Here is a 56,832-nt window from a genome sequence, read left to right on the forward strand (position 1 = left end):
GGTTGGCGGCGTTCTTCATCAGGAAGATGAACAGCTTGTCCTGCCAGAGCGGCATTCCGGACTGTGCGGACGCCACCACCGAACGCCGGCCCAGGAAGAAGCTTGTGGCCATGATGTCGAACTTCAGGCCCAGCTTGCGGCATAGCCCCAGCGCCTTCGGCAGGTTCGGGCTCTCCATGAACCCGTAGGAGACCGTCACCTTCTTGAAGTCGTCGCTTACGGGCTCGATCCGCACCCGATCATCCTCCTTCACGCGCGGCGTCTCAGCGGTCTGAACCGTGAGGATGATGTTCTTCTCGTGCAGCACCCTGTTGTGCTTGATGTTGTGCATCAGCGCGACCGGGGCGGTCTCGGGGTCGGAGGTCAGGAAGATGGCCGTGCCCGGCGTCCGGTGAGGCGCGCGCGACCTCAGCATGTCGGCCAGTTCAGCGAGCGGAAGGCTGTCGCGCCGCGCCTTGTCGGTGAGGATCTGCGCGCCGCGCGTCCAGGTCCACATGATCAGCATGATGGCCGCGCCGAAGGCGAGCGGGAACCAGCCGCCTTGCGGAATCTTCAGGACGTTCGCGCCCAGGAAGAAGAGGTCGATGGCGATCAGCGGAGCGACGAACAGCAGGGTGATCGAGCGCCGCCACTTCCAATGGTGCCGCGCCACCACGTAGGCCAGCAGCATGGTGATGACCATCGTCCCGGTCACGGCGATGCCGTAGGCGGCCGCCAGGTTGGACGAGTTGCGGAAGACCACGAGGAGCGCCAGAACGCCGACCAGCAGCATCGTGTTGACCTGGGGCACGTAGATCTGCCCGGCGACGGTCTCGCTGGTGCGCCGGATGTCGATCCTGGGCAGAAGGCCGAGTTGTACGGCCGACTGCGTCACCGAATAGGCGCCCGTGATCACGGCCTGCGAGGCGATCACCGTGGCCATGATCGTGAGCAGGAGAACCGGCCAGTACACGACCTCGGGGATCATCATGTAGAAGGGGTTGGCTTGGGTCTCGGGACGGAGCAGCACGAGCGCGCCCTGGCCCAGATAGTTCAGCATGAGGCAGGGGAAGGCGACGCACAGCCAGGCCGTGCGGATCGGCGCCTTCCCGAAATGGCCGATGTCCGCGTAGAGGGCCTCGGCCCCGGTCACCACGAGGAAGACGCTGCCCATGATCGCGAAGCCGACCAAGCCGTTGTTGATCAAAAGCTGGACGCCGAAGTAGGGGCTGAGGCCCAGCAGGATCGAGGGCTCCTGGACGATGTAGAAGACGCCCAGGCCGGCCAGGACCGCGAACCACACCACGGTGATCGGACCGAAATAGCGGCCCACGCTCGCCGTACCCCGCGATTGGACCATGAACAACGCGATGAGGATGACAGCGGCGATCGGCAGGACATAGGGCTCGAAGACGTGCCCGATGCCCGGCGCATCCTTCAGGCCCTCGGCGGCCGAGAGCACCGAGATGGCCGGGGTGATCAGGCCGTCGCCATAGAACAGCGCGGCCCCGCAGATGCCGAGGATGAAGACGAACCGTGAGCGCCGGATGAAGCTGCGATGCTCCGCGAAATGCGTCCCCATGGCGCGCTGCGCCAGGGCCATGAGCGCCAGCGTGCCGCCTTCGCCCTTGTTGTCGGCGCGCATGATGAAGGCGACGTATTTCACCGTCACCACCAGGACCAGGGCCCAGAACACCAGCGACACAACCCCGAGCACCGCCATCTCGCTCGCGCCGCCCTTGGTATGCGCGAGCGCTTCGCGCATGGCGTAGAGCGGGCTGGTCCCGATGTCGCCGAAGACCACGCCCACGGATCCCAGGGTCAGCGCCCAGAACGAGTCCCTGTGCGGCGGAGGAGGCTCAGGCGCATCGGCTTCGGTGGCGGACATGGGTGACCGGACTCCTGTTCAGTGGCCGGCGGGCCTTCTGTGCCGGATCGACATAAGAATCCTATGTGGTTGTGAGGCCGCCCGGCCCGTCCGCTCTTGCGTGCGGACGTTCATGCGCCTTCCTTTCCTGCCGTCGTCTCGGGTGAAGGACCCGCCCCATGAGCCTCGCCGAAGCCACCCCCCTCGTCCAAAGGCCGCAGCGGGTCGATGCGTGGGCGTCCTACGGGCTGTCGTTGGTCTTCGTGGGCGTCGCGAGCCTGCTCGCGGTGTGGGTGGACCGGCAGGTCGCCATCCCCAACGTCTCGCTGATCTTTGTCCTGCCCGTCGTCGTCGCGGCCATCCGCTACGGGTGGGGGCCGGCGCTCGCCGCGGCCGTGGCCGGTGTGGTCGCGTACAACTTCCTCCTGATTGAGCCACGCCACACCTTCCGCGTCGCCGATCCCGCCAACGTCTGGGCCCTGGCGCTCCTGCTGATCACCGCCGCCGCGGTCAGCGCGGTGGCCGCGCAGTCCCGCCGCCGCGCGCTGCAGGCGTGGGAGGCCGTGGCCCAGAGCTCGGCCTTGCAGGCCATGGCGCGCGCCCTCGTCGCCGCACGCGACTCCAAGGCGATCGCGCGCGCCTGCGCCGAAACCCTCGCCCGGGTCTTCGAAGCGCCCGCCGTCGTCTTCGTGGCGGACGAAGATGACCTGAGACTGACCGCCCGGGCCGGTGGCGCGCGGGTGACGGCCGCCGACGAGGAGGCCGCGGCATGGGTCCTCGCGGCGCGCCTCCCGACCCGCGGCGGCGCCTACCCGATCGACAGCTGCGCCTATGATTTCTGGCCGATCCAGACGCCGAAGCGCCAGCGGGCGGTGATCGGCGTACAGATCTCCGGGCGGGAACAAGGTCGGCCCGAAAATCCCGAGAGCTTCGCGGAGACGGTCGCGGGCTATCTCGCCGTCGCCCTCGACCGCGACGCGAACGCCCGCGCGGCCGTCCAGAGCCAGGTCGCCGTCGCGAGCGAGCGCCTGAAGAGCGACTTGCTGGCCGCCGTCTCGCACGACCTGAAGACGCCCCTGTCCACGATCCTGGTCACCCTGCAGAGCCTGCAGAGGTTCGGCGACACCCACGACGCGCGCACCCGCGCCGAGCTGCTGGCCTCGGCAGAGGCCGAGGCTTCGCGGCTCAGCGGCATGGTCGCCAACCTCCTCGACATGAACCGGCTGGAGGCCGGCGCGCTGCCGGTGCGCACGGCGGCGGCGGCGCCCCGGGAACTCGTCGCCCGCGCGATCGATCGCGCCACGTTCGCCCTTTTCGACCGCAAGGTGGTCAACGAGGTCGCCGACGACTGCGGGCCGCTGATGGTCGACGGATCGCTGTTCGAGACGGCGCTCGTGAATATCCTGGAGAACGCCGCCAAATACTCCCCGTCGGGCTCGACCATCCGCATCCGTGTCGGCGAGAACCGGCGCACCGGCTGGATCGAGGTCCTCGACGAGGGTCCCGGCTTCCCGGGGTCCATCGAGCCCCTCTTCGAGAGGTTCGCGCGCGGGGTGGCGGGCGACGGACGCCCGCCCGGGACGGGTCTTGGCCTGACCATCGCGCGCGGCTTTCTCGAGGCTCAGGGCGGCCGCATCAGCGCGGCGAACCGCACGGACGGCCCCGGCGCCGCCGTGCGGCTCATCGCGCCGCTCGCCTCAGCGCGCCCGGTGGAAGCATGACCGAAGCGGCCGATCCGGCGACCGTCCTGGTGGTGGAGGATGATCGATCCCTCAGCTCGGCGCTGACCGCCACGCTGAAAGCGGCCGGCTACCGACCGGTCTCGGCCGGCACTGCGGCCGAGGGATTGCGCTGGTTCGCACACTATGCGCCCGACTTGGTCTTGCTCGACCTGGGTCTGCCTGACCGGGATGGCCTCTCGGTGATCCGGGAAATACGCCAGCGCGGCCCCACGCCGATCGTGGTGCTCTCGGCGCGCAACGCCGAAGCGACCAAGGTCGAGGCGCTCGACCTCGGCGCCGACGACTACGTGGCCAAGCCGTTCGGAGTGGAGGAGCTCCTCGCCCGCGTGCGCGCTGGCCTGCGTCACGGAGTGCAGGTGCGAGGCTCGACGCCGGCCTTGCGGGTTGGGGACGTGGAGATCGATCTTGGCCTTCGGACCGTGAAACGGCGCGGGGAGCCCGTGAAGCTCACTCCCAAAGAATACGACGTCCTTTGCGAGTTGGCCCTGAACGGCGGCCACGCCGTGTCCCACGGACAGCTGCTCCGTGCGGTCTGGGGCAGCGAGAAGGCCGACGTGCAGTACCTGCGCGTCTATGTCGGCTATCTCCGCCAAAAACTGGGGGACGCCTTGTTCGAGTCGGTGCCGGGCGTCGGCTACCGCCTGGTGACCGACTGAGCCGAGTCGCCGAACGTCGGGAATCCGGCGCGCCGCCAAGGTCGCCTCCTGACTCGTTGGGGACCTTGGGAAGGTCTGCTCTGGGGCCGTTCGGGATAGGCTCCCGATCTGGTCATGGTCGAGAGTTCCCGAGTCCCCGCTGACCGTAGGCGCGCTGTCCGAGCGAAGCAGTCTGAAGCGACGCGTAGAGGCGGACCAAGTCTCAGGACGTCACTTCGCGTCCGGCCAGCGCCAATTCTGCGAACTTGACGAGCCCGTGATAGGATTGAGCATAGATTTGGCCACGGCCATGATCGTCGATCAGCAAGCCGATGCCGGCTGCCTCCGCGAGGGCGCTCACACCGCCCGCAGCTGTTGCCGGCAGGTAGAAGGCCACCAGCGGATAGTCCTCCTTGTGCTGGCCGCCGAGCACGCCACCGTTGCAGCTCGCCACCGGCGTGCCGCCCAGCGCTGAAAGCGCGATGGTGGCCGAGGCGACACCGGGATCCAGGCTCCACAGCGCCTCGACGCCATACTCGGATACCAGTTCCTCGATAACCGCCTCTTCCTCGTCGTCGAGGTCGTCGGCCGCCTCAAGACGCGCCAGAACGCCGCGTTCGATCTCCAAGGTCTCTTCGACATCGCTCCAGTTCATGCCGCGGAGGTCCATGAACGCCCGATTGCCGTCGAACGCGCCGTCCTCGTCGGCCGCGTCAAGCGTGGCTCCATCGGGAGGCGGCGCGAGTTGGCTGGCATCGAAGTCTCGCCGGATATCGACGGGCGTAGTGCGGCTGGCCATGCGCTCTTCGCTTGACGGCGCCAGTCCAAAGGGGAACAAACCAGAAACTTTACTCGACGAGGCGCCGCTTCGGCGCCACTGTGGCACCATGCTCCCTGATTCGAAACCAAGCAATGTTCGGGCCCTGGACCGCATCAATCTGCGGCTCAGCGCTGAGACCTTCGACGCAATTGACGCCGCGCGCGCTGAACGCCCGGGCGTGATCTCGCGTAACACTTGGATAACCGAAGCCATTCAAGAGAAGCTGGCGCGTCAGACCGCCGCAGAGGATCGCTGATCCCATGCCGAGCTTCTACGAATTCTTCGCCGGCGGGGGGATGGCCAGGGCGGGCCTGGGCGAGAACTGGACCTGCCTGTTCGCCAACGACTTCGACCACAAGAAGGGCCTGACCTATCAGGCCAACTGGCCTTGCGGAGGCGAACTCAAGATCGGGGACGTCCGCGAAGTGACGGTGGGCGATCTCCCGGGCGTGGCGGATCTGGCCTGGGGCTCCTTCCCCTGCCAGGACCTATCCTTGGCCGGTGGCGGCGCCGGCCTGAGGGGTGAGCGGTCGGGCACCTTCTATCCGTTCTGGGATGTGATGAAGGCGTTGATGGCCGATGGCCGCGCACCCAAGATCATCGCCCTAGAGAACGTTTGCGGGACCCTGACCTCGCACGGCGGTCGCGACTTTGAAGCGATCTGCAAGACCTTCGCCGACGCCGGCTATCGCTATGGCGCTCTGGTGATCAATGCGGCCTTGTTCGTTCCGCAATCGCGACCGCGCCTGTTTGTCATCGGTGTACATGAAGACTTCGCCATCGATCCGGCGCTGCTGGCACCGGGGCCGATCGCGCCCTTCCATACCCCAGGCCTTTGCCGCGCGATCGACGGCATCAGCGCCGTGTCGCGCAAGCGTCTGGTTTGGTGGAACGTGCCAGTACCGGCCCGGCGCACCTCGACCTTCGCCGATCTAGTCGAGGAGGCCCCGACCAGCGTCTCTTGGCACACGCCCGCCGAGACCCAACAGGTCCTCGACATGATGTCTCCGATCAACTTGGCCAAGGTCGAAGCCGCCAAGCGGGCCGGCCGGCGGATGGTGGGCGGCATCTACCGGCGCACCCGCCACGATGAAGGCGGCGCCAAGGTGCAGCGCACCGAGGTGCGCTTCGACGATGTCGCCGGTTGCCTCCGCACCCCAGCCGGCGGTTCGAGCCGCCAAGTGATCATTGTCATCGACGGTAAGACCGTTCGCACCCGCCTGATCTCGGCGCGCGAGACCGCACGGCTCATGGGTTTGCCCGACACGTACAAGCTGCCGCGCAATTACAATGAGGCCTATCACCTGACCGGCGACGGGGTGGCGGTGGACGTCGTGCGGCACCTGGCCGAGCATGTTTTCGAGCCCCTGCTCGGGACGACCGAGGGCAAGGCGCGGCGAGCGGCGTGAGCGTCATCCCCTGCGAACAGGACCCGCAGTTGCGCGCTCAGATCGAGCGGTTCGCGGAGATCCTCAAGACGCAGGCCCATTTGTTGGGCGACCACGGCTTGACCGAGACGGAATTCTACCGCTCCGCCATCTTCCGCGGCGCCATCGAGAAGGTGCGCGGCGAGTTCTCCGCCACCATGCGAGGCAAGCGCGAGTTCGTGCAGCATGTCCTCAACCACCTGGAGGACGGCGGCCATATCGCCGGCTGGGATCGCGCCAAGCGCGGCGCGCGCAATGACTACTATGTGCAGCTGAACAGCGGCCGCACCGCGGTGATCGACCTGAAGGGCTGTCTCGACGGCGCCAACACCAACATATTCGAGCGCCCGCCCGAAGCCGACGAGTTCGTCACCTGGAGCCTCTGCACCAATGTCGGCGCCGACCCGCGCCGCAACGCCTGGTCAGGCCTGCACACCCGCCTGAGCGCCGAGATGCTGTCGCGCAACCAGCGTGTCGACGGCCTCGTGATCTGGGACATGATCTGCGGCACGGTCGGCCGGCCCTGCCCGAAGCTCGCCGCCTTGGCGCCGGAGGCGCGCCTGACCCGTCTCGGCCCCTTCGAGACGCCGCCGCCATGCCTCTACGTGCTGCCGGCCGACATTCCTTCGCCCGACCATCCCGTCGCGGCGGCCCAGACTCTCGACGGCGTCGAGTTGATGGCCGCCTTCCAGAGGGCGTTCGGCGGTGCCGACGACGAGGTCAACTTCGTTGACTTCGAAGTAGCTGAGGCCGATGGCGGCCTCGTGCGGCGCACCATCATCCGCCGCGCTGGCTTCGTCCAGCACGCCTCCGAGATGACGGCAATTCGCCGTGTCTGATCCGTCCTCACTGTTTGGACGCGATCCCGACTCCACCAATGTGCCGCCGTTCGAGACTGATGACCTGCGCACGCAGCTCACGCAGTTCCTCGACGCGTCGTTCAGCGATCCGAGCGGCGTGCAGGTGAAGATCGGCGACTATCAATGGGGCGTCTACGCCTTCTTCGACTACGACGGCGAGCCGATCTATGTCGGTCAGACCAAGGAGCGGGTCCGCACCCGCATTCGCCGGCATCTGACCAACCAGCGTACTGACGCGGTGGCCATGTCGGTACTCGATCCATTCGAAGTGCTCGACATCGAGGTCTGGCCTATCCCGGAGTTGGAGGGTGTCGATAAGCGCGACAAGGACGCTAAGGCGCACCTCAACGCCCTGGAGCGGCTAATCACCGAAGCCGCCGTCGAGGGCTCCCGGTTCAAGGCCATCCTCAATGAGAAGGATCCGCCGGTCGGCACCGTGGCGGTGACCGCGCCGCCGTCCCTGCGTGACCGCGTCGTCTCCGACCGTGTCTATGAGTTGCGCCGCCATCCCGATTTTCGAATTGCCCGCCGCGCTCTGATCATCTCGCGCCTCGCACAGGTGATCTCCGAGCGGGAGGTTCAGGGCGGGCTGCGCCGCGTTCTGCTGACCCAAGCCAAGCGACTCCAGTGGCTGTCGGAACGGCGCTACCAGGCTCTGGGCGGGGCTGCGTCAGTGCCCAACGAGAGCGAGGACGGCGCCGAGACCTGACCGCCGCGCGGATCAATCCCAGACAATGTCGAGGGCCAAGTACTCGCGCAGCACCATGCGCACGCGCATGCCGCTCCCCTGGCTCACACGATAGCGGAAGCGGTTCGGCTGCACGACGATCCAGCCGTTCACCCAGGAATCGTCAGGACCCATGAGGACGCGGTGGAAGGCGCGGCTGCCGAGTTCGGGCCAGAGCGCAAAGTCGTTCTCGTCATTCTCGAAGGCTCGCCGGTCCCAATCCGACATCAACATCAGCGGCATCGACCAGACCTTCTCTGGCTCATGCAACTGAGGCTCGTTGAGTTCGAAGTCTGCGAGGCCGCGGGCCAGCTTGATCGCGATTCGCCGTAGGCGGGCGCCATCGGGGTCCCACCACGTCTCACCGTCGACCTCGCGGCGCGCCGCCGCCAGCTCTCGCTGCAGACGACGATTGCCAGTCAGGGTCTTGGCGATCGCGGCGCGCTCGAAGCTCTGCGGGTCGACGCTGCCGCTGGTGACGCACTCAAGCAGGCAGGCCACATACTCCTCGTCGTCCGAGAAACCGGCGTTACAGGCTTGGCAACTGGAGGCGACCGGTAGGTTCTCTGGCAGGGGCGCATCCAAGAAGATCTTCGACGGGTTGTGGTCCCGCGTCTCTTCGGGACCCCCACAGTGGGCACAAAACCCTTTGTTACGGCGATCTCCCTCATCGGGCCACTGCCGCAGCCTTGAGGCACCGCGATCAGTGGGCTCGTCACTCATTGATCGGGTCCGCGCTCCGTGAAGTAAGAGCTAAGCTTTCGGCCAACAGGGTTGCAAGCGGGTGGATGAGGGTCCCTTCTTGCCGGAAGGCGTCTGCTTCCGGGAGAGGAGCCAACTTCCGCTCGTGGCGCCGACCCGACCTTCCCCGCTGCGGGTACAGCCGAATCTCCACCCCTACCGTGGCTTGGGCGGTGCGAAGACGCTGCGGTCAACTGGGCGGTGATCGACCATATCGACCTTGCCCTCGTCGAGCACGGTGCCGCTTGGTCCAGTGACGACGGCGCGGAAGGCGACGAGCACGTCTCCGACTCTACGGTAGTCGGAGAGGCTAACGGCGACCGGCTGGGGTCCGGCGTAGTCCACAATGCGACCGAGCAAGTGCGTCCGGCGATCGAACCAGAGTTCGAGTGGCCGCCCCCCCATGGGTTCCACCCGCACGACATCGAAGCCCGCCTCGTCTCGGAGGTAGTCCGCCTTGGCCGGAAAGCGTTCCGGGAAGAAGAAGCCGTTGTTGCTCACGTACGCCGTGATCACCGCCTCGCGGACTGCTGCCGCATCGCTACTTCGTTCCGCCGGCCCGCTCCCGGCCCGGCGCCACGCGACAACGCCGTCGAAGCCTTGCTCTCGAGAGCCTTTGGGCGTCACGCTGATCATCCGTGTGCCGTAGGCCTGGAAATCCAGCCAAGTCTCGTAAGCTACCGGTCCATGCGTGCCCTTTTCATAGGAACCGGTGAGCGTGTCCCAAGCCTTGCCCCCGGAAGCGGCCTTTGCCGCGGCGAGGACCTCTGACGCCGCGGGAGCCGCCACGGCGAAGCCTGGGAGGTTCAACGCCACTGCCGCTGTTAGTGCAACCCAGTAGCGCATATTGAACATCCTCCCGCAAATGGAGAGAGCGGCAGAGAAGCTTGACCGAAATTTGGCGGACACCGCGAGCCAGCGCACTGGTTTCGGCGAGGGTCCGCCTTCCGCATCAGGGCCAACGTCTCCTGCTGGCGCATAGCCGAAGCTTACGCGCTAGGCCCCATCCCACGCCCACCACCGCGAATAGGTTTCCGCGCTTATCTCCGCCCTCGGCTCGGGCTCGGCTAACAGGCGCTTCTTGCGCTTGAGGGGGCGGTCCGTGCCGGTGATCACGCGGACGGCGCCCCGTGCAAGGTAGTGGTCGACGAAGCTGCGAACGCTCTCATCGGTGCTGACAGTGAAGGCTTCCGCCCAAATGCGGAAGAGGACCTGGTCCGAGGCGGAAAGCACACGGGCCGCGACGTCGGTCTCACCGTATGCGCGCAAATTCCAAGCGATGACCTCGCGTGGGGCGGTGATCCCGTTTGGCATCGTCAGCTTGTCGCCCGTCGGATCGCCGTACGCAACGGGGCAAGCGGCGGGAACACGCCAATGTCCGCTCTGCGCCCCGATCACGATGCCAGCTCCTGGCGCAAAGCAGCGGCGGCGCCTCCCTGCATGGCTGGGGAGCATCTGGACGCGACTCCCGCTGGAGCCGGTGGGGACCGAGCGCGCGATCAGGTCCGCAGCCGGAGCTATGCGCCCGCCGGTAATCGGCCGTCGCAATACACGCCGACGTTGACAGCGAAGCCGGCGGCGCGACACTGAGGTCCGGCCATTGGGGGGACGGGATGCGCAGGATTACCACGCCGGTCTTGGCGGTGGCGGTCTCGATGTGGGCGAGCGCTGCGGGCGCCGTGGTCCCGATCTCAGGCCTTTCGCAGGTCAGGACGGACGCCTTCCTGGACGGCGCGAACTCCGCCGTGGACTCGAAGATCGCGACCCAGTGGAGCGGGACGCCGCAGAACGGTTCGGCGTTCGCCCAGGCCATTGCTTACACCGGCCTTTATCCCGAAGGGGCCTCGGCCGTGACGCACGCGAAGAACAGCGCCACGTGGAGCGCCGACGGGACATACGGGCAGGTGAACTTCGAGTGGGGCTGGCACTTCAACGCGGACGGCGACTACGGGCTCATGGGGGGCGGGTTTGACGGGCTCAACCCGAACTGGTCCTACACATTCCTCGCCGAGCGCGACGGGCGCCTCGCTTGGCAAGGGGAGGTTCGGCCCAACCCCGCTTCCGACCTTAACAACTTCGGCCTGAGCGGCTGGAACCTTCAGCTGAATGGCGTGACCGTCATCGACCTGTTCGACCCCACGGGCGGCAAACTCCGCTATGGCGACGGCGATTTCCTGCTCAAGGCCGGCGAGACCTACACCGTTTCTCTGATCAACAACTCCAACATCGCCGGGCGCACTTTCGGCGCCGCCTACGACGGCTTGGTCAATGGCGTCTTCTACTGGGCGATCGAGGAAGAGCCGGCGGTCGTCCCCGAGCCGGCGGGCTGGGCGCTCATGATCGGGGGCTTCGGCCTGGTCGGCATGGCGTTTCGGCGGCGTCGGCTCGTCGAAGCCTGATCCGCGATCTCGCTCGCCCGGACGCCGGTCCCGCCGCGGGCGATCGGCTGACCGCCCGCCCCTCCCGACACTTAAGACCCTTGCAACCCGGCGCCCGCTAGGCACGCTTGCGCATCGGCGCAGGCAGCGAGGCGACGTCTTGACGATCCTGGTCACCGGCTCGGCCGGCTTCATCGGCTTCCACCTGAGCCGCCGGCTGCTCGAACGCGGCGAGACGGTGGTGGGGCTCGACAGCCTCAACGCCTACTACGACCCCAAGCTCAAGGCGGCGCGGCTTTCGATCCTTGAGTCCCACAAGGGCTATCGCCACGCCAAGCTGGACCTGGCCGATCGCGACGGCGTACCCGCCCTGTTCGCCGAGGTCCGGCCCGACCATGTGGTCAACCTCGCCGCCCAGGCCGGCGTCCGCTACAGCCTGGAAAGCCCGGAAACCTATGTCGACTCCAACGTCGTGGGCTTCCTCAACATCTTGGAGGGTTGCCGGGCGGTTCAGCCGAAGCACCTGATCTTCGCCTCCACCAGCTCGGTCTACGGCAACCACAACAACCTGCCGTTCAACGTGCATGACGCGGCGACCCACCCCATCACCCTCTATGCCGCCAGCAAGCTGGCCAACGAGGCCATGGCCCATTCATACGCACACCTGTTCGGAATCCCGTCGACCGGCTTCCGCTTCTTCACGGTGTATGGGCCCTGGGGCCGCCCGGACATGGCGCTATTCAAGTTCACCGACGCGATCCTGAAGGGCCAGCCCATCGACGTGTACGGCGAGGGCCGCATGCAGCGCGACTTCACCTACGTCGACGATATCGTGGACGGCCTGGTCGCCGCCCTGGACCGGCCGCCGGCGGCCAACCCCGCCTGGGACAGCGAGCACCCGGACCCGGCCACCAGCGCCGCGCCGTGGCGCGTCCTCAACCTGGGCGCCAGCCGCCGGGTCGAGCTCATGCGCTACATCGAGGTCCTGGAGGAGAAGCTGGGCCGCAAGGCCGAACTGAACCTCATGCCGATGCAGGCGGGCGACGTGGCCCGCACCGAGGCCGACACCGCCGAGACCCGCGCCGTGCTGGACTACGCCCCCAGCACCACCATCGAGGAGGGCGTCGGCCGGTTCGTGGACTGGTATCGCGAGTACTACGGCGTCTGAGGCCTAGATGGGTTTCTCGATCGACACCGAGGGCTGCGAGAACCACTTCGGCCCCTGCTCGGTCATATGGAAGCAGTCCTCCAGCCGCACGCCGAACTCGCCGGGGATGTAGATGCCGGGCTCGTCCGAGAAGCACATGCCGGGCGCGAGCTTCGTCGCCTCCCCGCGGACCAGGTTCACCGGCTCGTGCCCGTCCAGCCCGATGCCGTGGCCGGTCCGGTGCGAGAGGCCCGGCAGCCTGTAGTCCGGCCCGTACCCTAAGCTGACGTAGTAGCTGCGCGCCGCGTCGTCGACGCTGCCGGCGCTGGCGCCCAGCTTCGCGGCCTCGAAGGCGATCTGCTGGCCCCGGCGCACCTCGTTCCACACCTTGCGCTGCTTGGCCGTCGGCTCGCCGAACACGAAGGTCCGCGAGATGTCGGACTGATAGCCCTCGACCGTGCAGCCGCAGTCCATCAGCACCACCTCCCCGGCCTTCACCGCCTGCGGCTTGCCCGACCCATGCGGATAGGCCGCCGCCTCGCCCAGCAGCACCAGGGCGAATTCGGGATCGCCACCTAGGGCGGCGGTCGCCTGGTTCATCAACCTTGAGATGTCCGCCGGCCGCATCCCGGCCTCGATCTTCGGGATCGTATGACGATAGGCCGCCAGGGTGATGTTCGACGCGTGCTGCATCAGGGCGATCTCGGCCGGCGACTTGATCATCCGGCAGCCCCGGACCACCGGCGCCCCGTTCCGCAGCGTCGCCGTCGGCAGGTTCCGCTGGAGGCCATCCACGATGAAGTACCGGTTGGTCTCCTCGATGGCGACGACGCCCGACCCCAGCCCCCGGTCCCGCAGCCAGCCGGCGACCAGGGCCAGCGGATCCTCATGCTCCTGCCAGGTGCGCACCTCGGCCGGAACGGCCAGGCTCTCCCGGACCGAAGGCTCCTCGAAGAAGGGCGTCACCACCCCGATCTCCCCCTCCGCCGGGATCAGCGCGCAGGTCAGCCGCTCGCTGCGGCTCCAGTGGACGCCGGTGAAATAGATCAGGCTGGAGCCGGGCTCGACCAGCAAGGCCGACACCCCCTGCTCCCGCATCAGCCGCTGCGCCTTGGCGATCCGCGCCTCACGCTCGGCCCCGCCGATGGGCGGCGGCGCACCGGGCAGCCGCGCGGGCAGGTCCGCAGCGCCGGCGGAGATGGGAACCGCCGCCAGCGTCAGGCCGGCCGCGCCCAGAGTGATCAGTCTGCGTCGATCCATCCGGCGAAGCTCGCCCGACTCCGGGATGGGCTCAAGGCCCTCTCCCGCGCAGTAGGCGGCCCCAAGCCATTTTCGCCCAACTGGCGCTGTTTCCGCTCACTTGCCTGTGAAATGAGCGCGCCGATGGGTTTCACGCCTCCGTGGCGCGCATTAGGTAGGGCCCAACGAGATCACGGCCGGCGAAACGATCGGCCTTCAGGAAGGAGTACCCCCATGAAGCTTCTGGCTGTGCCGGCCCTGGCCGCCCTCGCCTTCGCCACGTCCGCGGCCGCCGGGCCGCTGGCGACCACCTCGATCGCCGTCTCCCCCGCCGGGCTCGACCTTTCGACGGCGGCGGGCGCCGAGGCCATGGCAGGGCGCCTGGATCGCGCGGCCGTGCGCGCCTGCGGCGCCTCCTCGTTCAGCGTCCGCGAGTACCAGGCGGCGGTCCGCCGCTCGGCTTGCTACCGCGACGCCATGGACGAGGCGCTGTCGGTGCTGAACGCGCCGGCAGTGAGCGCCGCGCTCCGTGAGCGCGCCGCCCCCGCCGGCGATCGCTAGGCCCTACTTGGCGGCCGGCTTGGCCGCCTGCACTTCGATTTCCGCATACATCCCGGGTCGCACCAAGCCGGCGACCTGGGAGGTGATGCGCGCGGGCTTGGTCTTCAGCGGCCCGTAGAATTGGTTGTAGCCTTCCATCATGCCGGCGAAGTCCATGCCGCCGCCCTTGGCGGGGTCGCCGACCAGCAGCACCCGCATCATGACCGTGTCGCCCAGCTCATAGCCCTGGGCCTTCATGATCCCCTGGATCTTGGTGAGGATGCTGATCACCTGGGTCTTGGTGTCGCCGAAAGGCGTAGCCGCCGGCGCGCCGGGAACGACATCGGGCGTGATGCCGCTGACGTACAGCATGTCCGAACCGGCCGGCACCTTGACCGCGCTGGAGATGAAGCCGTTCGACGGGTTGATGTGGACGTTCTGGGCGTTGGCGGCGCCCGCCGCGAGCGTGAGCAGGGCGGCGGACAGCAGAATCTTGCGCATGGTTCTCCCCTCGGAAAAAAAGCTTCAGGCCGCGGGCCGGTCGGTGCGGCGTTCCGCGACCGACTGTGACACGCGGGTCGCGATCAGGCCTAGCGTCCGTTGCGCGGAAAGCACCGCGCCTTCTTGCCAGCCCGGCATCTGGGACAGGTGGGCGCCTGAGAAATAGACGCGGCCGTGCGGCTGGTTCAGCAGCCGGTACGCGGGATCGTCCAGGTGGCCTTCCTGGCCGCCGACGCCGTTCCATGCGGGCCAGGGACCCAGGTTGAACGGGATCTTGCTCCAGTTCACCACCACCGGATTGGTGAGTTCGCCCTCGTGGCCGGGGTGCAACCGCCCGACCACGCCGCGGGCGATGGCGACCTGCTCCTCTAGCGGCCGCGCGGCGAAACCCCTGGCGTTCGGGCCCGAGCCATAGCAGGCCAGCAGCATTCCGCGGGCCGTATGCAGCCCGTTCGACGGGTACCAGACCAGCCCGGTGTCCCCGCCCACGAACGAGATGCCGCCGAAGATCTGCTGCTTTTCCCAGAAGCGCGGCGCGTCGAAGCCGATCTTGTTCGAATAGTCGTAGGGCACCGAAGCGATGGCGGCCTTCACCGGCTTGTCGAAGTTGTTGTCGATGCGGTTCAGGACATTCAGCGGGATGGTGACCACGGCGAAGTCGGCCTGGGCGACCTGGTTCGGGCCTCCCGACCGATCGCGCCAGGCCACGGCGACGCCCGCCGCCGTCTGACGAATCTGCAGCACCTCGGCGTTCAGGATCAGCGGGCTGCGAATCGCCTGCTGGAAGCCGGTGGCGATCCGATCCATGCCGCCCACGGGCTGGAACATGGTCGCCTGCATGTAGACCACGTCCTCGAACAGGGTCGACCACAACTGGTCGTTGGCCAGCAGCTCCTTCAGCGGCACCGGATCGCGGCCCTTGCCGAACTGCGAGGCGGCGCCCGGAAGCTGGGCAAAGCCCGACCGCTCCGTGCCCTTGAAGGCCATGCCGCCGTCCAGATCGCCGTAGACCTTCAGGAACGGCAGCAGCCGTTGCTTGTCCTCGGCCGTCAGGTCCTGGTCCAGCGCCCCCTTGTTCAGGGCCTTGGCCAGAAGTTCCGAGATATAGCCGCGGGTGTCGTTGACGCCCTGACGCATCTGGATCGGCTTGCCGCCGTTCGAGGCGGCGGACCAGAAATAGGCGCTGCGGCTGGAATTGATCTCCACTTCGAGCGGCACGCCCAGCTTGGTGCAATAGCCCAGCACGCCCTCGTGGTGACTCGGGATCCGGGCCGGCCCGGCGTTCATGTAGAGACCGTCGGAGAACGAGACCGTCTGGGTCGCCTCGCCGACCATTTCGACCTTGGAGCCATCGCGGAGCGTCCAGTTGCGCCCGCCGACCCGATCGCGGGCTTCCAGGACCGTCACGGCGAATCCGGCCCGCTCGAGCTCATAGGCCGCCGTCAGGCCAGCGATCCCCGCGCCCAGCACCACCACGCTCTTGCCGGCGCCGAGGTTGGCCGGCAGTTGCAGGGGCCCGGCCTTGGCCGGTGTCGCCATCAGGCCCAGGCTGACCATGGCGGAATAGGCGGCCCCGTAGCCGCCGACGGCCCCGAGTCTGTGCAGGAAACTCCGACGGCTGACACCCATGACCCGCTCCGCGACGCACCGCCCCGCCGCACCCGGCGGGCGGCCTCAGACGCCTCGGCGGCGCCTTGGCTGACAAGACGGGCGATCAGGATTCGAGCAGTTTCGACGCAGTTGTCGGCGTGGCAGGCAGTCTGCGCGCGAGAATTCATCAACTGACGCTCACGTCAGTTTTGCGACAACCGAATTCGCCGAAGTTGCCGATTCTGCATGATTGTCAGTTTCAGTAATCGTGCTTCATCGAATGGCGGGCGCGCAAATATTTTCATCATGCAACAAATGCATGCGCGAGCGTCGTGCCGGGTCTTATTGACTCACGACACCCCGCACGCGGTGCTCCACCGCTATCAGACGGCGCCGATGCTTAAAGGCCGCCGTCAATAGGGGGATGACGCCGAGAAGGGCCCACATCGAAAACGAGGGGGTCCATAGTGAAGAGAATGTTTGCGGGCGCGAGCGCCCTGGTCCTGGGCGTCGCCATGGCGGGCGCGGTCCAGGCCGCAGACGCGGAGGGGGCCGATCCGGCTGAACTCGACGCGGTCATCGTGACGGGGACGCGGACGACAGGACTGCGCGCCGTCGACAGCCCGGCTCCGATACAGGTGCTGGACGACACCGCGCTGCAGCGGGTCGGCCAATCCGACCTGATCCAGGCCATCGCCCAGAACGTACCGTCCTTCAACGCCCAGGCGTTCGGGGGCGATACGGCGAACCTCACCCTGTCCGCCAAGCTTCGCGGCCTGTCCCCCAACCATGCGCTGGTGCTGATCAACGGCAAGCGTCGCCATGGCACCGGCAACCTGGCTGTGCTCGGCGGTCCGTTCCAGGGCGGCGCGACGGCCGACCTCAACTTCATCCCGCTTTCCGCAGTCGACCACGTCGAAGTGCTGCAGGAAGGCGCCGCGGCCCAGTACGGCACGGACGCCATCGCCGGCGTCATCAACATCATTCTGAAGGACCAGCCGCAGGGCGGGACCATCATCGCCTCAGCCGGCAAGTACATGAGCGGCGGCGGCGACACGCCAGCCATCGCGGCGAACATCGGCTTCGCACCGATCGAGAACGCCTACCTGAACCTGACCTTCGAAAGCCGCTACCACGACTACAGCTTCCGCGGTGATGTGGATCCGCGCGCGTTGAACACCCCGTTCAACATCAACTCGACCTCGCGGCTGTCCCGCTATCCGCAGCTCGTGAACCACCCGGACTACCCGTACGTGAACAACATCACGGGCGACGCCGAGTATCGGCTGCACATCGGCTCGTACAACTTCGGCTACGAATTCGCGAACGGCGTCGAGCTCTATTCCTTCGGCACCTACGGCCACAAATTCGGCCAGGCCTGGGAGAATTGGCGCACGCCGAACCTGGTGGTGGGCCGCGACGGCTCCATTCCGCGCCCGCTCGGCTTCCAACCCCGCGAAGTGCTGATCGAGGACGACTACGCCGCCACCTTCGGCATCACCGGCAAGGCGGGCGAATGGACCTGGGACCTCGCCTCCACCTACGGCAAGGACTCGATCGACATCGAGACGCGGAACAGCATCAACCGCTCCCTCTACATCGACACCTCGACGGCCACGACGCCCGGATCCTCGCCGACCGACTTCTATGCCGGCTCCTTCATCGCCAGCCAGTGGACCACCCAGCTGGACCTCGCCCGCGAGTTCGACATCGGTCAGGCCGGGCCGATGACCCTCGCGCTCGGCGCCGAGTACCGGGAGGACAAGTACGAGATCAAACCCGGCGACGAGGCGTCCCGCTACAAGGAAGGCTCCCAGTCCTATCCGGGCTTCGCGCTGACGGACTCGGGCAAGCACGGACGCCACAGCTATGCGGCCTACGCCAACGTCGCGCTTCAGCCCACCGAGCCGCTGAAGATCGACCTGGCCACCCGCTACGAGCACTTCAGCGATTTCGGCGATACGATCGTCTTCAAGGGCACGGGCCGCTACGATTTCAGCGACATGCTCGCCATCCGCGGCACGGCCAGCACCGGATTCCGGGCTCCGACGCTGGCTGAGTCCTTCTACTCAGCCACCAACGTTTCGCCGACGGCGGCCTTCGTGCAGCTGCCGCCGAACTCTCCAGCCGCCGCGCTGGTGGGTGTGAACGGCCTCGACGCGGAAAAGTCCCGCAACTTCAGCGTCGGCTTCGTCGCCCACCCGGGCTACGGCATCACGGCCACGCTGGACGTCTACCAGATCACCGTGAAGGACCGCATCGTGGGCTCCGGCTCGCTGTTCGGGTCCGGCGGCGCGGTAAACATCCCGGCGGTTCGCGACGCCATTCTCGCGAACGGCAACGTCCTCGACCCGACGGTGACGATCACCGGCATCACGATCTTCACCAACGGCCTGACCACCCGGACCCGCGGCGCGGAGTTCGTCCTCACGACCTCGACCGACTTCGGCGATATGGGTTCGGTCCAGTGGTCGCTGATCGCCAACTACAACGAGACCGAGGTCACCAAGATCAAGGCGCCGCCGGCTCAGCTGACCGGCGCGTCCCTGTTCGACCTCACCGCGATCGCCAACCTCGAGACCGCATCGCCGAAGTATCGTCTCGTCGCCGGCGGGCTCTGGACCTGGGACCGCCTGTCCGTGAACCTGAAGCAGTCGCTCTACGGCCCGTCCTCGGGCTATTCGAGCCGCACGGGCTGCCCACTGGTCACGCCGGTCCTGCCGACCTGCTACAAGACCAAGATCAAGGCGGCCGTGATCACGGACCTCGAGGTCAGCTACAAGGTGATCGACGCGGTTAAGCTCACGATGGGCGCGAACAACCTGTTCAACGTCTATCCGGACCGCGTCAACGCCTTCCTGCGGGATGAGTACTTCCGCAACAACTCGAACGCCTATGTGACTCAATACCCGACGTTCTCGCCGTTCGGCATCAACGGCGGCTACTACTACGGCAAGGTGACGGTGACCTTCTAAGCCGGACTGATCGGAGAAGGCCGCCGGGTCCACCTCGGCGGCCTTTTTCGTGGGCCGGGGTCGGCGCAAAGAAAAAGCCGCGCCCTTATGAGGCGCGGCGAGTTCAGGGAGGAAACGCCCCGAAGGGCAAGGCCATCGTGGCCCGCCCCGCGCGGCGTTGGAACGGTCTAGCTGTTCGAAACGGCGGTTCGGTGACAGGCGCCGCGGAAAGAAGCGCGCTGCCCGCGAAACAGGCGCCGACCTAGAGGCGAAGGTCGGAGTCGTCCTTCGGGAGCATCGCCTTCACGTCGAACACGACGGCGTCTGGACGCCCGAAGGCGCGGATCCGCGCCGCCCCCAACTCGACGAACTGGCGGTGCGGCACCGCCACGACGATTCCGTCGTAGGCGCCCTGGGCCGGCTCGGCCAACAGGTCGAGGCCGTATTCGCGGCGCGCCTCGCCGGCCTCGATCCAGGGATCGCAGATATCGACCGCCACACCGTAGTCCGCCAGCTCGCGGACGATGTCGATCACCCGCGTGTTGCGCAGGTCCGGCGTATTCTCCTTGAACGCCAGGCCCAGGACCAGGACCCGGGCGCCCTTCACGGTCACGCCGCGGCGGATGATCTCCTTGACCAGCTCGCGGGCCACGTACCCGCCCATGCCGTCGTTGATCCGGCGCCCTGCCAGGATCACCTCGGGCCGATAGCCGACGCTCTCGGCCTTGTGCGTCAGGTAGTAGGGATCGACCCCGATGCAGTGCCCCCCGACAAGGCCCGGGCGGAAATTCAGGAAGTTCCACTTGGTCGCTGCCGCCGCCAACACCTCCTGGGTGTCCACACCCAGGCGGTGGAAGATGAGGGCGAACTCGTTGACCAGGGCGATGTTGAGATCGCGCTGGGTATTCTCGATCACCTTCGCCGCCTCCGCCACGCGGATCGAGCTGGCCCGATGGGTCCCGGCCCTCACCACGGATGCGTAGAGGTCGTCGACGAAGTCGGCCGCCGCCGGCGTCGAGCCCGCGGTCACCTTCACGATATCGGCCAGGCGGTGGTGCGGATCGCCGGGGTTCGCCCGCTCGGGGCTGTAGCCGGCGAAGAAGTCGCGGTTGAACGCCAGGCCCGAGATCTGGGCCACCAGCGGAACGCAATCCTCTTCCGTCGCGCCGGGGTAGACCGTCGATTCGTAGATCACCACGCCGCCCTTGCGGATGGCGCCTCCGACCGTCCGGCTCGCCGAGATGAGGGCCGACAGGTCCGGGCGCTTGTGCTCGTCGATCGGCGTCGGCACGGTGACGATGAAGACGTTGCAGCCGTCGAGCGCCGCGGCGTCCGAGCTGAACGTCAGGCGCACAGCCGCCTTCAGAGCTTCGGGCGACACCTCCAGCGTGCGGTCTTCGCCGCGCGACAGTTCGGCGATTCGCGCCGCCCCGATGTCGAAGCCGACGACGTCGTGCTCGGCGGCGAAGGCCACCGCCAGCGGCAAGCCGACATAGCCCAGGCCGATCACCGCGATCTTGGCCGGGCTCTGCGTGAAGGGGTTCTGCACCATGGCGCGGCTGACTAGCACGGTTCGGCCGCGAACCGCGTCAGTTCGCGGATCGCCAGATAGAGGTGATAGAGCGACGTGGCCGGCGAGGGCTCCTCGACGAAGCCGCCATCGGCGCGCATCCGCTCGCGCCAGACCCCGGGCGCAGGGGTGTCCAGATAGGCCGCCATCCCGTTGGCGCCCTGCAGGGCGGCGGCCGTGTCGCCCAGCGCCAGCGCGGCCTTCAGGTGCTCGGTCTGAGGCCAGAGACGCGCGGCGGCGTCGCGCACCGCCAGGTCGTCGGTCAGGGCGTCCACCGCCACGTTCCGCGCGGGATCGAAGCCGCGGCGTCCGACGGCGAACAAGCGTCGGGCGGTCGCCTCCGCCGCCGGGTCGCCCCGCGCCCTGCCCCATCGGACCAACAGCCATGCCCACTCGAACTGATGGCCCGGCTCGATCAGCCCCGCCGGCCCCGCCAACGGTCGCCAGGCCTCGTCGAAGAACTCGCTCAGCGCCCCGGTCGCCGGGTCGATGAACCGGTCGAGCGCCAGGGCCACCAACTCGTCCGCCAGGGCGCCCCAACCGGCGTCCTGGGAGGTCTCCTCCCAGGCCAGGGCGGCCTCCAGCAGGTGCATCTGGGCATTGGCCTGGAACGGGCGCGCCCCGGCCTCGCGGAAGCCGCCGGGCCCGTGCCGGAAGGCCTCCAGGCGCGCGCGCAGCGCCGTCGCCGCCTCCGCATCGCCCAGGGCCGCGAGCGCCAGCAGCACGAACGCGTGCTCGTAGAGGTAGGCCTGGGCGTCGATCGAGGCGCCGGTTGGGTCCAGGATCGCCACGAACAGCCCGTCGCCGCGCAGGGCGCGCCGCGTTAGCTCGTCCAGGCCGCGCCGAGCAACCGCCGCCCAGGGCCCGAGACCCTCCGCGGCGGCCGAAGCGAAGACGAAGGCCTGACGCGCCTGGACGCGGGTGCGGTAGCGCGGATCGTGCGGCGCGCCGGCCCAGGTCAGGGCTTCTCGGAAGGCGCCCGTGCGAGGATCGACGCCGACGCCCGCCCAGAGCGGCAAAGCGGCCTTGCTCAGCCAGGCGTCGTACCACGCGGAGGCGGCGCGCAGGTCGGCGAAGCCATCGTGCGGCGGGCGGTTTTCGCGGGCGGGCGGCAGCGGGCGTCTCCATCGCGGCCCGACGGACCACGCGCCTCCCCTATCGCCTTCCCGGCCAATCGCAAGCGCCTTGCGAAGCTCACAACGGGTAAGACGATGGGCGCGCGTCCGGCGACGCGCCGAAGGCCCAATTGCCCTTGGCCGCCGCTGAGGCTAAAACCCATTAAGTATAGGGGCTGAGTACGTTTTTCGTGCGGTGGATCCGGTGGGATCCTTAGGCGAGCAGCGCGCGCAGGCCAAGGCCGATGCAGGTCCAGAGCGCCAGCGACGCACCCGCGCCGATGGCAAGGCCCATCCCGACCGGAAGGCGGCGGGCCGTCTGGACCTCTGAAACCCGACTGACCAGTTCGACGGAAACGTCGGACGGCATGCTTCTGACCTCGATACCGCCCACTTCTCGGGCTGTGTCACATTAAATACCCACGACGGTGAATAGTTCGTTTGGGAAGAAGGCTAACAAGACGCCAACATGGGTCCTGGGGAGGTCCCCCGTGCTGGCTTGGGCAAGACTGGGGTGTGGCTTCGGATGACAGACGTCGTCGCCAGGACTGTTGGCGCTGCTTCGCCCGCTGAAGAGTCGGCGGTTCGCGCCCTGCTGACCCCCGAGGCCGTCGATGTCGCCCACAGCTTCGGCAAGCGCGCCGTCGACATCGCCGGCGCCCTGGCCGCGCTGCTGCTCTTCCTGCCGCTGCTCCTATGCGTGGCGCTGGCCGTCCGGCTGGAGTCGGGCGGGCCCGTGATCTTCAAGCAGCGCCGCACCGGCTATGACGGCCGCATCTTCACGATCTACAAATTCCGCACCATGACCGTGGCCGAAGACTGCGGAAATGTGCGGCAGGCCACCCGAGGCGACGCCCGGGTCACCGCGATCGGCGCAGTGCTGCGCAAGCTCAGCCTGGATGAACTGCCCCAGTTCCTGAACGTCCTGAAGGGTGACATGTCGCTGGTCGGCCCGCGGCCGCATGCGCTGGCGCACGACGACTACTACGGCCGCCAGATTCCAAGCTACGCCGACCGCTTTCGCGCCAAGCCCGGCCTCACCGGTCTCGCCCAGGTGAACGGCCTGAGGGGCGAGATCCAGGACCTGCGCTGCATGCGCGACCGCGTCGCCGCGGACAACCTCTACATCGACAGCTGGTCGCTGGGCCTCGACATCGCGATCCTCGCCAAGACGGCGATGATCATATTCCGCGATCCCCAGGCCTATTGAGGCGCTCTTCGGGCGGCCGGTGACGATTTATCAACCCTGACTGCAACCGAACGGCCGCCTTCTCCGAATATAGTCAAGATTGCGCAGGTCTCGGGACGGGACCCGTGGCGCGGCTCTTGCTGCGGACCCTGCACAATCGACGGGGCGGTCGGGGAAAATGTCCGGTTTTGAGACGCGGTTTCGAGCAGACGACGACGCGGATCAGATTCGCGCGGCCTTCTACGGCTTCGTGGGCGCTCACGCGGCCGACGTCGATGGGGACGCCCACATCTCCACGGAGATCGACACCCACGGCCCCCAGCTCCGCGTACGGCTGTGGAGCGCCGAGGCGATGGACGCCTTCCTCCGCGATCTCTACGCCGTAGCGCGGCCCGACCGAAGGGCGTGCTATGAATAACATGGCCGGGTTCCGCGCTCACGCCGACGGCGCCAACTGGACGCCGGCCCCCGGGCAGAGGCCGCCGGTGAGCACGGCGCCCGACGCGGGTCCGGGCAAGGCGGCCGCCTGCGCCACGAGCCGCCGCAAACGCGCCTTCGACATCGTCATGTCGTTCGGCGCCCTCCTTGTCTTCCTGCCCCTCCTGCTGGCGATCGCGGGCCTGGTGCGCCTGGAAAGCCGGGGTCCTGCTCTCTTCCGCCAGCGCCGCACCGGGCTGAACGGCCGGATCTTCACCGTCTTCAAGTTCCGCACCATGACGGTCGCCGAGGATGGCGAGACGGTTCGCCAGGCGACCCGCGACGACGCGCGGGTCACGGCCGTGGGCGCCATCCTGCGCAAGCTCAGCCTCGACGAATTGCCCCAGCTCCTGAACGTCCTGCGGGGCGACATGTCGCTGATCGGTCCGCGGCCGCACGCCGTGGCCCATGACGAAGCCTGGAGCAAGGTCGTGGCGGGGTATGATCGCCGGTTCCGGGCGCGGCCCGGCCTCACCGGCTACGCCGCCGTCTGCGGCTTCCGCGGCGAGGTGAAGGAGCTGCAGGCGATCGTCGACCGGGTCGAATCCGATAACGAATACATCGACACCTGGAGCTTCGGCCTCGACATGAAGATCGTCTGGCGCACCCTGCCGCTGATCTTCAGCGACAGCCGCGCGTACTGACCGCCGTTCCGCGGGTTAACGGATCGCTCAGCCGCGCCGCTTAGGGTCCCCACCGACAGGTTTGGGGATGCCAGTATGGCGGACGATACAGGCGCCTTTCGCGCCATCCAGCATGACGGCGCGACGCCGCAGCCTCATCGCCGCGGCCCGCTGCGGCCCGAGCGGCTGCAGCCCGTGCGCTCGCGTGTGTCCGGGGCGGGCATCGCCCGCCTCTTCCAGGCGGGGGACGCGGCCGCCCTGATGGCGGCCTCCTTCGCCGCGGGCCTTCTGATCGATCTGCCCAAGGTGATGTGGATCGGCGCGCCCCTGCTGGCGGTGCTGCTGCTGGTCGCCACCGGCGCCTACGCCATGAATTCCCGCGAGCGCTCGCGCCGCAGGTTCGGCCGCCTTCTGATCGCGGCGGCGGCGGCCGGCGGCGGTGCGGGCACGGCCTGCGGCCTCCTGGACCCCGCGTTCCCCGCCATCGGTTGCGCCGCCTGGGTCGCCGCCGCCGCCTCGGCGCTGGTCCTGTCGCACCTGCTGTGGGGCGCCATCCTGAAGGATCTGCGCAAGCGCGGCCTGCTCACGCCCAACCTCATCATCGTGGGCGGCACCGCCTCGGCCCAGCGGCTGATCAAGCGCGCCCTGAAGACCCGCGACGTGAACATCCTGGGCGTCTTCGACGATCGCCGCGACCGCGTGGGGCCCAAGGTTTGCGGCGTGCCGGTGCTGGGCAAGACCGCCGACCTTATCGACCACCGCATCCTGCCCTACGTGGACCGGATCGTCGTAACCGTGCCGCCCAAGGCCAGCGCCCGGATCGCGCAACTCCTCGAACGGCTCGCGCCGATCCCCAATCCGATCTTCCTGCTGCTGGACGACACGGACGATGAGACCGAGACGCAGGCCATCGGCCGCATCGCCGACTTCGACCTCATGCACGTCTCCGGCGCGGCCGAGCGGTCGGGCTATCTCCTGGCCAAGCGCGCCCTGGACCTGACCCTGTCGATCCTGGCGTTGATCGCGCTGGCGCCCCTGATGACCGCCGTCGCAATCGCTATCCGCCTGGACAGCCCCGGCCCGGTCTTCTTCCGCCAGCGCCGCCACGGCTACATGAACGAGGAGATCGTGGTCTGGAAGTTCCGCTCGATGCGCGTGGAGGCTTCGGACCACAAGGCGGCGCGCCAGGTCTCGGCCGACGACGACCGCGTCACCAAGGTCGGCCGCTTCATCCGCAAGACCAGCCTCGACGAACTGCCGCAGATCTTCAACATCATCACCGGCGAGATGTCGGTCGTTGGTCCCCGGCCTCACGCCATCGGCATGCTGAGCGGCGGCGCCGAAGCCTCCAAGCTGGTCGAGACCTACGCCCACCGCCACCGCATCAAGCCCGGCCTGACCGGCTGGGCCGCGGTCAATGGCTCTCGGGGCCCGGTGGATACGGCCGAAGACGTCCGCCGCCGCGTCGCCCTGGACCTCGAATACGTCGAGCGCCGCTCGTTCTGGCTCGACATCGCCATCATCCTGCGCACCGCCCCCTGCCTCCTGGGCGACAGCGGCGCGGTGCGATAGGGGGCGACTAGCGCTTGTTCGGAGGGAACGTGAACCCGAACGGCTTCAGGACCAGCAGGATGTATATCAGGACGCCCAGAACGATCAGGAACGACACCAGCCCCTGCCCCTCGTTGCCGAACCAGTTGGCGACGGCGCAGCCGACGGCGGGCGGTAGGTAGTGGAGGATCGTGTCCTGGGGTTCACCAGGTTGCACCGACCTGTGCAGAAACAGCACGACCAGTCCGCCGAAGATGGCGACGGTGATCCAATCGTAGACGGTTTCCACGTTCTGCTCCCCCAACCTATCCGCGTTTCCTAGCAGGATAACGCCCGTGTGCAATCGCACGCGACGGTGCGACACCCAGCACCTCCCGATGTGGAGGCTCGAAACAGATTAGCAATTTCCATGCCTCGCACACCGTGCGCTCGGTTGATAACGCCGACCGGCGCAAGGTATCCAATCAACGATGTATGCGCTTGGGATTTGCGGCGGACCGGTCAGGCGGTGCGCTCATGATCGGCCGACGCAAATCTAGGAAGAGCTCTTGACCTCCAGGCCAGTGAACGATGCCGAGGCGAGTGCGGCGGCGACCTTCGCGCACCGGCTGGAGACCTTCGGCGACGCGATCGCGGTCGTTACGGAGGACGGGGAGTCCGTAAGCTACGCGGAGCTCGCGCGAAGAGCGGACGACTTTTCGGCTTCGCTCGGGACGGATCGCCGCCTGGTTCTGGTCGAGGCTGCAAATCAGCTGCCGCCTCTCGTGGCCTATCTTGGCGCGCTGCGTGGGGGGCACGCCGTCATACTCGCCGCGGCGCGGGGCAATACCGATGCTCTGCGGGAAACGTTCAATCCTGACGCACGCTTTGCGTGGGATGGCGGCGAGTGGTTGCTCCAAACCCAGGCCCCCACAGGACACCTCTTGCACCCCGATCTCGCGGTGCTGCTGTCCACCTCGGGCACCACGGGGGCCACGAAGCTCGTGCGTCTTGCCGGCTCCGCCGTCGAGGCCAACGCGGCCTCAATCGTCGAGTACCTGGGGATCACCTCGGCAGACCGCGCCATAACCTCGCTTCCATTCCACTACAGCTACGGTCTGTCGGTGGTGAACTCCCACCTTTCCGTAGGGGCCACACTGCTCCTTACCGAGCGGTCGGTTGTCGACGTGGATTTCTGGAGGTTCTTCGAAGCGCGTCAGGGGACCTCGCTGGCCGGCGTGCCCTACACCTACGAGTTGCTGGAACGCTCGGGCTTCCTGGACAGCGCCCCGCCGTCGCTCCGCACGATGACTCAGGCCGGCGGCCGCCTTCCACCGGAGACGGTGACGCGGTTCGGACGCTGGGCGGAGGAGCGCGGAATCCGATTCTTCGTGATGTACGGCCAGACCGAGGCGACCGCACGGATGGCCTACCTGCGTCCAGATGAAGTGCTGAGCCGCGCCGGCGACATCGGCAGGGCCATTCCGGGCGGTGAGTTCCGGCTGATCGACGCAGACGGGGAGACGGTAGAGACGCCCGACACGGTGGGCGAACTCGTCTATCGCGGGCCGAATGTGATGATGGGCTACGCGACGCGGCCCGAGGATCTCGCGCGCGGCGCCGAACTCACGGAGCTCCATACGGGGGACCTAGCCCGCCGCGACAAGGATGGTGTGTACCGCATTGTCGGGCGCAAGAGCCGGTTCGCCAAGATCTACGGCCTTAGGGTCAGTCTCGACGACGTCGAGGCTCAACTCGGACGTCTCGGCCATCGCGGCGTGGTCGTCAGCGACGATGTAGCCATCTACGTGGCGCTCCTGAACGGGGGCGACGCTGACCGGGTCGGCGAGCAACTGAGCGCCACCTACAAGCTGCCCCCCAATGCGTTCCGGGTCGAAATCTGGAACGAGTTGCCGACGCTGCCATCCGGAAAGATCGACTACCAGTCGATCCTGCGGGAATCCCGGGCGCGAGCGAGCGCCGCCGCCAGCGGCGCCGCGCCGGATGGTCGCCACGCGATCGAAGCTGCGTTCGCTCAGGCGTTTCCACGCGTGACGGTCGGGTCCGACGACACCTTTGTCGGGCTCGGCGGCGATTCCCTGAACTATGTGAATCTATCCCTCGCTATCGAGGGCGCGCTCGGCTTCCTCCCCGACGAGTGGGAGACGCTTTCGATCGGTCGCCTCTGCGCCATGAAGCCTCGCGGAACGCCGCTGCGGTGGTGGAGCCTGCGGACCATCGAGACGGAAGTCGTCATCCGGATGCTGGCCATCCTGGCGGTCGTCGTGAACCACGCCTCGGCATTCGTTGTCGGAGGCGGCGCTGAGGTCCTCATGATTCTCGCGGGGTACAACCTCGGTCGCTACCAGAAAGCCAGGCTCGCCCAGGGCAAGGGATTCAGCGTCGCGCTCGCGTTTGCGCAACGCATTCTGCTTCCCTACTACGCGATCCTGGTCGCCTATCTAATCGCGAAGCGCTCGTTCGACCTGCCGTCGCTGCTTCTCGTCAGCAATTTCTCCGGGCGCTTCGGGTCGCTGATCGAGCCGTTCTGGTTCATCGAGGCGATCTTCCAGGCGTTCGTTGTCGTGGCGCTCTTGAGCCTGTTCAAACCCGTGCAGCGTACGATCGCCTACGATCCCTGGCGCTTCGGGCTGATCTGCCTCGTCGCGGCGTTCTGCCTGAAATGCCTCGCGACCAATCTCCTCGATCACGCCCACCTGGAAAACAGGACGCCGGACGCCACGCTGTACCTGATCGCGCTGGGCTGGTGCTTCAATGAGGCGAACACGCAGAGCCGGCGATTGATCCTCACCGCCGCGATGGCGGGCCTTGTGGTGCTGCAGGTGGTCGGTATACCCGGCTTCTTCGACGCCTACCCGCCGCCCACCAGCTACTCCCATGCGGCCTGGCTGGCGCTCTGCGCCGCCGGGCTGTTGTGGGTGCGCCGCCTCCTCCTGCCGAACCTCGTCCATCGCATCGTCGGCGATATCGCGGCTGCCAGCTTCTACATCTATCTGACGCACGTGGTTGTCCTCTGGCTGATCTACTGGCGTTTGGGCTTCCAGGACCTCTTCACGAACCTGGCCGCCTCGGTGGCGCTCGGCCTCGTGGCCTGGTGGGTCGCCAGTCGCGCGGAAGAGCTGAGGGGCCCCAAGGCCCTTCGGCCCGCGCTGTAGGCGCGGCGGGCATGGCGCAGCCTCATCGAGGCCCCGGCCGCGTCGCAGCGCGCCGCACGGCCGTCGCCCTTCTGGCGTTGCTGACGGGCTGTGGCTCGCTCGGCGGCGAGGCCGGCTCCGCCTACGCTCGAGCCGGCGCCCTCGTACGCCTGCCGGATGGACGTCAGCTCAACCTTCGCTGTAGCGGCTCAGGCAGTCCGACCATCCTGCTCGAATCCGGGTTCGGAGCCAGTTCCTCGGCCTGGTACAAGGTCCAGCCAGCGCTGGCGCGGACCACGCGGGTCTGCGCCTATGATCGGGCGGGCTCGGGCTTCAGCGATCCGGGCCCTCTGCCCCGCGATGGCGGAGCCATAGCCCGGGATCTGGAGCAGGCGCTGGCGGCCGCACGAATCAAGGGGCCGTTCGTGATCGTCGGCCACTCCGCCGGCGGTCTCTATGCCCGGGTGTTCGCCGCCCGCCAACCGCGCGACGTGGTCGGCCTGGTGCTGCTCGACACCACCGTGGAGCGCCGGGCGCCCCGGCCCGTCGGCGATGGCCTGGATGGAATTCGGCGGCGTGTTCAACGGTGTCTGGCGGTGTCGGAGCTTCAACCCCAGCCCGCCGACTCGGACCCGCAATGGAGTGGCTGCCTACCCGCCAAGGGCGATGCCCACGCCCGCGAGGTGGCCCGGCGGCCCGACACCTGGCGAAACCAGCTCTCGGAGCTGGACAGTATCTTCGGACGCACCTCGGACCAGGTTTTCCGGGCCGCGGGCGTGCTGCGGGACATCCCGCTCTATGTGGTCACGGCCTCGGACACCGCCGCGGCCGCACCATCCTATGGCTTCGACAAGCCGCAATCCGTGCTTGTCCTGCAGCATCAGGCGATCGCCCGCGCAGCCGATGCGGGCTCGCAGCAGACGGTGCTCTCGTCCCACATGATCATGTTCGACCGGCCCGATGTCGTCGTATCGGCCGTCGAGGAAATGGTTCGCGCGAGCCGCGCCGGCCGGGCGCCACAGCCTCTCCCGCCCGCGGAGACGGACCTGCCCTCGACCGACGAGCTCTTCGGTCCGCCGGGCGCGCCGATCGATCCGCTTCGGCCGCCGGGCGGCCTTTGAGCCGGAGTTGCTAGTCCAGCCTGGCGAGCTGTTTCAGCCGGCGGGCTTCGCGCGCCGTCATGCACTTGGGCGCGGTCCAGCGCTCGCCCTTGGCTGCGGCTGCATCGGCCTTCACGAACTCGGTCTTGCCGAACTCGCGGGCGAACGCCCGGCGGGTCATCGCCGAGTTGTCGCAGATGTAGACGGTCCGCCCGGCCTCGGCCGAGCCGCTGGTGGCTTTCGAATTTTCGCTGGAGATGGCCGGTCCGGCCGCCAGGGCCGACAGGATGGCCGCGCAGATCATGGTCCGCATCGATGTTCCTCCTAAAGGCGGCTGAACGCCGCTCTTGGAGGCAAACCCTACTCCTTAACAGCAATATGCGAAAGTTTTACGACGAGCCCGCGACAATTCGCGCTCAGGTGCAGAAGCGTCGATGTCATCGACTCCTTGCCGACGCTTCATCGAACTGTCGCCGCGGCGCCAGATACTTGCCGGATTGCTGATGGAGGACGACGCCAGGAACGCCTGCGGATCGTCTACGCGGGAGGAGAGCCGCTGCATGCGGTACGGCGTTGTCCGAGCGTCACCGGAACTTCCGCCCCCGAGCGTGCAGCGACGGCTGGTCGAAGCGATCGGCTGCGATGTCGTGCTCGAAGAGGGGTCAACGGCAAGTCCTCCTCGCCGCAACCTGATGAATGTCTTGATGGGCCTGAAGCGGGGCGACGAAGTTCTCGTCCATGGCCTGGAAGCCCTCGACGCCACCACGGGCGAGCTCGCCAAGCTGCTCCGGCGATTCTTCGAGGTGGGCGTGACACTGCGCATCGTCGGCGGATCCCGGGCCGAGGTCCTGGCGCCGGATGGCGCGATCCCCCGGGTCCTGGCCCTGCTGGCCGACCATGAGATGCGCCGCCCGGCCCGCGAAGCCGGCCGCCGGCGGCGCGGGCCCGCGGACGCCGGCCCGCTGACGCAGCACCAGCTCAAGTTCGCCCGCGACATGCACCGGCGGGGCCATTCGATGCGGGCCATCGGCCTGCTCTTCCGCCTGACCCCGAACGAGGTGGCGCGCCTGCTACGCAGCCAGCACGCAGTTACGCCGGACCTCGACGCCGAGGCCTGAGCCGGCGGGCGGAAGCCGGAAAGGCCGGTCGAGACGGAAGGTCACGACCGGCCAGGAAGCCCGAACTCAGGATATGGAAGCTGAGCGCATCCGGCGGCCCGCGGGCGGGCCGGCCGGAATCCTCTCTAGAGCCGCGCGCTCAGGCTGATCGAGAAGCTGCGGCCGAGGTCGTAGTTGTTCAGCTTGATCTCGTCGCCGCCGCGCTTCTGGAATTCGTCGAACTTCTCGCCCAGCAGGTTGCGGGCCTCGAAGCCGGCGGTGAACTCCTGCCCCCACACCGCGAACTTCTGGCGGAACGTGAAGTCGAGCAGGATGCCCGGATCCTGTTCGAAGTCGGGCGCCCCGGCCTGACCGCGCGCGGTGGTCCGCTTGCTGGCGTAGTTGACCAGGAAGGTCGCTTGCGTCGCGCCATCCAGGCTCTCGAAGCCGAACTGGGCGTTCGCCAGGTGCTTCGACTGGCCCTGGAGACGGCTACCGTCCAGGATGAAGTTCAGCGCGGGCGCAGGCTGGCCCAGGTTGGTCCGCGGATAGACCACGTCGCCGGCGCCGACCTTCACCTCCGATTTGGTGAAAGTGTAGTTCGCCGCCACGAGCCAACGCACGCCATCCATCCACGCGTTGCCGGTCTCGAACTCGAAGTACTTCTTGAACTCGGCCTCGGCGCCGTACACGACCGCCTTGGGCGCGTTCAGGAAGCTCTGCTGCAGGCCGGAGCCCGACTCGTTCACGACCGACTCGATCGGCTTGTCGATGTCCTTGTAGAACAGGCCGAATGTGGCGAACTGCCCCCGGTCGAAGTAGCGCTCGTACCGGGCGTCGAGGTTGATGATTTCGCTGTCGAACAGGAATGGGTTGCCGATGAAGGTGCGGTCCGATTCCGGGTCCAGGTAGAGCTGCGGGGCCTGTTCGCGGAACTGCGGGCGAGCGATCGTCTTCGACGCGCCGAAGCGCAGCTGCTGATCCTCGCCGAAGTTCCAGGTCACCGTGCCGGCGGGCAGCAGGTAGTCGTTCTTCAGCGTGCGGCCCTCAAGGGGCGTCGGCGAGAACAGGTCGATGGCGCGGACGTCCTGCTTGCCGCTCTCGAAGCGCGCGCCCACCGTGGCGCGGACCGCCGGGAAGATCTCGCCTTCGGCCTGCAGATAAACGCCGTGGGTGATCAGGCTGGCCGTGTAGGCCGCCGCGCCGTCCGAACCGGTGACCTCCCGCAGAATCAGCCCGTTCGGCCCGATGTTGTAGTCCGAGTAGAGGAAATCGACCCGCTGACGCTGGAAGTTCAGGTCCGGGGTCGTGTTCATCGTAAAGCGAAACACCCGCGAGTCGGAGATCCGCTCGTTGTCCGACCACGCATAGCCACCCGTCAGGGTCAGGTCGGCGATGTAGGGATTGTCCCAGCGATAGGCGAAGTCCACGCCGGCGCCCGAGGTCTTGTCCTCGAGTTCGCTGAAGCGGATGAAGTTGGCGTCGAGCTGCGGATTGTGCAGGTACTCGCCGTTCACCCGCCGATAGCGGATCTGCCGCTCGTAAGGCACGTCCCGCTCCGTGCGGGCGTAGGAGCCGCGCCAGGAGACGGTCAGGTTGTCGCCGATCTCGTGCTCGCCGGTGAGCTGGGTGTCGATGAGCTCGCGCTGGTACCAGGCGGTGTAGTCGTCGCGGATGAAGTTGCTGGCGCGGGCGCTCTCGCCGGCGACCGAGCGGGCTTCCTTGGTGACGTTGCGGACGTAGAGGTTCGTCCACTTGAAGGTGTGATTGTCCAGCTCGAGCGCCACCTGGGTAAGCGCGTTCAGAACGATGTCGTTCTGGGTCGAATCCGACGCCAGATCCTCCTGCACGGAGAGGCCGTCCAGGTTCACGACGCCCTCCTGCTGGATGGCGTTGCGGGTCGACCAGCTGTTGTCGTAACCGCCGATGGCCACCACGCCGATGCGGCCCCAGTCGAGGTTCCAGGAGGTGCCCGCGGCAAGGTCGAGACTGCCGTTGATCGGAATGTCGTTCGTGGACTGCAGCAGATTGATGTTGGCGTTCTGGAAGCTGCGGCCCATGGCCGTCAGCTGGTCGGAGGAGAAGTTGGTCGCGTCGATGCGCTTGCCCGTCTCGATCCCGCGGCGGATCAGCAGCGGAAGCTCCCGGGTGCCATCGTCCACGCCGAAGGAATCGCTGTCGCCGCCGCCGTCGTAGGTCAGGCCGCGCTTCAGCGAGGTTTCGTCGTTCACGCCCAGGCTGACGCCCATGGAAATGAACGGACGATCCGGCACGCCGATGGTCTTAAGGTCGATGAGGCCGCCCCCGAACTCGCCGGGATAGTTCACGGAATAGGTCTTCTGGACGGTCACGCCGGCCAGGACGTTCGAAGGGAACAGGTCCAGCGGGACGACGCGCTGCAGCGGCTCCGGGCTGGGCAGCGGCGAGCCGTTCAGCAACGCGGACGAGTAGCGTTCGCCCAGGCCACGAACATAGACGAACCGGCCGCTGACGACGCTGAGGCCGGCCAAGCGGGTCAGCGCCTGGGCCGCGGTGTCGTCGCCCTGGCGGACCAGATCTTCCGCGGTGACGATCGAAGCCACCTCCGAGGTCTCGCGCATGACCTCCGGGATGAACTTGCCGCGCACGAGCACTTCGTCGACCTCGGTCTCCGCGGCGGGCGGAGCGCTGGGTCGTGCGGCCTGGGCCCAGGCGAGGCCTGGCGCGGTAAGGGCCGTGGCGCCCAGGAGCAGCCCGGTGACCGGGCGGGTAAGCTTCATCATGTCAGGTGGCCTTCAGGAGTTCGACGGACGCGAAGGGGGCGGGGCCGATGCCCCGCCCTGCCGGCTCAGCAGCTGCTTCCGGTGGCCAGGCCGCAGGTCCAGCCGCTCCACCAGGTGTCGTTCGCGTCCCGAACGGCGCCGATGTAGGTCACGGTGTCGAAGAACGAGTAGATCGTCTTCGGATCCGTCGCGACGCGGCCCGTCTCGTTGGAGCCGTTGACGAACCCGCTGAGCGTGGAGGTGTGCGTCGACGAGTTGTTGGTCCCGGCGTTGAACAGGGCCGCCGCGCCGGCAGCGTCGACGCCGCTGTCGTTGCGGAAGGCGGCCGAGCAGGCCAGCACCACCGAGTCCCAGCGCGGAGCGGCGGCGACCGTGGAGGTGTCGTCGACGTCGAGGCAGGCCGTGGCGGTGTTCGCCGAGGTGTGGATGCCGTTGATGAAGCGGCCCCCGGTGCCGGTGTTCAGCACTTGGATGTCGCCGGCGCCGGTGCGGCCAGAGCCGATGGCGGTGTAGTTGGCGATCTTGGGCTGGGAATTCAGCGAGGCCTGCACGCCCGCCGAGCTCTGTTCGAACACGCGGTCGCCGCCGTTCGCACGCTGGCGCAGGATGGCGAACTGGATGCCGCCGCGCCAGCCTTCGTCGGTGTCCAGGCTGTCGTCGTCGGCGCCCGTGATCACCACGTGCTTCAGGTTGACCGTGCCCCCGAAGAACTCAATGCCATCGTCCGAGCTGTTGTGGACCTGGATGTGGTCGATCGTGGTGCCGGAGCCGACGCCCAGCAGCGTCAGGCCGTTCAGCTCACGGTTCGGTTGGATCTCGAAGCCGGGGTAGCGGATCTGGATGTAGCGCAGCCGGCCCGAGTTGTCGGCTGGGCTGTTGCCGCCGTAGAGCGACACGCCGCCCTCGAAGGTGGCCACGCAGTTGATGTTCGGCGGGGTCGTGCCGGCCGGGCAGCTGGCGATCGGCGCGCGGCCGGCGATCACGATGCCGCCCCACTGGCCGATCAGGTCGGCGCCCGAGTTGCCGTCGACGTTCGAACGGCTGGTGAAGACGATCGGATTGGTGGCGGTGCCTTCGGCGAAGATCTGGTTGCCGCGCTGCACGTTGATGTAGTCGAGGCCGCCCGAGCCGTAGAGGCGGACGCCCGCCTCGATGGTCAGCACCGCCTGAGTGGTGCCCGCGGTCGGGTTGTTCGGGTCGGCGCCCCGGTCGTCGCCCACGTCCACCCGTCCGCTGATCGCGTAGATCGTGCCAGCGCGCAGCGGGACCAGCAGGGCGCCAGTGATCTTCTGCGGCAGCTGACAGGCGCGCAGCGTGCCGTTCGCGACCGTGCCGACGTTGGCGAAGCCGGCAGGGCAATCCGCCGCCGGCGTGCCCGGAGGCGGGTTGTTTCCGCCGTTGTTACCGGTGCCGCCGCCGTTGTTCGGCGGGAACGCGCCCTCGCCCGGCGAAGCGACGTTGTCGGCTCCGCCGCAGCCCGCCAGGGCGAGCGCGCCCAGCGAGCAGAGAAGGAGGGTCTTGAGCTTGGCGCCGGTCATTTTTCGATCTCCGCGAGACGCATGTGCTTGCACGCGGGGCTCCGATCGAAGCCATCCCCCGGAGCCTATCCCCCGCCTGCCCGGCCCGTTCTTAGGCGCCGGGCGTGACATCTCCCCGACACACTTGTGACAGGCTCATTGCAGCGCTGACGCCACCACGCCTTCGCTGTCATAGAACCGTGGCTGGACGGTCGCCGCGACATTGTGGTCTGGCCGCGTGACAGTCGGATGGGCTAGGTTGAAGGCTCGGTTCTGGGGGCTTGAGAATGGCAGGCACGAGTACGGCGCCCCTCGCGTTCGCTGCAGCGCTGGCCTTGGTTCTGGCCGCCTCCGCCGAGGCGTCGGCCCAGGTTCTCTCCATTGGAGACGATGGCGCGGTGACCACCTATTCCGGCCCGGCCGTCCACACCAGCGAGGGCGCCATGGCCATCGCGGCGCCGGAGCCCGCGCCGCTCGTCCGCGCCCCGCCAGAAGACGTCATCCGGCTGATTCAGGAATCCTCGGCGCGCCACGCCGTGCCCGCGACCATCGTCGAGGCGGTCGCCTGGCAGGAGTCGCGTTTCAATCATGCGGCGGTTTCGTCAAAAGGCGCGCGCGGTGTCATGCAACTGTTACCGACAACCGCTAGCGACCTCGGCGTGGACCCCTCGGACCTCAAAGGCAACATCGACGGTGGCGCGGCCTACCTCGCCCAGCAGCTCCGTCGCTTCGGCGACGTGAAGCTGGCGCTGGCCGCCTACAACGCCGGGCCGAAGGCGGTCGAACGCTACGGCGGCGTCCCGCCCTACGCCGAAACCCAATCCTATGTCCGCGCCATCATGGCGCGCCTGGCGGCCGTCTCGGCCCTGGGCGCCGGCGCTCAGTGAGGCCCATGAACAAGATCGCCCCGCTCGCTGCCCTGGCAGCCCTCGCCGCCGCCCCGGCCCACGCCCAGGTCCAGGGCGACCCCGCCGGCTCCTCACCGCTGCTGGCCGCGCTCAACTGGGTGCAGGGCACGCTGCTCGGCAATCTGGCGACCACCGCTGCGGTCATCGCGGTGGCCCTCATCGGCTACCTGATGCTCACCGGCCGCTTCGACTGGCGCCGCGGCATCGTCACGCTGGTGGGCATCTTCATCATCTTCGGCGCCGTGACCATCGTGGCCGGCATCCGCTCGCTCGCCGGGGGGATGTAGGCCATGAGCCGGCTCGCCTCCGATCCCGTCTTCGCGGCGCTCACCCGGCCCCAGATGATCGGCGGCGTGACCTATCCGTTCGCGGTCCTCAATCTGGTTGTCACGGCCGAGGCCTTCCTGATCACCCGCTCCTTCTGGGCGCTGCTGATCGCGGTCGGCCTTCACGCCATCGGCTATGTGGGCTCCCTGCGCGAGCCTCGGTTCTTCGATCTCTGGGTGACCAAGCTCTCGACGTGTCCGCGCGTGCGAAACCACAGCTTCTGGCGAGGGAATTCTTACCGGCCATGAGCGGAGCGTTCCTCACCACCAGCGCGGCCAAGGTGCTGGCGCCCCGGGAAGTGGCGGTGAGCTCGCGCCTGCCCTACCTGGGCCATGCCGACGAGGTCACCCTTCGCACGCGCGACGGGCTGCTGGTCCAGACCCTGCACCTAGCGGGTTTCCCCTTCGAGACCGCGCCCGACGAGGAGCTGAACTACCGCAAGGCCATCCGTGAGACGGTGCTGCGTGGCGCAGCTAGCTCGCGTCTGGCCGTCTATCATCACGTGGTCCGGCGACGGGTGACGCCCGCCTTCCCGCCTGCGCCGGAGGAGCCCTTCTGCGCCAACCTGGACGCCCACTGGCGCGAGCAGCTGGCGAGCCGCCGGCTCTATGTGAACGACATCTTCCTGACCCTGGTCATGCGGCCCACCCAGGGCGGCGCGGGCTTCCTCGAACGGCTGATGAAGGGCTCGCGAAACCGCGAGGTCGACAGCGCCCGGGACCTGCGCGACCTGCACGCCACCCGCGAGGCCTTCGCCGCGGCCCTGGCGCCCTACGGCGCGCGGACCCTCGGCCTCTATACCGCAGGCGGCGGCGCCCAGCGCTCCGAACCTGCCGAGTTCCTCAGCCTGATCCTGAACGGCGAGCTGCGGCCGGTGCTGGCGCCCACGGGCGATCTGTCGAACGCCATCGCCTCGCGCCGCCTCAGCTTCGGCCTCGACGCCATGGAATTCGGCGGCGGACCGGAGGGGCCGACCTTCGGCGCCATGGTCTCCCTGAAGGACTACCCCGCCCGCACGGCGCCCGGCCTGCTGGACGGGGTGCTTCGCCTGCCCATGGAGATGGTGCTCACCGAGAGCTTCGCCTTCGTCGACCGGCAGGTGGCCCTCGACCGCATGGGCCTGGCCCTGCGCCGTCTCAAGGCGGCGGAGGACGACGCCTTCAGCCTGCGCGGCGAGCTGGCCCAGGCCCGCGACGACGTGGGCGCCGGCCGCGCCGCCTATGGCGAGCACCACCTCACGATCCTCGCCAAGGCCGAGACGCTGGACGACCTGGATTCCGGCGTCGCCGATATCCAGTCCGCCCTGGCCGAGATGGGCGCGGTGGCGGTGCGCGAGGACGTGAATCTGGAGCCGGCCTTCTGGGCCCAGTTCCCCGCCAACTTCAAATACATCTCGCGCAAGGCGATGATATCGGCGGGCAATTTCGCCGGCCTCGCCAGCTTCCATAACCACCCCACCGGCCAGGCCGAGGGCAATCACTGGGGTCCGGCCATCGCGGTGCTCGAGACCACCGCCTTCGGCCCCTACCACTTCAACTTCCACAACGGCGACCTGGGCAACTTCACGGTCATTGGGCCGTCGGGTTCCGGCAAGACGGTGCTGCTCACCTTCCTGCTGGCCCAGGCCGAACGCCTGAAGCCGCGGATCGCCTATTTCGACAAGGACCGCGGCGCCGAGCCCTTCATCCGCGCTATCGGCGGCCGCTACGACGTGATCTCGCCCGGCGAGCCCACGGGTTTCAACCCGTTGGCCCTGCCCGACACTCCCAGCAACCGCGCCTTCCTGGCCGAATGGGTCGCCCAGCTGCTGACCGCCGAAGGCGAGACGCTGGACTCCGAAGACCGGGCCATGATCGCCGATGCGATCGACGCCAACTTCGCCCAGCCCCCCGGCCATCGCCGGCTGCGCTATCTGCGCGAGCTGTTCCGGGGCGCGCGCCGCCCGCACGCCGGCGACCTGGCCTCGCGCCTGTCGGCCTGGTGCGAGGGCGGGGACCACGCCTGGCTGTTCGACAACGCCGACGACCTGCTCGACATCGAGACCCGGATCCTGGGCTTCGACATGACCAAGGTGCTGGACGCGCCGACGATCCGCGTGCCGGCCATGATGTACCTGTTCCACCGGTTGGAGCAGCGGCTGGACGGCGACCCGGCCATGTTCATCGTCGACGAGGGCTGGAAAGTCCTGGACGACCCGGTGTTCATCCGCCGCATCAAGGACTGGGAAAAGACCATCCGCAAGCGCAACGGCCTCGTGGGCTTCTGCACCCAGTCGGCCTCCGACGCCTTGGACAGCCGCATCGCCTCGGCGATCATCGAGCAGGCCGCCACGCAGATCTTCTTCCCCAACGCCCGCGCCAAGGCGTCGGACTATGTCGACGGCTTCGGCCTGACCGAGCATGAGTTCGAGCTGGTGCGCAGCCTGCCCGACACCTCGCGCTGCTTCCTGATCAAACGCGGCGACCACAGCGTCGTGGCGCGGCTCGACCTAACCGGCCTCTCGGGCGAGCTCGCGGTCCTCGCCGGCACCGAGCGGGCCGTTCGCCGACTCGACGCTCTGCGCCAGCAGGTGGGCGACGAGCCCGCAGCCTGGCTGCCGGCCTTCATGGAAGAGCGCGACCGCAAGGGGCGGAGCGCGGCATGAGCGGCGCCTGCGCCACCCTGGTCGACGATGGCCTGATCCGCGGCGTTCTCGCCACGGTGGACTGCCAGACGCGCGTCTACGCCCAGAGCGGGTACGAGGCCCTGACCTCGGGCTCGCCGGTGTTCCAGACGGCGCTGACCGCCCTCCTGACCATCTATGTGGCGCTGGTGGGCTATCGCCTGATGTTCGCGCAAGGCTCGATGCGCCTGTCCGACGCGCCGGGCATCGCGCTGAAGATCGGCGCGATCCTGGCCCTGGTGACGAGCTGGTCCACCTTCCAGGCGCTGGTGTTCGATGTCGCCGACCGTGCGCCGGTCGAGATCGCCGCCCTGGTCTCCGCGCCCATGCAGGACGCCAGGTCCAGCCTGGCCGCCAGCCCCGTCGACGGCCTGCAGGCCGCCTACGCCGAGTTCAGCGAGACGGGCGCCGCCTATGGCAAGATCGCCGGCCCCAACGCCAAGGGATACTCCAGCCCGCAGGCCGCCGCCGCCGAGACGACCGCCGCGGCTTCGGGCGTCATCTTCCTGACCAGCGCCGGCGTGATCTCCGCCGCCACCCTGGCGATCGGCGTGCTGACCGCGGTCGGGCCGATCTTCATCGCCCTGGCGCTGATCCCGGCGACCCGCGGCCTGTTCGTCGGCTGGGTGCGCGCCCTGGTCGCCGCCGCCCTGGTCCCGCTGGTCGCCTGGCTGCTGATCGTGCTGATGCTCGCGGTGCTGGATCCCTGGGTGGCCGCCCTAGCCGAGCAGCGGATCGCCCAGCGCCTGGAGCCCCAGACCGCCATGAGCGCCTCGGCCCTGGTCTTCGTCTTCGCCGCCGGCCAGGCCGCCCTGGTGATCGGCGCCTGCGTCATGGCCATGGGCTTCCGCCTGCCGACCCAGGGCGCGGACCGCCGCCGCGGCGCCGAGCCCGCCCGAGCGCCGCAGGGCGCGGCGGTCACGGTCACCCCCCTGCCCTCCCGGGCCGAACGGCTGGCCCTCGACCTCCAGCGCGACCGCGCCCAGGCCTCCGAGCGCAGCCGCTCGGCCACCGCCGCGGCGGCCGCGGCCGCCTCCGCCGCCTCCACCCGCCAGGTCTCGGTCACGATCGACGAGACCCGCCGCCTCGGCGACGCCTATCGCCGCCCCGCCTTCACCGCGCGCCGCGCGGGAGCTTCCCGATGATCCGCTTACCCGCCCTCGCCATCAGCCTCGCCCTCGCCCTCGTCGCCGGCCCGGCCCTGGCCGTCGTGCCGCAGCCCGGGCCCGGCGACCCGCGCATCCACGTCGTGGAGTACGATCCCGAGGCGGTCGTCGAACTCCGCGTCGCCCTGGGCTACCAGCTCTCGGTCGAGTTCGACCCGGCCGAGAAGATCGAGAACGTCGCCATCGGCGATTCCCTCGGCTGGCAGGTGACGCCGAACCGCCGCGCCAACCTCCTGTTCCTGAAGCCGATGTCGCAGCGGCCGCCCACGAACATGACGGTGATCACCAACCTGCGGCGCTACAACTTCGAGCTGGCTCTGCGCCCGCGCGCCGCGGCCCGCTCGGCGCCGTTCAGCGTCCGCTTCCTCTATGCGCCGCCGGTGGTCGCCTATGTCGCGCCACCCCCACCGCCGCCGCCGCCGGTCGAGCGCAACGTCGCCTATTCCTACGAGGGCTCGGCCAAGACCCTGCCGGTGAAGGTCTTCGACGACGGTCAGGACACCTATTTCTCGTTCCGCGGGGCCGAAGACCTGCCGGCGATCTTCGCCGTCGACCCGGACGGCGGTGAGGCGGTGGTCAACACCCGCGAGCGCGACAACTATGTGGTGGTCGACCGCGTCGCCCGCGGCTTCGTGCTGCGTCGTGGCAGCGAGGTCACCCGCATCTACAACGACGGCTTCCGCATCGAGGAGGCCAGCGCGCTGCGACAGCGCAAGAAGGACCCGTGGTGGCGTCGATGAAACGCAAGGACCAGAGCCCCGCCGAGCTCAGCCCGGTGTTCGCCCGTGGCGCCTATCCCCAGGTGCAGGCGCCTGATTCTCCGTGGACGGTGTGGGCCGGCCTGGCCGGCGCGGCCGTCCTGGGCGTGTTCGTGTTCAACGGCCTGTCCAGCGGCCGCGAGGCCAAGGCCCAGACGACGCAGGCTCAGGCGCCGGCGCCCGTAGCGTCTCAGCCCGCGCCAGCGCCGCCGCCGGCTCCCCCGCCGCCCGCCCAGGCCATGGCCGCGCCGGCGCCGATGGTGCAGCAGTCCGTTGCGCCGCCCGCCGATCCGGAACAGGCCCACTGGCGCGCGCCGACGGTGGTGGTCGACTTCAGCAACACCCCCCCCGCCGGCGAGGCGGCTCAGCTGGCTCAGGCCGCCGCCGGCACGCCGGCGCCCGCCAACGAGGTGCGGCAGTCAGCCGACGAGCGTTTCGCCGCGGGCGTGACCCGTGGCTTGGGCGACACCGCCCGCGCCAGCCAGATGCGCGACCTGGGACGAACCATCCCGCAGGGCGCGGTGATCCCCGCCGTCCTCGAGACCGCCATCAACTCGGATCTGCCCGGCGCCGTGCGCGCGGTGGTCAGCCGCGACGTGCGCAGCTTCGACGGCAGCCGGGTGCTTATCCCGAGGGGTTCGCGGCTGGTCGGCCAGTACAAGAGCTCGGCCGCCGTCGGCCAGACCCGGGCCTTCGTGGTCTGGTCGCGGATCATCACCCCGACGGGCGTCACGATCGACGTCGGCTCGCCCGCCACCGACCGGCTGGGCCGCGGGGGCCTGGACGGCGAGGTGGACACGCATTTCGTCCGCCGGTTCGGCGCCTCGATCCTGCTCACCGCGATCAGCGCCGGCGGCCAGGCCCTGGCCAACAGCGCCAGCAACGGCGACAGCACCACCCTGGTGCTCGGCGGCAGCGGGCAGAGCTCCAACCCGGCCGCCATCGCGCTCCAGAAGCAGATGGACATTCCTGACACCATCAAGGTGGCCCAGGGCGTGCCGGTGCAGGTCTCGGTGGCCCGCGACCTCGACTTCTCATCGGTGGTCCGATGAACGCCAACGTCTATCTCTCCGCCTATCTGGCGCCGCTGGCTCCCTGGCTCTCGCGGCCCGACGTCACCGACGTCCTGATCAACCGGCCGGGCGAGATCTGGGTCGAGACCACCGACGGCGCCATGTGCCGCGAGCCGGCGGACGAGCTGAACGAGATGGCGCTGCAGCGCCTGGCCCGGCAGATCGCGGCCGCCAGCCACCAGGGGGTCAACCGGGAACAGCCGCTGCTGTCGGCCACCCTGCCCGACGGCGCCCGGGTCCAGGTGGTCGCCCCGCCCGCCACCCGCGGCGGCCTCGCCATGGCGGTGCGCAAGCACCGCATCTCCGACCTCAGCGTCGGCGACCTGGCCCGCGACGGCCTGTTCGACGCCGCCCACCGCACCGATCCCGCCAAGGCCCGCGAGGCCGACGCCGAACTGGAGGCGATGCTGGAGGCCGGCGATCTGCAAACCTTCCTCAAGACCGCCGTCCGCCGCCGCAAGACTATCGTCATCTCCGGCGGCACGGGCAGCGGCAAGACCACCCTGCTGAACGCCCTCGTCAAGGAGATCGACCGCGAGGAGCGCTTGGTGGTCATCGAGGACGCGCCGGAAGTCCGCCTCGACCACGCCAACAGCGTCGGCCTGGTGGCCGTGCGGGGCGAACTGGGCGAGGCCAAGGTGGACGCGGACGCCCTTCTGGCCGCCTCCCTACGCCTGCGGCCCGACCGGATCCTCCTGGGCGAGTTGCGCGGCAAGGAGGCGTTCGCCTTCCTGCGCGCCGTGAACAGCGGCCATCCGGGCTCATTGACCACCATCCACGCCGACAGCCCGGCCGGCGCCCTGGACCAGATCGCCCTGCTGGCCCTGACCTCCGGCGTCGACCTGGGGTGGGAGAAGGTGCAGACCTACGTCGGCCGCGTGATCGACGTCGTGGTGCAACTGGACCGCGTGGAGGGCTCGCGCCGCGTGAGTGAAGTCCTGTTCCGGCCACGCTAGCCTGCATGCGCGTCGACGCGACGCAGCGCTAACCAAGTCCGTCGTAAGACTTTTAAGCCCTTTCCATGGCTAGGTATTCGGATGACCAACGCCCGAGCCTTCCTCGACCGACGGGCCGAACCGCGCGTATCCATCAATGCGCGCGGCCGGATCATGCACGGCGACAAGCTGGCCATCTGGGCCGACTGCATGATCAAGGACCTCAGCGACAGCGGCGCCAAGATCGAACTCTCGCATCTCCACAAGGTCCCGCCCCGCTTCATCCTGATCCACTTCCAGGCCGGCATGGCCTTCGAGGTGGTCCTGAAGTGGCGCCGGGGCGACCTGGCCGGCATGGCCTTCGAAGTGAAGCACAACCTCGAACAGCCCGTCCCAACGCGGCTGGAGCCGGTGCGGACAGCCTGGCTGGCTTTGCGTTAGGTGTGCGTTAGGCCCCTGCGGCGACCCTGCGCGCAGATCGCCGCGCTTCTCCGCCCGCGGAACTAGCTTCACTGTAATCGCGCCGAGACGCGATCTTGGGAACTGCTTCAGCCCGCCACGATCACCGGCGCATTGGGCTATCTGCTGTTTCGCAGTTGTCCAATTCTCGTCATCGCACTGCGATTGACAGTATGTCGCACCCCGTTCTTCAGCAAAGTGCTGACACAATGACCTGTTGAAAGCCTCATCGACGCAATTTGTTGCGGGAATGAAGTTCGACGTTGATCACATCGGGTGAGGGTGCCAGATCAGCCGGGCTTGCGTACATCGAGGGACCCAACATGATCATCACGGTCAACAGCTCGGCGACACTGGCGACCGCACTAAAGGCCGCTCAGTCCGGCGATACGATTTTACTGGGCCAGGGCACGTACAGCCTCAATATCACGAATGTCAAATACGCCAACGATATCACCATCACGTCAGCCGATGCCGGACGTCCTGCCGTCATTACATCCCTCAATGTCAGCAACGTTACGGGCCTGACGATTCGCGATGCCGAATTACGGGCGGACGCAGGCGTCACCAATCCGTTCCGTGTCAGCAACAGTTCGGATATCCACTTCGAAAATCTGAACGTTCACGGCTCGCTGGATGGGAACCCCAAAAACGACACCAACGGCTTCCTGATCCGCTCCAGCACGAACGTTAGTATCGAGGATTCAGAGTTTCACCAGCTTTCGTTCGCGGTCACCCATCTGAATGTCGATGGTTTGGAAGTTCGCAACAACAGCTTTCACGACCTTCGCGCAGATGGCGTCCGCGGTGGCGGCTCATCGAACGTCGCCATAACCGGGAATACATTCCGCGATTTCTACCCAACGGCTGCCGACCATCCCGACGCCATCCAGTTCTGGACCTCGAACACCACATCGAACGCCCATGACATCCTCATCGCCGACAATGTCATCATGCGCGGATCGGGCGCGCCAATGCAGGGCATCTTCATGGGCGACGAGGCGGCCGGCATCTTCTACGAGCGCGTCACGATCGACCACAACCTGATCTCGGGCGGCCTCTACCACGGGATCAACGTGACATCCGCGTTCAACGTCGTGATCGAGGGCAATGTCGTCCAGGGCTACGTCGGCACGAAATCCTGGATCCGGGTCGACGATGTGGTCGGTGCGACGATCAAGAACAACGACGCCAATCTGGTCACGGTAACCGCCGCCAGTCGGGATGTGACGCAGTCGAACAACGAGATTGTTCCCCTGGCCACGGATGGCGGCGCGTCTGCGCTGGCCAGTTGGGCCGACGACGCCCCGACACGGGATGTGGCGGCCGGGCCGACTTCCGGTCTGTCGGTGGTCGGCACGGCCGGCATAGACAGCCTCTCCAGCGGCTCCGGGAACGACACCCTCGACGGCGGCGCGGGTATCGATGTCCTTGCCGGCGGCGCCGGCGACGACGTCTACATCACCTACGGTCAGGCCAAGGTCATCGAGGCGGCCGACGCAGGCGTCGACACGGTCCTGTCGACGATCTCGTTCACCCTCCAGTCGAACGTGGAGAATCTGCGGTTGGTCGGCACGGCCAATGCGTGGGGCGCCGGCAACGGCTTGGCCAACCAGGTCATCGGGAGCGCGGCGAACAATACCCTGTTCGGCAGGGGCGGATCCGACACGGTGGACGGCCAGGCCGGCGACGACGTCATAACGGGCGGAGCCGGTGACGATCGCCTGACCGGCGGAGCGGGTGTGGATCGGTTCGTCTTCGCCAGGGGCGATGGAAGTGACGCCATTACGGACTTCGGCGCCGGCGGTCAGCACGACGTCATCGACGTCTCTGCCCTCCTCGCCCAAGGCGCCAGGGCGACGCTGACCCAGCTCGCCGCGGGCGTGAACATCAGCTTCACGACGGGGGACGCCATCCTGGTGCTGGGCGCGAAGGTCGCGAATCTGAATCCCATAGCCGACGGCTGGGTGTTTTAGCGGCTCTTGACCTTCAGGAAGAGCCGCCGGAGCTCGGTGTCGTAGGCGTCGAGCAAGGCGTCCACGACGCCCATGCCCTTGCGGATCTCCTGGGCCAGTTCCGCGCGAGATTCAAACCGCTCTATCAGGAAGGCATACGCCTCGTCCGTCGATAGGCCCGCGACAGGCACCTGATGCGAATAGCCGAGAACATCGCCGAAAAGGCCTGAGAACTTTCGACTGTAGGCGATCGGAACCACCGGAACGCCCGCCGAATACGCGGCGATGCAGGCATGCATCCGGCCGGCGACCAGGAAGTCCATGCCCGCGATGTAGGACTTGGCTTCGGACGGCCCCGGGAAGTTCGGAGCCCTGATCGCCGCAGGGAATTCCCGGGCCAGCAGGTCGGCCACCTGGCCGTCGTCGTCCCCCTGCACACGGGTTGAAGTCACGTGGCAGATGAGATGCGCCCGCACGTCCGGCCGCGCGGTCAGTTCGCGGAGGAAGCGGCGCATGAGATCCGGGTAGTCGGCCTGGAGTCCGAACTCCTTGCGCGCGTGGAAGAGCAGACCCGATACGTTCACCCCCACTTCGATCGCCCCCCCGGGCTCGCGGCGAGGCGCCTGGAACGGCAAACGGAACGCCACGTCGACGGACTGTATGGCGCGCGCCGACGGCGCCAGGTCATGCACAGCCTTCAGCGACTGCGGATCGCGCGCCACGACGCAGTCGGCCGCCTCCATCGCCTGCCGCGCTAGGACGCGGTATGGCTGGCGCGTGAATGGGCCGATCGTCTGTGGGCTGAAGACCACGGGAACGCCGCGCAGGTTGGCGAGCAGCTTGGTGCCGTAGATGTAGGTGAAGCGCTTGCCGCCGTAGATGTCGGCGAAGCTGTCACCGGCGCCGATGTCGAGGATGCAATCCAACCGCCCCAGCAGCTTGAGGTAACCCGACGGGGAGATCATCGACTTTCCCGTCACGTTGAATACGTCCACATCGTCACCGACGATGTTTGCGCCGCCCGTGACGTCGGTGACCGGCTGGATGATCGTGAACCTCGGCCGAAGTCCGACGGCCGCAGCCGCGGAACGGGCGGCGATCAGGTTGCCGACCGTCAGCGCCCCGACGCCGAGATTGCCCGCTGCCGTGGAGTGCCAGGCCAAGCCGATCGCAATCTCTCCACTTGTCGACAATTTCACACTCCTGGCTTGCAGTCCGGTAAGCGCCTGCTTCCTGCCTTCCTTACCGTGAAGGGTGGCGGAAGTGTTAGTGGGCTAGGTGGGAAGCGCGGATGACCGCCGGGCCGGCGACCGTCGCACGCGCATATCGAGGTTGAGACCATGATGATGAGATCTTTCGCGAGCTCGAAGGCGGCGCGCGCGCTGGAGTGCCTGGCCGTCCTGGTTCTCGCTTCGTGTATGGGGTCGGGCTCCGGGCATGCGGCGGTCCGCCCGGCAACGCCGGACACCCTTGGCAAGGTCCTTGCCGAAGCGAAGGGCGGCGACACCATCGTGCTGGAGCCTGGCGAATACGCCGGCGTGCGGTTCGGCAAGCGCGAATTCCAACCTCGCCTCGTCATCGACGCACGCGAAGCGCGACTCTCCGACTGGTGGTTCCGGGGGGTCAGTGGGGTGGAGCTTCGGGGAGGCGTCTATCGCCTGCCACCGATGGTGATCAGCCCGCGCAACGGCCGAAAGGACTATGGCAGAAGCCTGCGGATCGACTCGTCGCGGAACGTCCGGGTCACCCAGGGCCGGTTCATCGGCCCCTCCGCGACAGGAGAGAACACCCTGCCCTATGGCGAGGGGTATGGGATCTTCATGGTCGGTGGCTCCGACATCGAAATCACCGGCAACGTCCTGGCAGGCTACAAATCCGGCATCGTGCTGACCCGAGTGGACGGGTTCAAGCTGCGGGAGAACACCTTCACCGAGATGCGCTCCGACGGCATGCAGGTCGCGGAGAGCCGCAACGGCCTGATCGAGGCCAACACCTGCGACGGCACGCGGATCCGCGAAGGAGAACACCCCGACTGCATCCAGATGTGGTCGCGGCCCACCTCCCCGCCGACGGCCGACATGGTGATCCGCGGAAATCGGATCTTTGGCAGCACTCAGGGGATCGGGATGTTCAACCACGTCCGCAATGGCGTCGACGACGGTGGTTTCGACCGCATCACGATTGAGGACAACGAGATCGAGGTCGGCTACCCCAACGCCATATCACTGAAAAGCGGCCGCGACTCGATCGTGCGCAACAACCGCGTTCGCACCCTCAAGGGTGCGAAATTTATCGCGACCATCAATGTCGGGCCCGGCGTCGCCCGGTGCGGCAACACCGTGGCCGCAAGCGGCGGACGACGGGGCGAGACCGACCCCAAATGCTAGGACGTGGGGTGGACGGGCGCCGTCAGGCTCTGTGCTCGGTGCTGAACTTAGCGTCGCCGGTGTAGATCGCCCCGGTGCGGGAGGCGGCGTCAGAACCAAACTCGACGTCCAACGCCGGGGTCCACGGCCTCCAGCGCGTGAGCATGAAATAGAGGCGCCACTTCAGATTGTCCGCCACAATGATGTCCGACTGGTTCTGACCGTGGTTGATGAGGTAGGCAGCGCCCATCTCTTCATACGACACGCGCCAACCCCGCCTGGCGAAGAACTCCGGCAGCAGATAGTGCCGTGTCTCCGCGTACTGGTGGAACACGGGCGGATTGTCGGACAACGGGACAAGGGGAAGCTCGTCCTCGGTCCAATTCACGGCGACACACGAACCGCATTTCTTCCAGAACCGGCTGAGCGGCTGGGCCATGCCGCGCCGAACGTCGAGGCGATATCCGTTCCGCACGACAACCGCTTTGGTCTCCGCCGCGGCGATGCGCTGGGCCAAGGTGCGGGACACCAGGTCGTCAGCGTCGAGTATGAAGAGCCAGCCTCCGCCGTGCTTGCGATGCGCGGCGCCGATCACCTCCAGCTTGCGCATGCGATCGATCTCCTGCTCCCACTGGAACCGAGGGATATCGAAGTTGGCGGGAGCCACCGTTACGCGGGGATCGCGGATCTCATCGATCTCCGGTGGCTCGTGGCAGGCGACGATCACCTTGATGTCAGGCGCCGACTGGTTGAACACCGAACGCAGGGTGTTGGCGAGCAGGCGCTGCGCCGCCGGCCAATCCCGCGCGACGCGGCGGCTCAGTAGCGGAATCCCGAAGGTGATCGTCGGCATATCAGATGTCCGATGTGGTGCGTTGCGGGATACGAGGGTGGAGCATGATCAACTCCGCCGAAGAGGCAGGAAACGCAGGAGCAGGCCAGCGCCATCCCTGACCGCCTTCTGCTCGCGCACGGCCAGCAAGACACTTGCCACGGCCGTTCCAACGGCGCCCGCGATCCACAGAGGGGCGAGACTCCACTCCACGCCGCCCGCAACAGAGGAGATCGAAATGCAGACGAGAACGTAAAGGCCGATCCGGTCGAAATCCAGGAGCAGCGGCGCCTGCATGCCCCTGTTGACCAGCAAGGCGCCGACGACGAGCGCGATGAGTTCACCGAGGATGAACCCAAGCAGGATGAGCTCCAGCCGCCGGAAGATCAGAGCGGCTGCGATGCCGGCCGGCACGGCCAGGAGCCGGGCCAGATTGTTGATCAGGACCACGTTGCTCCGCCCGATCCCCAACGCGACGGTCACCGGCCAGATGCGCATGAACCGGCTCGTCTGGAGCACGCCGATCAGCGCCACCACCAGCAAGCCGTGCGCGAACGCCGGGCCGAACAGAAACACGGTCGCGAAGGGCGCGACGACCGTGAACCCCGCGACGATCAGGACCGAGATCAGCAGCACGAAACCGCCGAGGTCACGGGCGGCGTCGCCGCCCTCCCCGCGGCGCTGAGCCGCCACAAGCGGCATGAACATGCCGCTCACAAACCGCTGGAGCGTGCTCGTCGGATAGAAGATCAACATGAGGATCGACGAGTAGCGGCCAAGTTCCTCCACGCCGAGTTCGCGTCCGATCACGAGCCTGTCGCTCTGGGACCCGAAGAAGAGCAGCAGGCCGTTGAGCATGAGCGGAAAGCCGAAGACGAAGAGCCGCCGGGCATGGGCCTTCGCAAAGCCGAGGCTATAGCCCCGTTTGGCCGTGAGATGCGACAGGAGGACCAGGATCACCGATCGGATGACGAGGCCGAAGATGATCGCGTAGTGGTTCTTGAGGACGAACGCGGCCACGCCTGTGCCGATCAGGCTCGCCACCTCCGCGCCCAGCAGGGTCACGGACTCGGATCGGAAGTCGTGATGCCGCTGCTGGCGGCGCAGGTCCAGGTGGACGAAGCCGGCGATGAGCGGGACCAGCGATAGCGCCATAAGCGCGGTCGCCAGTTGGGGCTGCCCGTAGAAGGCGGCGATCGGTTGGCCCAGCAACACGAGCGCGACAGCCGTCAGAACACCCCGGCCGGCCGACACGAGCTGGACCAGGCGCTGGACCTCCGGCTCATCGCCCTTCGGGTCCTGCACAAGAAACCGGTCGGCGCCGCTGTCTGTGATCGAGTCGAAGAACTGCGCCGTCAGCAGCAGCGTCACGATCAGGCCGAGCTCGGCGGGTCCCAGCATCCTCGCAAGGATCGTGTACCGAACAAGAGCGCAGACCTGCGCGCCGATCATCGCCAGAGCGTAGGCGCGCGCGCCCCGCCGACGAACATCCTGATCTGCTGCTGAGGTCAAATCCTACCCACCCAAGAGGCTCCGGCGACATACTGTACGCCGGCGCCTGTGCAAAGCGTGTCCGGCCGCGGCCTGGGAATGACTGCGCCTGACGCTTCGCTTGCGTGCAGCCTGTCCTTGCGCAGCTTCTCGAACTCAGGCCAGCGCAGCGATCCACTCGGGCGTCCCGCGGCGCCCGGCGAGGCCGGCCAACCACCCCTGAAGTCCGTAGCCCATCTGCGCCCAGGCCCGGTGCCGGCCAAACCGGAAGACGATCAGCGCCAGCGCCGCCAGCGCCGCAAACGGCAGCATTCCGGGCGCGCAATCCCGCGTCAGCAGTATCCGATTTCGCTCGCTGAGATAGATCGGCGTCTTCGGCTTGGCGTGGATCCCGTTGTACGAACCGGTCGTGGTCCCGGCGTGGTGCAGAACCCGCGCCCCAGCGGCAAAACCCAGGCGCATACGCCGGGCGGCGGGACGCAAGAACCACTCCACCTCCTCGCAGTACAGAAAGTAGTCCTCCTGCATCGGACCAACTTCCTGCAGGAACCTGCGGCCGAGGAACATGCTAGCCCCGTTGAGATAGTTCTGTTCGCGCTCGATCCGCGCGGCATCGACGGCGGCCGTAGCGCTTTGGCCGTACCCGATCGAGACGGCGCGAGCGAACGGTGTTTCCCATCGCCCGCCGTAGGACTGAATCATTCCGTTTGGGAGGTAGATGGCGCAGCCCACCGCGTCGCAGTCGCCAGCCTGGAGGCGCCTGACGCTCTCCGCCATCGCCTCTGGTTCCGCTTCGGTGTCGGGATTGAGCACCCACACCGCGTCGGCGTTGGCGGCGGCCGCTAGGCCAAGGTTCACACCCCCTCCGTAGCCGAGGTTGTGCTCAGCCAGCAACACGCGGAGCCTCTGTCCGCCGCCCAGCTTCTCTGGCAGCCTCCGCTGGAGTTCGGCGTGCGCGTCTCGCCCACCATTCTCGACGATCACGATCTCGAAGTCCCGATGCGACGAGCGCGCCAGAGCCGCAACGCATCGGGAGACGTCGTCGGGATTGCGGAAGCCCACGACTACGACGGCGACATGCACGGCAAGGCTCTCGCGTGGAATTCAGAAACCAAGGCGGTCGCCCGCCTCACCTGGGAGAAAAGCGCCACGATGGACGCCCCGCTGCCCACAAGACCGTCCGATCTCACGTCGCCGCCCAGTTCTGCCGATCGGCCGGCGGGCCACATCTGCCGGGAGATCACCTGCGGCGCATTGAAGGGCGGCGACCCTCCACCCGCCTTCCCGGCAAAGGCCCGGGCCGGGGCCTTTTATGCCGGGGGAAACGCGGCGCGAACAACGTGCCGACGATCGTCACAGCCACGATCCCTCCGAACATGATCAGGGTCGAGTACTGCTCCATCGATCAGGTCGGGCGCAGCGCCGCGAGCTCGTTCGAGAGTTTCGTCCCCACGAGCGCCGGGCGCGCCCCTCCGGACGCGGCGCGCAGCAGGTCCGGCACGAACCGCTCGAGCACGGCGAAGGCGCCTGCAGAATCCCCCAGCGCCGAACACCGTACGAGAATTCCGTCGGGGACGTAGCCCTCCATGGCGTTGGCCAACCGGTCCGCCCGCTGCTGTTCGCCATCGCGGGGGAGGCGTTCTCCGAGCCGCGACCAGTAGATGATGTTCTCACGGCGCTCTTCAGTCGTCGCGATCACGCGACGGGCGGGAAGGGAAGCCCGGCCGCCCAGCGCCACATCCAACGGTTCGCTGAGCTCGATCGTGAAGCCAACAGCGGGATAGCAGCTCTCCGGACGGTGCAGCTGGAGAAGGTCGCTCTGGGTGTCACCATAGGCCACAAGCAACATCACCTCCGCACCGCTCGTCTGGTCGAGGTAGGTGCGTTGCACGATTTCGCTGTAGAGCGTCTTCGCGAGCCGTCCGGCCTGTTCGGGCGTCACGAGGCCCGACGCCGTCTGGGACTCCCATTCGCCGAAGGTGGCGGGGAGCGCTTCTTCCAGGGTCTGCCCCTTGAGCAGAATGAGCCGCTTGCGCGGTTTCAAGCCTTCGGCGAGAGCCAGGGCGCCGACGCCGAGGCCCGCAAGCATGACGTCTCGCCGCCTCATTGCGCGGGCTTTCTTTCTGCAATGTGGAGGAACTTCGAGGCGATGCTGTCGATCGCGAACATCAGGCCCAGCGCCAGGGCGAAGAGGAAGAGGCCGGCGGTCACGTGCAGGAATCCCTGCCCCACAGCGTCCCCAAAATAATAGGTGAGGAGGATCAGCGTGATGATCCGCAGCACATTGGCGACGATCGCCACCGGGATGATCAGGCACACCAGGAAGACGGAATAGCGCCAGCCGGCGTCCCTAAGGAGGTAGATGTAGAAAAGCGTGATGGCGATGAGGCCGATCAGCGAGTTCAGGCCCGAGCAGGCATCTTCGACCAAGAGCTGATAAGGCCCGACCGTCATCGTCACCCCTTCGCGCAGGATCGGGATGCCGAGGGGTTCCACCAGTGCGGCGGACATCCAGGACACGAGCAGCTTGAGCGGCGCCGTGAATTGGTCCAGCGCCCAACCCGGAATCGGCAGCAACAGGGCGAGATAGACGAAAGGAAACCAGTTCCGAAGCATCGGCTTCAGACCGAACCGGTCGTACAGCGCCGCCAGGAAGAAGCCGTACAGGCCCGCCGTCTCGAGGCTGATGAAGTCATAGGCGCGACCGAAGACATACAGCGCCAGAGCTCCAAGCGATGCGATGATCGTCAGCGCGAAGTAGGACTTCTCAGCCTCGGCCTTCAGATAGGGAATCCGCCGCCAGAGGATCCAGGCGCCTGTGGCCAGCACGATCGGACCGTGGGCGCCGAATTCGCGGGACCAGACCTGCTGCCCAAGCCGTATGACGGTCGGAAGCGCCGCAAGGCCCGCAATCACCAGCGGAAGATAGGGAAGCAGGACGGCCTTGGGATCAGGGATCCGACTCTGGTCAGTCGTCGAGGTCATAAGGCCAGCTCGTTGAGAACCGAGCCCACGACCCGGCAGCCGTCCTCCTGGAGCTCTGCAGACAGAGTGGACACCTGGGACATCAGCGTTGCATTGCGCTTCGCGACAATCAGGGCATAGCCCACGACCCTTGCGATCCGCCGGGCGTCGGCAAAAGACTTCGCCGGCGGTGAATCGAAGATGGTCAGCTCGTAGTCGCGAAGGCAGACTTCGGCGAGACGCTTGAACCTCTCGTCGCCTAGCAATTCCTGGGCGTTGTCCGCCCGACCGCCTGAATACATGACCGACAGGTTGGGAAGCACGTCCGCATGGACGAAATCAGCCGTATCGCGCACGTCCGCTTCGATACATTGCTTCAGACCGACCGGCGCCTCCGGCGGCTGCACGAAGCGTTCGATCTCCGGATCACGCATGTCCGCGTCAACGAGTAGCGTGGAAACCCCGACCTGCGCGAATGCTACGGCTAGGTTCGCAGCGATGAAGGAGCACCCGGCTCCTTTGTCCGGGCTGCAGATCGCGAGCCCCCGGCGCCCGCCCTCGAGATGCCTGGCCAGGATATGCGTGCGGATGGTGCGGACGGCCTCGACTTCCCGCGGCCGCTCGCTCGCCAGGACAACTAGATCGCTTGAGAAACGATACCGGCGTTCATCGCCCGCCGCACCTGCCCGGCCTCGGTCATCCAAAGGGTCGGACGTGGCTGCGAGCGCGTTCGATGTCGCGGTCATGCTCGACTCAACTTGATGCCTCGGCCCCGACGACCGAGGAGTTCCTTGATGGGCGCCCCGATCCGGGACCGTGTTTCGCCGAGCGGACTCTGCAGGATCGCAAGCACCGGCGCATCGGCCGCCTGCTGCAGATCGTCCGCGCTACGGATCTTCCGGCCGAAGAGCTCCAGCAGCAACGCCATGAACAGTCCGAGGCCCGCGCCCGCGGCCGTGGCGCCGCCGACCATTAGCGGCTTCTTCGGGAATACCGGGAATTGCGGCGTCACCGCACCTCCGAGTTCCGTCACGCCGCTTTCGACGACGTCGGCCTCCTGGCGCAGCTGGGCCGATCGTGCGACGGCGCGATTGTACTGGTCCCGCCGAAGGCTGATCTCGTCCTGCATGAGTCGCAGCCGCTCGACCTTCTCCCGCTGGGCCATCACCTTGGCCTTCTGCTGCTCCATCAGGCCGGCGGTGGCCTGCGCCGCTGCGCCTGCCGCACCGGCGGCCATGGCGGCGGCTCTCTTTTCCTGGGCGGCCTGCTGGACGAGGACCTCGCGCCTGCGACGCATCTCGATCAATTGAGGGTGGTTCACACCCAGCGTCTTTGAAGCGGTCGCGATGTCGACGTCCAATTGGGCGAGTTGGGTCGCGGCGACGCCGTTGTCCTGGACCATGGGCGCGAAGATCGGGCCACCAGCCTGCTGGGCCAAGGCGGCGAGACGCGCGCTATCGATGTCGGTGCGGTCATCCTGCAGGACGATGCCGGTTTCACGTTCATACTTGGACTTCACGGCTTCGGCCTGCACGAGCAATTGGCGCGCCTTGGCCGCCTGACCGTCGTACCAGTCGGCGTTACGCCGCGCCGCCTCGCGCCGCGACTGCAGCGTCAGTGCGAGATACGCCTTGCGCAGCGCGTCCGCCACCTGCTTGGCGCGGGCTGGCGACTCCGACGTGTAGCTGATCTCGAGGATGTTGCTGCCCTCGATCAGACGCGCATTGGCGCCGTCCATAACCTGCTGGGCCGCCCACCGCTGGAAGGTGCGGTCGTCGGTGGACTTGCGGTCCTGATATCGCCGTTGCCAGGCCGGATCGCTTTCCCATCCCAGGTCCTGCACAACCATGCGCGCGACCTGTTCGTCCTTCATCAGCTCGATCTGGGTCTTCGTGTAGGCGCGAAGAAAGGCGGTCGCCATCACCTGCCCCGTCACCGGGTCGGGCTTCACGACGTCCAGCATGATGCGGGACTGGGCGACATACTTGGGCGTGACCAGCTGAACGACCGTGATCCCGGCGACGGCGCAGATCAGCGTCGACAGCAGGATCACCAGCCGGCGGGCCCAGATAATCCTGATGAACTGGATGAGGTTCATGAAGAACTCCCGCGATCAGGCTTCAAAACAGCCGCTCACCCACGACCATCACGTCGCCGGCCTGCACATCGCCGGCGAGGTCGAGCTTGACCTTTTTGCCGCCCCGCGTGGCCGTCACCTTCTTGTCGGAGCCCTGCTCCGTGAGGCCCCCGGCCTTCGCGAGCGCCATGCGCACCGTCATGCCCGTCTGGATCGCGTAGGCGCCCGGGCTGTTGACCTGCCCATAGATGTAGAAGACCTCCGCCTGCGGGCTGAACAGCTTGTCGCCCGGTGCGACGTAGGGATCACGCGACAGGTCGCCCGTGGCGAGATCGCGGATCAGCAGGCGCTTCTCTTCACCGGCCGCCGAGGTGACGATCAGGTAGTCCGCCGCGCCGTCGCGAACGCCGCCGACGCGGGCGAGGATCTCCGAAAGCCTGTAGGGTCGGTTGATCGGCACTAGGCCAGGCGAGCCCACCGCGCCGAGCACAGTGACATAGCGACTGGCGTAGCCGACGACTTCCACCGTGACCACGGGGTCGGCGAAGAAACCGCCCGTCTGTAGAGCCTTGCGCACCGTCTCCGAGAGCTCGGAGGTGGTCCGTTCCGCCGCCTGCACCTTGCCGATAAAGGGCAGTTGGATGGTGCCGTCGGCCTGGACGCGGGCGCGCCCTCCGAAGTCATTTCGGCCGAGCAAACCGACCTCGACCACGTCATCCCGGCCCAGGACATAGGCCGAGGAGGCCCCTTCGCTGACGGACGTCGACGGTGAAGCCGGCGCCGGGGCCGCCTGCGCTGCGGCCGAAGGCTGCGAGCCCACGGGCGGCGGCTGTTGGGCCGACGCGGGCCCGCCGACCAGCATGGCGAAAGCGCCAGCGAATGCGATGATGCAACTGCGGATCGTCATGGCGTTCATGTCGGCTCTCAGAAGTTCGCTGCGAGGGTCACGCCGACCCGTACGGCATTGTAGTTGAAGCTGGGAACGTCGGTCTCGCGATCATCGTACCGCACGTCCATAGCAACGGAAGCGTGTTGATTTTGTGTGTAAAGGATCGTGCCGGCGGTCGAGTAGGTGCGCGACTTCGTGACCACGAGCCCCGGCAAGGCAGTATCCCGGTTGGACTTGGTGTCTACGACGGCTTGGGACAGGCTCACGCTGAATCTGGAGCCCAACTTGTATCGGGCTCCGATGTCGCCGCGGGTGGTCACGTCGTAGAGTTTCCCTGCGGTCGCGGACGGCTGGAAAGCCCTCGACGCATTCAGGCTCAGCGTCAGGCGACTGCCAGCCCGGTAGGTCGCTGCGCCGTTGTAGGTCGCGCCCGTGATCTTCAGGGGCGCGCCCGGCGGCGCGAACTCGCGCGTCAGCCGCATGGCGCCGGCAGCGGCCAGGACATCCAGCCGCGAGCCAAACTTGCGCTGCACGTTGACGCCCGCCGACTCCACGTGAAAACCATCGCCGACCGGCCGGCCGATGATGATCCGATTTGGCTGCTCCGTCTCGGAGTAGGAGTAGTATGCGCTGATCGTCCCGAGCGTGGGGTTTCGATAGCCGAACGAGGTCGAGACACCCGCGGTCG

53 protein-coding genes (1 of these 53 only partly in view) are annotated in these 56,832 nt (G+C 67.6%); 28 read left to right on the plus strand and 25 right to left on the minus strand.

Going from position 1 to position 56,832, the window contains the following annotated elements; all coding sequences use genetic code 11:
* Nucleotides 1-1,867 (minus strand): potassium transporter Kup (locus AX721_RS12440; RefSeq protein ID WP_068876330.1); only part of this gene is annotated, 1,867 nt, incomplete at its 3' end.
* Between the two features lie 158 nt (nt 1,868-2,025).
* Here AX721_RS12440 and AX721_RS12445 point away from each other — a divergent pair.
* Both AX721_RS12445 and AX721_RS12450 read left to right on the plus strand, forming a co-directional pair.
* Entirely contained in the window at nt 2,026-3,567 is a 1,542-nt protein-coding gene (locus AX721_RS12445; RefSeq protein WP_068876331.1) for a DUF4118 domain-containing protein, read from the plus strand.
* On the plus strand, nt 3,564-4,244 hold the full coding sequence (locus AX721_RS12450; protein ID WP_068876332.1) for a response regulator transcription factor: 681 nt from the start codon (nt 3,564-3,566) through the stop codon (nt 4,242-4,244). The genes AX721_RS12445 and AX721_RS12450 overlap by 4 nt, the downstream gene beginning before the upstream one ends.
* A 202-nt stretch (nt 4,245-4,446) precedes the next feature.
* On the opposite strand, the gene AX721_RS12455 is transcribed toward AX721_RS12450, so the two are convergent.
* Nucleotides 4,447-5,022: a hypothetical protein gene (locus AX721_RS12455; RefSeq protein WP_068876333.1), complete on the minus strand. Its 576-nt coding sequence runs from the start codon at nt 5,020-5,022 to the stop codon at nt 4,447-4,449.
* Here AX721_RS12455 and AX721_RS26840 point away from each other — a divergent pair.
* From AX721_RS26840 to AX721_RS12470, 4 genes are read left to right on the plus strand one after another with little or no spacing between them, the layout of a single operon-like run.
* The gene (locus AX721_RS26840; protein ID WP_231733161.1) at nt 5,021-5,299 is read left to right on the plus strand and encodes a hypothetical protein; all 279 of its coding nucleotides are present in this window, start codon (nt 5,021-5,023) and stop codon (nt 5,297-5,299) included. The genes AX721_RS12455 and AX721_RS26840 overlap by 2 nt on opposite strands.
* A 4-nt stretch (nt 5,300-5,303) precedes the next feature.
* Nucleotides 5,304-6,452, plus strand: coding sequence for a DNA cytosine methyltransferase (locus AX721_RS12460; RefSeq protein WP_068876334.1), 1,149 nt, complete (start codon nt 5,304-5,306; stop codon nt 6,450-6,452).
* Nucleotides 6,449-7,309, plus strand: a complete 861-nt coding sequence (locus AX721_RS12465) for a hypothetical protein (RefSeq protein WP_068876335.1) — start codon at nt 6,449-6,451, stop codon at nt 7,307-7,309. Before AX721_RS12460 ends, AX721_RS12465 begins: the two co-directional genes overlap by 4 nt.
* Nucleotides 7,302-8,039 carry a GIY-YIG nuclease family protein gene (locus tag AX721_RS12470; protein ID WP_068876336.1) on the plus strand — a complete coding sequence of 246 codons (738 nt, stop codon included), beginning with the start codon at nt 7,302-7,304 and terminating at the stop codon, nt 8,037-8,039. Before AX721_RS12465 ends, AX721_RS12470 begins: the two co-directional genes overlap by 8 nt.
* 12 nt (nt 8,040-8,051) lie before the next feature.
* Here AX721_RS12470 and AX721_RS12475 read toward each other — a convergent pair whose 3' ends face one another.
* The 3 genes from AX721_RS12475 to AX721_RS12485 all read right to left on the minus strand — a co-directional run bounded on the left by AX721_RS12475 (nt 8,052) and on the right by AX721_RS12485 (nt 10,196).
* Nucleotides 8,052-8,642, minus strand: a complete 591-nt coding sequence (locus tag AX721_RS12475; RefSeq protein ID WP_197422546.1) for a hypothetical protein — start codon at nt 8,640-8,642, stop codon at nt 8,052-8,054.
* Between the two features lie 312 nt (nt 8,643-8,954).
* Nucleotides 8,955-9,644, minus strand: coding sequence for a hypothetical protein (locus AX721_RS12480; RefSeq protein ID WP_068879077.1), 690 nt, complete (start codon nt 9,642-9,644; stop codon nt 8,955-8,957).
* Nucleotides 9,645-9,794: 150 nt separating this feature from the next.
* Complete coding sequence (locus AX721_RS12485; protein ID WP_068876339.1) at nt 9,795-10,196, minus strand: hypothetical protein; 402 nt, start codon at nt 10,194-10,196, stop codon at nt 9,795-9,797.
* 215 nt (nt 10,197-10,411) lie between these two features.
* Here AX721_RS12485 and AX721_RS27910 point away from each other — a divergent pair, with 215 nt between their 5' ends.
* Nucleotides 10,412-11,197 carry a PEPxxWA-CTERM sorting domain-containing protein gene (locus tag AX721_RS27910; RefSeq protein ID WP_197422547.1) on the plus strand — a complete coding sequence of 262 codons (786 nt, stop codon included), beginning with the start codon at nt 10,412-10,414 and terminating at the stop codon, nt 11,195-11,197.
* Nucleotides 11,198-11,336: 139 nt separating this feature from the next.
* On the plus strand, nt 11,337-12,344 hold the full coding sequence (locus tag AX721_RS12495; protein WP_068876341.1) for an NAD-dependent epimerase: 1,008 nt from the start codon (nt 11,337-11,339) through the stop codon (nt 12,342-12,344).
* Between the two features lie 3 nt (nt 12,345-12,347).
* Here AX721_RS12495 and AX721_RS12500 read toward each other — a convergent pair whose 3' ends face one another.
* The gene (locus AX721_RS12500) at nt 12,348-13,583 is read right to left on the minus strand and encodes a Xaa-Pro peptidase family protein (protein WP_068876342.1); all 1,236 of its coding nucleotides are present in this window, start codon (nt 13,581-13,583) and stop codon (nt 12,348-12,350) included.
* Nucleotides 13,584-13,796: 213 nt separating this feature from the next.
* Here AX721_RS12500 and AX721_RS12505 point away from each other — a divergent pair, with 213 nt between their 5' ends.
* On the plus strand, nt 13,797-14,123 hold the full coding sequence (locus AX721_RS12505; protein WP_068876343.1) for a UrcA family protein: 327 nt from the start codon (nt 13,797-13,799) through the stop codon (nt 14,121-14,123).
* Between the two features lie 3 nt (nt 14,124-14,126).
* Here the strand turns inward: AX721_RS12505 and AX721_RS12510 are convergent, their stop codons facing one another.
* Nucleotides 14,127-14,603 (minus strand): RidA family protein, encoded by a 477-nt coding sequence (locus AX721_RS12510; RefSeq protein WP_068876344.1) that lies wholly within the window; start codon nt 14,601-14,603, stop codon nt 14,127-14,129.
* A 24-nt stretch (nt 14,604-14,627) separates the two neighbouring features.
* A complete protein-coding gene (locus tag AX721_RS12515) occupies nt 14,628-16,232 on the minus strand; it encodes a flavin monoamine oxidase family protein (RefSeq protein WP_082765300.1) in 1,605 nt (534 codons plus the stop codon).
* Nucleotides 16,233-16,669: 437 nt separating this feature from the next.
* Here AX721_RS12515 and AX721_RS12520 point away from each other — a divergent pair, with 437 nt between their 5' ends.
* On the plus strand, nt 16,670-19,168 hold the full coding sequence (locus AX721_RS12520; RefSeq protein ID WP_068876345.1) for a TonB-dependent siderophore receptor: 2,499 nt from the start codon (nt 16,670-16,672) through the stop codon (nt 19,166-19,168).
* Nucleotides 19,169-19,409: 241 nt separating this feature from the next.
* On the opposite strand, the gene AX721_RS12525 is transcribed toward AX721_RS12520, so the two are convergent.
* The 3 genes from AX721_RS12525 to AX721_RS27380 form a co-directional block, all read right to left on the minus strand.
* The gene (locus AX721_RS12525) at nt 19,410-20,717 is read right to left on the minus strand and encodes a nucleotide sugar dehydrogenase (protein WP_304440890.1); all 1,308 of its coding nucleotides are present in this window, start codon (nt 20,715-20,717) and stop codon (nt 19,410-19,412) included.
* Nucleotides 20,711-21,736 carry an AGE family epimerase/isomerase gene (locus tag AX721_RS12530; RefSeq protein WP_068876347.1) on the minus strand — a complete coding sequence of 342 codons (1,026 nt, stop codon included), beginning with the start codon at nt 21,734-21,736 and terminating at the stop codon, nt 20,711-20,713. Before AX721_RS12530 ends, AX721_RS12525 begins: the two co-directional genes overlap by 7 nt.
* Nucleotides 21,737-22,046: 310 nt before the next feature.
* Nucleotides 22,047-22,202 (minus strand): hypothetical protein, encoded by a 156-nt coding sequence (locus AX721_RS27380; protein ID WP_156467149.1) that lies wholly within the window; start codon nt 22,200-22,202, stop codon nt 22,047-22,049.
* A 156-nt stretch (nt 22,203-22,358) separates the two neighbouring features.
* On the opposite strand from AX721_RS27380, the gene AX721_RS12535 reads away from it, so the two are divergent.
* The 4 genes from AX721_RS12535 (at nt 22,359) to AX721_RS12550 (ending at nt 25,693) form a co-directional block, all read left to right on the plus strand.
* A complete protein-coding gene (locus AX721_RS12535) occupies nt 22,359-23,042 on the plus strand; it encodes an exopolysaccharide biosynthesis polyprenyl glycosylphosphotransferase (protein WP_255355300.1) in 684 nt (227 codons plus the stop codon).
* Between the two features lie 157 nt (nt 23,043-23,199).
* Nucleotides 23,200-23,439 (plus strand): hypothetical protein, encoded by a 240-nt coding sequence (locus AX721_RS12540; RefSeq protein WP_068876348.1) that lies wholly within the window; start codon nt 23,200-23,202, stop codon nt 23,437-23,439.
* Between the two features lies 1 nt (nt 23,440).
* A complete protein-coding gene (locus AX721_RS12545) occupies nt 23,441-24,142 on the plus strand; it encodes a sugar transferase (protein ID WP_082765303.1) in 702 nt (233 codons plus the stop codon).
* Between the two features lie 75 nt (nt 24,143-24,217).
* On the plus strand, nt 24,218-25,693 hold the full coding sequence (locus AX721_RS12550; RefSeq protein ID WP_082769845.1) for an exopolysaccharide biosynthesis polyprenyl glycosylphosphotransferase: 1,476 nt from the start codon (nt 24,218-24,220) through the stop codon (nt 25,691-25,693).
* 7 nt (nt 25,694-25,700) lie between these two features.
* On the opposite strand, the gene AX721_RS12555 is transcribed toward AX721_RS12550, so the two are convergent.
* Complete coding sequence (locus AX721_RS12555; protein ID WP_068876381.1) at nt 25,701-25,961, minus strand: XrtV sorting system accessory protein; 261 nt, start codon at nt 25,959-25,961, stop codon at nt 25,701-25,703.
* 259 nt (nt 25,962-26,220) lie between these two features.
* Here AX721_RS12555 and AX721_RS12560 point away from each other — a divergent pair, with 259 nt between their 5' ends.
* Entirely contained in the window at nt 26,221-28,827 is a 2,607-nt protein-coding gene (locus AX721_RS12560; protein ID WP_068876349.1) for an AMP-binding protein, read from the plus strand.
* An 11-nt stretch (nt 28,828-28,838) separates the two neighbouring features.
* Complete coding sequence (locus AX721_RS12565) at nt 28,839-29,927, plus strand: alpha/beta fold hydrolase (RefSeq protein ID WP_068876350.1); 1,089 nt, start codon at nt 28,839-28,841, stop codon at nt 29,925-29,927.
* A gap of 10 nt (nt 29,928-29,937) precedes the next feature.
* Here the strand turns inward: AX721_RS12565 and AX721_RS12570 are convergent, their stop codons facing one another.
* Nucleotides 29,938-30,219, minus strand: a complete 282-nt coding sequence (locus AX721_RS12570; protein WP_068876351.1) for a hypothetical protein — start codon at nt 30,217-30,219, stop codon at nt 29,938-29,940.
* Between the two features lie 391 nt (nt 30,220-30,610).
* Here AX721_RS12570 and AX721_RS12575 point away from each other — a divergent pair, with 391 nt between their 5' ends.
* Nucleotides 30,611-31,024 (plus strand): hypothetical protein, encoded by a 414-nt coding sequence (locus AX721_RS12575; RefSeq protein WP_068876352.1) that lies wholly within the window; start codon nt 30,611-30,613, stop codon nt 31,022-31,024.
* 125 nt (nt 31,025-31,149) lie between these two features.
* On the opposite strand, the gene AX721_RS12580 is transcribed toward AX721_RS12575, so the two are convergent.
* Nucleotides 31,150-33,765, minus strand: a complete 2,616-nt coding sequence (locus AX721_RS12580) for a TonB-dependent receptor domain-containing protein (RefSeq protein WP_068876353.1) — start codon at nt 33,763-33,765, stop codon at nt 31,150-31,152.
* Nucleotides 33,766-33,830: 65 nt separating this feature from the next.
* Nucleotides 33,831-35,303, minus strand: a complete 1,473-nt coding sequence (locus AX721_RS12585) for a hypothetical protein (RefSeq protein WP_068876354.1) — start codon at nt 35,301-35,303, stop codon at nt 33,831-33,833.
* Nucleotides 35,304-35,725: 422 nt separating this feature from the next.
* Here AX721_RS12585 and AX721_RS12590 point away from each other — a divergent pair, with 422 nt between their 5' ends.
* The 10 genes from AX721_RS12590 (at nt 35,726) to AX721_RS12635 (ending at nt 45,546) form a co-directional block, all read left to right on the plus strand.
* Nucleotides 35,726-36,169 carry a lytic transglycosylase domain-containing protein gene (locus AX721_RS12590; RefSeq protein WP_197422548.1) on the plus strand — a complete coding sequence of 148 codons (444 nt, stop codon included), beginning with the start codon at nt 35,726-35,728 and terminating at the stop codon, nt 36,167-36,169.
* 5 nt (nt 36,170-36,174) lie between these two features.
* Complete coding sequence (locus AX721_RS12595) at nt 36,175-36,477, plus strand: TrbC/VirB2 family protein (protein WP_068876356.1); 303 nt, start codon at nt 36,175-36,177, stop codon at nt 36,475-36,477.
* Nucleotides 36,478-36,480: 3 nt separating this feature from the next.
* Nucleotides 36,481-36,765 carry a type IV secretion system protein VirB3 gene (locus AX721_RS12600; RefSeq protein WP_068876357.1) on the plus strand — a complete coding sequence of 95 codons (285 nt, stop codon included), beginning with the start codon at nt 36,481-36,483 and terminating at the stop codon, nt 36,763-36,765.
* Nucleotides 36,762-39,161, plus strand: coding sequence for a VirB4 family type IV secretion/conjugal transfer ATPase (locus AX721_RS12605; protein ID WP_068876358.1), 2,400 nt, complete (start codon nt 36,762-36,764; stop codon nt 39,159-39,161). Before AX721_RS12600 ends, AX721_RS12605 begins: the two co-directional genes overlap by 4 nt.
* Complete coding sequence (locus tag AX721_RS12610; RefSeq protein ID WP_068876359.1) at nt 39,158-40,324, plus strand: type IV secretion system protein; 1,167 nt, start codon at nt 39,158-39,160, stop codon at nt 40,322-40,324. The genes AX721_RS12605 and AX721_RS12610 overlap by 4 nt, the downstream gene beginning before the upstream one ends.
* A complete protein-coding gene (locus AX721_RS12615; protein ID WP_068876360.1) occupies nt 40,321-41,085 on the plus strand; it encodes a TrbG/VirB9 family P-type conjugative transfer protein in 765 nt (254 codons plus the stop codon). The genes AX721_RS12610 and AX721_RS12615 overlap by 4 nt, the downstream gene beginning before the upstream one ends.
* Nucleotides 41,082-42,155, plus strand: coding sequence for a type IV secretion system protein VirB10 (gene virB10 / locus AX721_RS12620; RefSeq protein WP_156467151.1), 1,074 nt, complete (start codon nt 41,082-41,084; stop codon nt 42,153-42,155). The genes AX721_RS12615 and virB10 overlap by 4 nt, the downstream gene beginning before the upstream one ends.
* A complete protein-coding gene (gene virB11 / locus AX721_RS12625) occupies nt 42,152-43,132 on the plus strand; it encodes a P-type DNA transfer ATPase VirB11 (protein WP_068876362.1) in 981 nt (326 codons plus the stop codon). Before virB10 ends, virB11 begins: the two co-directional genes overlap by 4 nt.
* 81 nt (nt 43,133-43,213) lie before the next feature.
* On the plus strand, nt 43,214-43,552 hold the full coding sequence (locus AX721_RS12630; protein ID WP_068876363.1) for a PilZ domain-containing protein: 339 nt from the start codon (nt 43,214-43,216) through the stop codon (nt 43,550-43,552).
* 341 nt (nt 43,553-43,893) lie between these two features.
* The gene (locus AX721_RS12635; RefSeq protein WP_068876364.1) at nt 43,894-45,546 is read left to right on the plus strand and encodes a right-handed parallel beta-helix repeat-containing protein; all 1,653 of its coding nucleotides are present in this window, start codon (nt 43,894-43,896) and stop codon (nt 45,544-45,546) included.
* Here the strand turns inward: AX721_RS12635 and AX721_RS12640 are convergent.
* Entirely contained in the window at nt 45,543-46,688 is a 1,146-nt protein-coding gene (locus AX721_RS12640) for a polysaccharide pyruvyl transferase family protein (RefSeq protein WP_068876365.1), read from the minus strand. The genes AX721_RS12635 and AX721_RS12640 overlap by 4 nt on opposite strands.
* Before the next feature lie 255 nt (nt 46,689-46,943).
* Between AX721_RS12640 and AX721_RS12645 the strand changes: the two genes are divergently transcribed.
* Nucleotides 46,944-47,912 (plus strand): right-handed parallel beta-helix repeat-containing protein, encoded by a 969-nt coding sequence (locus AX721_RS12645; protein WP_197422549.1) that lies wholly within the window; start codon nt 46,944-46,946, stop codon nt 47,910-47,912.
* Between the two features lie 22 nt (nt 47,913-47,934).
* Here AX721_RS12645 and AX721_RS12650 read toward each other — a convergent pair whose 3' ends face one another.
* The 9 genes from AX721_RS12650 to AX721_RS12690 form a co-directional block, all read right to left on the minus strand.
* A complete protein-coding gene (locus AX721_RS12650; RefSeq protein ID WP_068876367.1) occupies nt 47,935-48,744 on the minus strand; it encodes a glycosyltransferase family A protein in 810 nt (269 codons plus the stop codon).
* A 48-nt stretch (nt 48,745-48,792) separates the two neighbouring features.
* Nucleotides 48,793-50,235 (minus strand): oligosaccharide flippase family protein, encoded by a 1,443-nt coding sequence (locus AX721_RS12655; RefSeq protein WP_255373644.1) that lies wholly within the window; start codon nt 50,233-50,235, stop codon nt 48,793-48,795.
* A gap of 135 nt (nt 50,236-50,370) precedes the next feature.
* Nucleotides 50,371-51,297: a glycosyltransferase gene (locus tag AX721_RS12660; protein WP_068876369.1), complete on the minus strand. Its 927-nt coding sequence runs from the start codon at nt 51,295-51,297 to the stop codon at nt 50,371-50,373.
* A 322-nt stretch (nt 51,298-51,619) separates the two neighbouring features.
* On the minus strand, nt 51,620-52,303 hold the full coding sequence (gene epsI, locus AX721_RS12665) for an exosortase-associated protein EpsI, V-type (RefSeq protein ID WP_197422550.1): 684 nt from the start codon (nt 52,301-52,303) through the stop codon (nt 51,620-51,622).
* A gap of 14 nt (nt 52,304-52,317) precedes the next feature.
* The gene (gene xrt, locus AX721_RS12670; RefSeq protein WP_068876371.1) at nt 52,318-53,199 is read right to left on the minus strand and encodes an exosortase; all 882 of its coding nucleotides are present in this window, start codon (nt 53,197-53,199) and stop codon (nt 52,318-52,320) included.
* On the minus strand, nt 53,196-53,924 hold the full coding sequence (locus tag AX721_RS12675) for a CpsD/CapB family tyrosine-protein kinase (protein ID WP_068876372.1): 729 nt from the start codon (nt 53,922-53,924) through the stop codon (nt 53,196-53,198). The genes xrt and AX721_RS12675 overlap by 4 nt, the downstream gene beginning before the upstream one ends.
* Nucleotides 53,921-55,276 (minus strand): Wzz/FepE/Etk N-terminal domain-containing protein, encoded by a 1,356-nt coding sequence (locus AX721_RS12680; protein ID WP_068876373.1) that lies wholly within the window; start codon nt 55,274-55,276, stop codon nt 53,921-53,923. Before AX721_RS12680 ends, AX721_RS12675 begins: the two co-directional genes overlap by 4 nt.
* 22 nt (nt 55,277-55,298) lie before the next feature.
* A complete protein-coding gene (locus tag AX721_RS12685) occupies nt 55,299-56,171 on the minus strand; it encodes a polysaccharide biosynthesis/export family protein (protein ID WP_068876374.1) in 873 nt (290 codons plus the stop codon).
* Between the two features lie 8 nt (nt 56,172-56,179).
* Nucleotides 56,180-56,832, minus strand: the 3' portion of a protein-coding gene (locus tag AX721_RS12690; protein WP_082769848.1) for an outer membrane beta-barrel protein. 571 nt of this gene lie beyond the right edge of the window; only the last 653 of its 1,224 coding nucleotides appear in the window; its start codon lies off the right edge, out of view — the gene reads right to left on this strand; it ends in the stop codon at nt 56,180-56,182.

The sequence above is a fragment of the Phenylobacterium sp. CCH9-H3 genome (assembly GCF_001557235.1).
Taxonomy (GTDB): Bacteria; Pseudomonadota; Alphaproteobacteria; order Caulobacterales; family Caulobacteraceae; genus Phenylobacterium.

Coding starts and splice junctions, on each gene's coding strand:
- AX721_RS12565 (WP_068876350.1), top strand. CDS start 28,839: ATGGCGCAGCCTCATCGAGGCCCCGGCCGCGTCGCAGCGCGCCGCACG.
- AX721_RS12600 (WP_068876357.1), top strand. CDS start 36,481: ATGAGCCGGCTCGCCTCCGATCCCGTCTTCGCGGCGCTCACCCGGCCC.
- AX721_RS12515 (WP_082765300.1), bottom strand. CDS start 16,232: ATGGGTGTCAGCCGTCGGAGTTTCCTGCACAGACTCGGGGCCGTCGGC.
- AX721_RS12570 (WP_068876351.1), bottom strand. CDS start 30,219: ATGCGGACCATGATCTGCGCGGCCATCCTGTCGGCCCTGGCGGCCGGA.
- AX721_RS12580 (WP_068876353.1), bottom strand. CDS start 33,765: ATGATGAAGCTTACCCGCCCGGTCACCGGGCTGCTCCTGGGCGCCACG.
- AX721_RS12545 (WP_082765303.1), top strand. CDS start 23,441: ATGGCCGGGTTCCGCGCTCACGCCGACGGCGCCAACTGGACGCCGGCC.
- AX721_RS12455 (WP_068876333.1), bottom strand. CDS start 5,022: ATGGCCAGCCGCACTACGCCCGTCGATATCCGGCGAGACTTCGATGCC.
- AX721_RS12535 (WP_255355300.1), top strand. CDS start 22,359: ATGACAGACGTCGTCGCCAGGACTGTTGGCGCTGCTTCGCCCGCTGAA.
- AX721_RS12650 (WP_068876367.1), bottom strand. CDS start 48,744: ATGCCGACGATCACCTTCGGGATTCCGCTACTGAGCCGCCGCGTCGCG.
- virB10 (WP_156467151.1), top strand. CDS start 41,082: ATGAAACGCAAGGACCAGAGCCCCGCCGAGCTCAGCCCGGTGTTCGCC.
- AX721_RS12510 (WP_068876344.1), bottom strand. CDS start 14,603: ATGCGCAAGATTCTGCTGTCCGCCGCCCTGCTCACGCTCGCGGCGGGC.
- AX721_RS12480 (WP_068879077.1), bottom strand. CDS start 9,644: ATGCGCTACTGGGTTGCACTAACAGCGGCAGTGGCGTTGAACCTCCCA.
- xrt (WP_068876371.1), bottom strand. CDS start 53,199: ATGACCTCGACGACTGACCAGAGTCGGATCCCTGATCCCAAGGCCGTC.
- AX721_RS12540 (WP_068876348.1), top strand. CDS start 23,200: ATGTCCGGTTTTGAGACGCGGTTTCGAGCAGACGACGACGCGGATCAG.
- AX721_RS26840 (WP_231733161.1), top strand. CDS start 5,021: ATGCGCTCTTCGCTTGACGGCGCCAGTCCAAAGGGGAACAAACCAGAA.
- AX721_RS12685 (WP_068876374.1), bottom strand. CDS start 56,171: ATGAACGCCATGACGATCCGCAGTTGCATCATCGCATTCGCTGGCGCT.
- AX721_RS12505 (WP_068876343.1), top strand. CDS start 13,797: ATGAAGCTTCTGGCTGTGCCGGCCCTGGCCGCCCTCGCCTTCGCCACG.
- AX721_RS12645 (WP_197422549.1), top strand. CDS start 46,944: ATGGGGTCGGGCTCCGGGCATGCGGCGGTCCGCCCGGCAACGCCGGAC.
- AX721_RS12615 (WP_068876360.1), top strand. CDS start 40,321: ATGATCCGCTTACCCGCCCTCGCCATCAGCCTCGCCCTCGCCCTCGTC.
- AX721_RS27380 (WP_156467149.1), bottom strand. CDS start 22,202: ATGCCGTCCGACGTTTCCGTCGAACTGGTCAGTCGGGTTTCAGAGGTC.
- AX721_RS12630 (WP_068876363.1), top strand. CDS start 43,214: ATGACCAACGCCCGAGCCTTCCTCGACCGACGGGCCGAACCGCGCGTA.
- AX721_RS12610 (WP_068876359.1), top strand. CDS start 39,158: ATGAGCGGCGCCTGCGCCACCCTGGTCGACGATGGCCTGATCCGCGGC.
- AX721_RS12450 (WP_068876332.1), top strand. CDS start 3,564: ATGACCGAAGCGGCCGATCCGGCGACCGTCCTGGTGGTGGAGGATGAT.
- AX721_RS12575 (WP_068876352.1), top strand. CDS start 30,611: ATGGGCCTGAAGCGGGGCGACGAAGTTCTCGTCCATGGCCTGGAAGCC.
- AX721_RS12635 (WP_068876364.1), top strand. CDS start 43,894: ATGATCATCACGGTCAACAGCTCGGCGACACTGGCGACCGCACTAAAG.
- AX721_RS12445 (WP_068876331.1), top strand. CDS start 2,026: ATGAGCCTCGCCGAAGCCACCCCCCTCGTCCAAAGGCCGCAGCGGGTC.
- epsI (WP_197422550.1), bottom strand. CDS start 52,303: ATGCTTGCGGGCCTCGGCGTCGGCGCCCTGGCTCTCGCCGAAGGCTTG.
- AX721_RS12680 (WP_068876373.1), bottom strand. CDS start 55,276: ATGAACCTCATCCAGTTCATCAGGATTATCTGGGCCCGCCGGCTGGTG.
- AX721_RS12585 (WP_068876354.1), bottom strand. CDS start 35,303: ATGACCGGCGCCAAGCTCAAGACCCTCCTTCTCTGCTCGCTGGGCGCG.
- AX721_RS27910 (WP_197422547.1), top strand. CDS start 10,412: ATGCGCAGGATTACCACGCCGGTCTTGGCGGTGGCGGTCTCGATGTGG.
- AX721_RS12520 (WP_068876345.1), top strand. CDS start 16,670: ATGTTTGCGGGCGCGAGCGCCCTGGTCCTGGGCGTCGCCATGGCGGGC.
- AX721_RS12460 (WP_068876334.1), top strand. CDS start 5,304: ATGCCGAGCTTCTACGAATTCTTCGCCGGCGGGGGGATGGCCAGGGCG.
- AX721_RS12675 (WP_068876372.1), bottom strand. CDS start 53,924: ATGACCGCGACATCGAACGCGCTCGCAGCCACGTCCGACCCTTTGGAT.
- AX721_RS12595 (WP_068876356.1), top strand. CDS start 36,175: ATGAACAAGATCGCCCCGCTCGCTGCCCTGGCAGCCCTCGCCGCCGCC.
- AX721_RS12590 (WP_197422548.1), top strand. CDS start 35,726: ATGGCCATCGCGGCGCCGGAGCCCGCGCCGCTCGTCCGCGCCCCGCCA.
- AX721_RS12605 (WP_068876358.1), top strand. CDS start 36,762: ATGAGCGGAGCGTTCCTCACCACCAGCGCGGCCAAGGTGCTGGCGCCC.
- AX721_RS12500 (WP_068876342.1), bottom strand. CDS start 13,583: ATGGATCGACGCAGACTGATCACTCTGGGCGCGGCCGGCCTGACGCTG.
- AX721_RS12550 (WP_082769845.1), top strand. CDS start 24,218: ATGGCGGACGATACAGGCGCCTTTCGCGCCATCCAGCATGACGGCGCG.
- virB11 (WP_068876362.1), top strand. CDS start 42,152: ATGAACGCCAACGTCTATCTCTCCGCCTATCTGGCGCCGCTGGCTCCC.